This is a genomic window from Glaciecola sp. MF2-115, from assembly GCF_047250385.1.
In the GTDB taxonomy this organism is placed as follows: Bacteria; Pseudomonadota; Gammaproteobacteria; order Enterobacterales; family Alteromonadaceae; genus Glaciecola.
Genome location: NZ_JBLBVM010000050.1, coordinates 57,672 through 115,342 on the forward strand (window position 1 = coordinate 57,672; position 57,671 = coordinate 115,342).

At 42.3% G+C, this 57,671-nt stretch carries 44 protein-coding genes (2 of these 44 cut by a window edge); 25 read left to right on the forward strand and 19 right to left on the reverse strand.

What is annotated here, in order from left to right:
• Positions 1 to 335 carry the 3' portion of a YqaA family protein gene (locus tag ACKLNX_RS09055; RefSeq protein ID WP_412972180.1) on the forward strand. The gene continues 208 nt to the left of window position 1, outside the view, so only the last 335 of its 543 coding nucleotides appear in the window; the start codon falls outside the window, past its left edge; it ends in the stop codon at positions 333 to 335.
• Between the two features lie 97 nt (positions 336 to 432).
• Complete coding sequence (locus ACKLNX_RS09060) at positions 433 to 1,191, forward strand: class I SAM-dependent methyltransferase (protein WP_412972111.1); 759 nt, start codon at positions 433 to 435, stop codon at positions 1,189 to 1,191.
• Positions 1,192 to 1,235: 44 nt separating this feature from the next.
• Here ACKLNX_RS09060 and ACKLNX_RS09065 read toward each other — a convergent pair whose 3' ends face one another.
• The 4 genes from ACKLNX_RS09065 to rph all read right to left on the reverse strand — a co-directional run bounded on the left by ACKLNX_RS09065 (position 1,236) and on the right by rph (position 4,380).
• Complete coding sequence (locus ACKLNX_RS09065; RefSeq protein WP_412972112.1) at positions 1,236 to 2,294, reverse strand: GGDEF domain-containing protein; 1,059 nt, start codon at positions 2,292 to 2,294, stop codon at positions 1,236 to 1,238.
• A 116-nt stretch (positions 2,295 to 2,410) separates the two neighbouring features.
• The gene (gene tusA / locus ACKLNX_RS09070; protein ID WP_412972113.1) at positions 2,411 to 2,662 is read right to left on the reverse strand and encodes a sulfurtransferase TusA; all 252 of its coding nucleotides are present in this window, start codon (positions 2,660 to 2,662) and stop codon (positions 2,411 to 2,413) included.
• Between the two features lie 73 nt (positions 2,663 to 2,735).
• Positions 2,736 to 3,392 carry an orotate phosphoribosyltransferase gene (gene pyrE, locus ACKLNX_RS09075; protein WP_412972114.1) on the reverse strand — a complete coding sequence of 219 codons (657 nt, stop codon included), beginning with the start codon at positions 3,390 to 3,392 and terminating at the stop codon, positions 2,736 to 2,738.
• A 274-nt stretch (positions 3,393 to 3,666) separates the two neighbouring features.
• Positions 3,667 to 4,380, reverse strand: coding sequence for a ribonuclease PH (gene rph / locus ACKLNX_RS09080; protein WP_411695656.1), 714 nt, complete (start codon positions 4,378 to 4,380; stop codon positions 3,667 to 3,669).
• A gap of 243 nt (positions 4,381 to 4,623) precedes the next feature.
• Here rph and ACKLNX_RS09085 point away from each other — a divergent pair, with 243 nt between their 5' ends.
• The 6 genes from ACKLNX_RS09085 to ACKLNX_RS09110 all read left to right on the forward strand — a co-directional run bounded on the left by ACKLNX_RS09085 (position 4,624) and on the right by ACKLNX_RS09110 (position 10,236).
• Positions 4,624 to 4,920 (forward strand): hypothetical protein, encoded by a 297-nt coding sequence (locus tag ACKLNX_RS09085; RefSeq protein ID WP_412972115.1) that lies wholly within the window; start codon positions 4,624 to 4,626, stop codon positions 4,918 to 4,920.
• A gap of 23 nt (positions 4,921 to 4,943) precedes the next feature.
• Positions 4,944 to 5,537, forward strand: coding sequence for a hypothetical protein (locus ACKLNX_RS09090; protein ID WP_412972116.1), 594 nt, complete (start codon positions 4,944 to 4,946; stop codon positions 5,535 to 5,537).
• A 184-nt stretch (positions 5,538 to 5,721) separates the two neighbouring features.
• The gene (locus ACKLNX_RS09095) at positions 5,722 to 6,585 is read left to right on the forward strand and encodes a YicC/YloC family endoribonuclease (RefSeq protein ID WP_412972117.1); all 864 of its coding nucleotides are present in this window, start codon (positions 5,722 to 5,724) and stop codon (positions 6,583 to 6,585) included.
• Positions 6,586 to 6,790: 205 nt separating this feature from the next.
• Positions 6,791 to 8,104, forward strand: coding sequence for an ATP-binding protein (locus ACKLNX_RS09100; RefSeq protein WP_412972181.1), 1,314 nt, complete (start codon positions 6,791 to 6,793; stop codon positions 8,102 to 8,104).
• Positions 8,105 to 9,140: 1,036 nt separating this feature from the next.
• Positions 9,141 to 9,818: a hypothetical protein gene (locus ACKLNX_RS09105; RefSeq protein ID WP_412972118.1), complete on the forward strand. Its 678-nt coding sequence runs from the start codon at positions 9,141 to 9,143 to the stop codon at positions 9,816 to 9,818.
• 169 nt (positions 9,819 to 9,987) lie between these two features.
• Positions 9,988 to 10,236 carry a hypothetical protein gene (locus ACKLNX_RS09110; RefSeq protein ID WP_412972119.1) on the forward strand — a complete coding sequence of 83 codons (249 nt, stop codon included), beginning with the start codon at positions 9,988 to 9,990 and terminating at the stop codon, positions 10,234 to 10,236.
• 139 nt (positions 10,237 to 10,375) lie between these two features.
• On the opposite strand, the gene ACKLNX_RS09115 is transcribed toward ACKLNX_RS09110, so the two are convergent.
• Together ACKLNX_RS09115 and ACKLNX_RS09120 are read right to left on the reverse strand one after the other, a co-directional pair.
• On the reverse strand, positions 10,376 to 13,180 hold the full coding sequence (locus tag ACKLNX_RS09115; RefSeq protein ID WP_412972120.1) for a DUF3427 domain-containing protein: 2,805 nt from the start codon (positions 13,178 to 13,180) through the stop codon (positions 10,376 to 10,378).
• The gene (locus ACKLNX_RS09120; RefSeq protein ID WP_412972121.1) at positions 13,180 to 13,587 is read right to left on the reverse strand and encodes a (deoxy)nucleoside triphosphate pyrophosphohydrolase; all 408 of its coding nucleotides are present in this window, start codon (positions 13,585 to 13,587) and stop codon (positions 13,180 to 13,182) included. Before ACKLNX_RS09120 ends, ACKLNX_RS09115 begins: the two co-directional genes overlap by 1 nt.
• A gap of 233 nt (positions 13,588 to 13,820) precedes the next feature.
• Here ACKLNX_RS09120 and ACKLNX_RS09125 point away from each other — a divergent pair, with 233 nt between their 5' ends.
• Together ACKLNX_RS09125 and ACKLNX_RS09130 are read left to right on the forward strand one after the other, a co-directional pair.
• The gene (locus tag ACKLNX_RS09125) at positions 13,821 to 14,795 is read left to right on the forward strand and encodes a nuclease-related domain-containing protein (RefSeq protein ID WP_412972122.1); all 975 of its coding nucleotides are present in this window, start codon (positions 13,821 to 13,823) and stop codon (positions 14,793 to 14,795) included.
• Positions 14,796 to 14,846: 51 nt separating this feature from the next.
• A complete protein-coding gene (locus tag ACKLNX_RS09130) occupies positions 14,847 to 17,036 on the forward strand; it encodes a hypothetical protein (RefSeq protein WP_412972123.1) in 2,190 nt (729 codons plus the stop codon).
• A gap of 9 nt (positions 17,037 to 17,045) precedes the next feature.
• Here ACKLNX_RS09130 and ACKLNX_RS09135 read toward each other — a convergent pair whose 3' ends face one another.
• Together ACKLNX_RS09135 and ACKLNX_RS09140 are read right to left on the reverse strand one after the other, a co-directional pair.
• A complete protein-coding gene (locus ACKLNX_RS09135) occupies positions 17,046 to 18,824 on the reverse strand; it encodes a methyltransferase domain-containing protein (protein WP_412972124.1) in 1,779 nt (592 codons plus the stop codon).
• An 82-nt stretch (positions 18,825 to 18,906) separates the two neighbouring features.
• A complete protein-coding gene (locus tag ACKLNX_RS09140) occupies positions 18,907 to 20,991 on the reverse strand; it encodes a TonB-dependent receptor plug domain-containing protein (protein WP_412972125.1) in 2,085 nt (694 codons plus the stop codon).
• A 282-nt stretch (positions 20,992 to 21,273) separates the two neighbouring features.
• On the opposite strand from ACKLNX_RS09140, the gene ACKLNX_RS09145 reads away from it, so the two are divergent.
• Complete coding sequence (locus ACKLNX_RS09145; protein WP_412972126.1) at positions 21,274 to 23,577, forward strand: TonB-dependent receptor; 2,304 nt, start codon at positions 21,274 to 21,276, stop codon at positions 23,575 to 23,577.
• 44 nt (positions 23,578 to 23,621) lie between these two features.
• The gene (locus ACKLNX_RS09150) at positions 23,622 to 24,302 is read left to right on the forward strand and encodes a Fe2+-dependent dioxygenase (protein WP_412972127.1); all 681 of its coding nucleotides are present in this window, start codon (positions 23,622 to 23,624) and stop codon (positions 24,300 to 24,302) included.
• Positions 24,303 to 24,454: 152 nt separating this feature from the next.
• On the opposite strand, the gene ACKLNX_RS09155 is transcribed toward ACKLNX_RS09150, so the two are convergent.
• Positions 24,455 to 27,901: a toll/interleukin-1 receptor domain-containing protein gene (locus ACKLNX_RS09155; RefSeq protein WP_412972128.1), complete on the reverse strand. Its 3,447-nt coding sequence runs from the start codon at positions 27,899 to 27,901 to the stop codon at positions 24,455 to 24,457.
• A gap of 242 nt (positions 27,902 to 28,143) precedes the next feature.
• Here ACKLNX_RS09155 and ACKLNX_RS09160 point away from each other — a divergent pair, with 242 nt between their 5' ends.
• The 3 genes from ACKLNX_RS09160 to ACKLNX_RS09170 all read left to right on the forward strand — a co-directional run bounded on the left by ACKLNX_RS09160 (position 28,144) and on the right by ACKLNX_RS09170 (position 31,931).
• Entirely contained in the window at positions 28,144 to 29,421 is a 1,278-nt protein-coding gene (locus tag ACKLNX_RS09160; RefSeq protein ID WP_412972129.1) for an iron-containing alcohol dehydrogenase, read from the forward strand.
• Positions 29,402 to 29,833: an acyl-CoA thioesterase gene (locus tag ACKLNX_RS09165; protein ID WP_412972130.1), complete on the forward strand. Its 432-nt coding sequence runs from the start codon at positions 29,402 to 29,404 to the stop codon at positions 29,831 to 29,833. The genes ACKLNX_RS09160 and ACKLNX_RS09165 overlap by 20 nt, the downstream gene beginning before the upstream one ends.
• Before the next feature lie 109 nt (positions 29,834 to 29,942).
• Positions 29,943 to 31,931 carry an alpha/beta hydrolase family protein gene (locus tag ACKLNX_RS09170; RefSeq protein WP_412972131.1) on the forward strand — a complete coding sequence of 663 codons (1,989 nt, stop codon included), beginning with the start codon at positions 29,943 to 29,945 and terminating at the stop codon, positions 31,929 to 31,931.
• Here ACKLNX_RS09170 and ACKLNX_RS09175 read toward each other — a convergent pair.
• Together ACKLNX_RS09175 and ACKLNX_RS09180 are read right to left on the reverse strand one after the other, a co-directional pair.
• Positions 31,919 to 33,664, reverse strand: a complete 1,746-nt coding sequence (locus tag ACKLNX_RS09175) for a family 16 glycosylhydrolase (protein ID WP_412972132.1) — start codon at positions 33,662 to 33,664, stop codon at positions 31,919 to 31,921. The two genes, ACKLNX_RS09170 and ACKLNX_RS09175, sit on opposite strands and share 13 nt — an antisense overlap.
• Positions 33,665 to 33,775: 111 nt before the next feature.
• Positions 33,776 to 34,279, reverse strand: a complete 504-nt coding sequence (locus tag ACKLNX_RS09180) for a hypothetical protein (protein WP_412972133.1) — start codon at positions 34,277 to 34,279, stop codon at positions 33,776 to 33,778.
• A gap of 194 nt (positions 34,280 to 34,473) precedes the next feature.
• Between ACKLNX_RS09180 and ACKLNX_RS09185 the strand changes: the two genes are divergently transcribed.
• From ACKLNX_RS09185 to ACKLNX_RS09195, 3 genes are read left to right on the forward strand one after another with little or no spacing between them, the layout of a single operon-like run.
• Positions 34,474 to 36,030 carry a sugar porter family MFS transporter gene (locus ACKLNX_RS09185; protein WP_412972134.1) on the forward strand — a complete coding sequence of 519 codons (1,557 nt, stop codon included), beginning with the start codon at positions 34,474 to 34,476 and terminating at the stop codon, positions 36,028 to 36,030.
• A gap of 26 nt (positions 36,031 to 36,056) precedes the next feature.
• Positions 36,057 to 37,139, forward strand: a complete 1,083-nt coding sequence (locus tag ACKLNX_RS09190) for a Gfo/Idh/MocA family protein (protein WP_412972135.1) — start codon at positions 36,057 to 36,059, stop codon at positions 37,137 to 37,139.
• A gap of 44 nt (positions 37,140 to 37,183) precedes the next feature.
• Positions 37,184 to 39,250 carry a toll/interleukin-1 receptor domain-containing protein gene (locus ACKLNX_RS09195; protein ID WP_412972136.1) on the forward strand — a complete coding sequence of 689 codons (2,067 nt, stop codon included), beginning with the start codon at positions 37,184 to 37,186 and terminating at the stop codon, positions 39,248 to 39,250.
• 228 nt (positions 39,251 to 39,478) lie between these two features.
• On the opposite strand, the gene ACKLNX_RS09200 is transcribed toward ACKLNX_RS09195, so the two are convergent.
• From ACKLNX_RS09200 to ACKLNX_RS09230, 7 genes are all read right to left on the reverse strand, one after another.
• Positions 39,479 to 42,031, reverse strand: coding sequence for an ABC transporter permease (locus ACKLNX_RS09200; protein WP_412972137.1), 2,553 nt, complete (start codon positions 42,029 to 42,031; stop codon positions 39,479 to 39,481).
• The gene (locus ACKLNX_RS09205) at positions 42,015 to 42,674 is read right to left on the reverse strand and encodes an ABC transporter ATP-binding protein (RefSeq protein ID WP_412972182.1); all 660 of its coding nucleotides are present in this window, start codon (positions 42,672 to 42,674) and stop codon (positions 42,015 to 42,017) included. Before ACKLNX_RS09205 ends, ACKLNX_RS09200 begins: the two co-directional genes overlap by 17 nt.
• Before the next feature lie 207 nt (positions 42,675 to 42,881).
• The gene (locus ACKLNX_RS09210) at positions 42,882 to 44,192 is read right to left on the reverse strand and encodes a M24 family metallopeptidase (RefSeq protein WP_412972138.1); all 1,311 of its coding nucleotides are present in this window, start codon (positions 44,190 to 44,192) and stop codon (positions 42,882 to 42,884) included.
• A 137-nt stretch (positions 44,193 to 44,329) separates the two neighbouring features.
• Positions 44,330 to 44,977 carry a thiopurine S-methyltransferase gene (tmpT, locus tag ACKLNX_RS09215; RefSeq protein ID WP_412972139.1) on the reverse strand — a complete coding sequence of 216 codons (648 nt, stop codon included), beginning with the start codon at positions 44,975 to 44,977 and terminating at the stop codon, positions 44,330 to 44,332.
• A gap of 86 nt (positions 44,978 to 45,063) precedes the next feature.
• On the reverse strand, positions 45,064 to 45,657 hold the full coding sequence (locus ACKLNX_RS09220; RefSeq protein WP_412972140.1) for an ACP phosphodiesterase: 594 nt from the start codon (positions 45,655 to 45,657) through the stop codon (positions 45,064 to 45,066).
• Between the two features lie 69 nt (positions 45,658 to 45,726).
• The gene (locus tag ACKLNX_RS09225; RefSeq protein ID WP_411695624.1) at positions 45,727 to 46,029 is read right to left on the reverse strand and encodes a hypothetical protein; all 303 of its coding nucleotides are present in this window, start codon (positions 46,027 to 46,029) and stop codon (positions 45,727 to 45,729) included.
• A 32-nt stretch (positions 46,030 to 46,061) separates the two neighbouring features.
• Positions 46,062 to 47,105 carry an MBL fold metallo-hydrolase gene (locus ACKLNX_RS09230; protein WP_412972141.1) on the reverse strand — a complete coding sequence of 348 codons (1,044 nt, stop codon included), beginning with the start codon at positions 47,103 to 47,105 and terminating at the stop codon, positions 46,062 to 46,064.
• Between the two features lie 168 nt (positions 47,106 to 47,273).
• Here ACKLNX_RS09230 and ACKLNX_RS09235 point away from each other — a divergent pair, with 168 nt between their 5' ends.
• The 7 genes from ACKLNX_RS09235 to ACKLNX_RS09265 all read left to right on the forward strand — a co-directional run bounded on the left by ACKLNX_RS09235 (position 47,274) and on the right by ACKLNX_RS09265 (position 56,179).
• A complete protein-coding gene (locus ACKLNX_RS09235) occupies positions 47,274 to 48,506 on the forward strand; it encodes a benzoate/H(+) symporter BenE family transporter (protein WP_412972142.1) in 1,233 nt (410 codons plus the stop codon).
• 294 nt (positions 48,507 to 48,800) lie between these two features.
• A complete protein-coding gene (locus ACKLNX_RS09240; protein ID WP_412972143.1) occupies positions 48,801 to 50,057 on the forward strand; it encodes an efflux RND transporter periplasmic adaptor subunit in 1,257 nt (418 codons plus the stop codon).
• A gap of 62 nt (positions 50,058 to 50,119) precedes the next feature.
• Positions 50,120 to 50,851, forward strand: coding sequence for an ABC transporter ATP-binding protein (locus ACKLNX_RS09245; protein ID WP_411695620.1), 732 nt, complete (start codon positions 50,120 to 50,122; stop codon positions 50,849 to 50,851).
• Position 50,852: 1 nt separating this feature from the next.
• Positions 50,853 to 52,166, forward strand: coding sequence for an ABC transporter permease (locus ACKLNX_RS09250; protein WP_412972144.1), 1,314 nt, complete (start codon positions 50,853 to 50,855; stop codon positions 52,164 to 52,166).
• A gap of 8 nt (positions 52,167 to 52,174) precedes the next feature.
• On the forward strand, positions 52,175 to 53,380 hold the full coding sequence (locus ACKLNX_RS09255) for an ABC transporter permease (protein WP_412972145.1): 1,206 nt from the start codon (positions 52,175 to 52,177) through the stop codon (positions 53,378 to 53,380).
• A gap of 154 nt (positions 53,381 to 53,534) precedes the next feature.
• Positions 53,535 to 54,881, forward strand: coding sequence for a sigma-54-dependent transcriptional regulator (locus ACKLNX_RS09260; RefSeq protein WP_412972146.1), 1,347 nt, complete (start codon positions 53,535 to 53,537; stop codon positions 54,879 to 54,881).
• Entirely contained in the window at positions 54,881 to 56,179 is a 1,299-nt protein-coding gene (locus tag ACKLNX_RS09265) for a sensor histidine kinase (RefSeq protein ID WP_412972147.1), read from the forward strand. The genes ACKLNX_RS09260 and ACKLNX_RS09265 overlap by 1 nt, the downstream gene beginning before the upstream one ends.
• A 21-nt stretch (positions 56,180 to 56,200) precedes the next feature.
• Here ACKLNX_RS09265 and ACKLNX_RS09270 read toward each other — a convergent pair whose 3' ends face one another.
• Positions 56,201 to 57,671, reverse strand: partial view of a serine hydrolase domain-containing protein gene (locus tag ACKLNX_RS09270; RefSeq protein WP_412972148.1) — the 3' portion only. Its footprint extends 545 nt past the window's final position; 1,471 of the gene's 2,016 nt are visible here — the last part of the coding sequence; its start codon lies beyond the right edge, outside the window; the stop codon is at positions 56,201 to 56,203.

Sequence of the window (57,671 nt, forward strand, 5' to 3'; positions counted from 1 at the left end):
TGCGTGATTTGATAATGAGCTATATGACGACCGAAAAACAGTTCGCCGCTTTTCAAGAACGGATGGCAAGTGACGGATTTTGGTTTATATTTAGTACTGGTGTAACGCCTATTCCCTTGCAATTAGCGACGCTAACAGCCGGCGTGACAGCTTACTCGATACCGCTGTTTATATTGGCTACCGCAATGGGACGTGTCATTCGCTATTTCGGGTTAGCCATATTGGTTTATTACTTTGGTGATAAAACCGAAGAGCTTGTAAGAAAGTATAAGTGGAGTGCTAGCGCGTTAGCACTATGTATCGTTGCCTTGATCTGGTGGTTAACGCTGAATTAATCTTGAGTGTCATTATCGATGAGCTTGTTAGGAAACTATCAATCGACAATGACTTTTTATAACTATAAAAATGAATGAAAACGACAAAGGAAATATTATGAAAAAGTTAGTTTCACTAAGCATCGCTTGCGCCTTATTGAGTGCATCAGCATTGTCATCTGCTGCGCCTATTGGTGACAAGATTAAAACAGCAATGGCGTCAGATATTCGCACTCAAGCGGAAGTTGAACGTGACGGAAATCGTAAACCGATAAGAACGTTAGAGTTTTTCGGCCTTGAAGATAATATGAGTGTGCTAGAGCTTCTCCCAGGTGGCGGTTGGTATTCAAAATTATTGATCCCCGCTTTGAATGAAAATGGTGAATATTTTGGAGCCATTGGTACCTCTAGAATCAAACAAAGCTTAATGGAGCTACCTGGTTTCGAAAAAATGAAGATCGTTGCAGAAGATGCTGACGTTTATCGCGAAGAAGGTTCGCGATTCTACTCATTGAAAACTGATTCATTAGGCGTAAAAGACGTCGACATGGTACTTACTTTCCGTAACTACCATAACTTTAGCGAGCAAGGCCGTAAAAAGATGAATGAGCTAGCCTTTGAAGCATTGAGACCGGGTGGTATATATGGTGTAGTCGATCACACAAGACGTCACATGGAGCCTGATGGCAGCAGCAATGGTCGTCGTATTGATCCTGTTCTAGCGATCAAAGAAATTCAAGAAGCGGGTTTTGTATTAGTCGACTTCAGTAACCTACATTACAAAGAAGATGACGAATTAGAATACGAAGTGGGTGCACGTTCAGTTTCGGGCAACACAGATCGTTGGACAATTAAGTTCATGAAACCAAAAAGCTAAAATTAGTTTGAAATAAATGAGGCGCAGCAATGCGCCTTTTTTCGTTAAGCAGCACTAATCACTCTGTCTCGACCGCCTACCTTAGCTTGATACAAAGCTTTGTCTGCTCGACCGAATAAAGCCTCCACGGAATCAGAAGCTTGGCACTGAGTAACACCGATACTAATGGTAATGTTATTGCCTTCTATCGATTGCTCACTAATGAAAAGTCTGAGGCGATCAGCCAGCTCCATTGCATTATCCAAGGGTGTATAGGGCAATACGGCAACAAATTCCTCGCCTCCCCACCTAGCAAGAAGATCGCCCTCTCGCATTTTAGACTGTAGTTTAGCGGCTATTTGCTTAAGTACGTTATCGCCAACTAAGTGCCCTTCTACATCATTTATGCGTTTGAAGTGATCAATATCGATGATCAGCAATGTTAAAGGTTTATCTTGCGGAATTAAGGTTCCGATCATATCACTTAGGCTTTGATCTAGCTTTTCACGGTTATACAATCCGGTCAGCTTATCGGTTTCTGCTAGTATTTGAATTTTTTGATTTTTCGAACGGAGATCACGATAGGCCTCTGAACGCGCCCCTTCATAAAATCGAAATATCAAAATATGCACAACCATGACCTCAATCATATTCAACACCGAGCCAAATGAATACGGCTGTGAAACTTGACTGTCATACAAGGAAAACGAAACATAAGTACAGAACAACAACACTACGACAGTAAAAATAGTTCCCCAATTCTTGCCCAATAAAAAGAAAGCAATGGGTGGTATTAAAGTGGCCCAAAGAATAGAGTTGTTAACGCCATTCACGGAGTAGATAAAGATTACAACTAGAATGCTCAACATTAGCGTAGCCAGCCACGCTGCAGGTACTAACAGCCCAGTTTTACGAAACCATGCATGAATGGAAAATGAGATACAAGCGCCTACAAAATCTAGCGCAGTAAGCTTGAGGTTTTGAAATGCGAATAAGTTAATAGCACCAAGCACTAAAAACAAAATAGTGACGAGTAGCATGATGTTGGAGATAAGCCGAACGCGCCAAAAGTCGATATGATTTCGAGGATACTGAGGAAGAGTTTTGTACCAATAAGCTAACATCTAGATAGACTACCTTATTCCTTGAAGCCCATTTAATTTTGGGTCTTCTTTAATGTAGATTAAAGGAAACAAAATAGTAAAGCAACGTGCTTTTGAAACGATGTTAGCGCCTAAAATTACTCAGCAATTCCTTTTTGTACCAAGTATTTATAAGGCACGTTTTCAGTCTCACTGGCAAGTAAGGTATGTTTCATGAAGCGACAAAAACTAGGAACGTCACGAGTTGTTGAATGATCATCCGCACAAATTGAAAGCGTTTCGCCATCTTGCATTTTTCTAATTTGTAAGCGGATCATCATCACCGGCTCTGGGCATCGAAGTCCCATTGCGTCGAGTTGGTGATCGGCTTGTGCAAATAAATCAGTCATATTTCGTTTTAATAAAGTGCTAGTTAAGTGTTAACTTGGCGTTAGTGGCTTTGGTCAATTAACTAAAGCAGCACTAAATACCGTATGTTTCGCGGTATTGGTTAATACTCTTAACCGCTTCATTGTTCGTACCTAGCGATGATAAATAGGCAACCACATCGGCCAACGTCACGATTGAAATAACCTGAGTATTGAAATCGCGCTCGACTTCTTGAATAGCAGATAATTCGCCTTGTCCACGCTCTTGACGATCAAGTGCAATGAGCACACCCGCCAAACTCGCTTTGTGTTGTTCAATTAAGAGCATCGATTCACGAATAGCCGTGCCCGCGGTAATCACGTCGTCCACCAGCATAATTTTGCCTTCAAGAGGGCTGCCAACTAAATTGCCGCCTTCACCGTGAGTTTTGGCCTCTTTACGGTTAAAGCAATACGGCACATCCAGATCGTAGTCATTCGACAAGGCAACAGCAGTTGTTGTGGCAATTGGGATGCCCTTGTATGCAGGACCGAACAAAACATCAAAGTCGACATTCGCCGCTTGCAAAGCTGCCGCGTAATAACGACCTAACTTCGCCAAATCGCCACCGGTATTAAACAAGCCAGCGTTGAAAAAGTAAGGGCTGACTCGACCCGATTTAAGCGTGAACTCTCCAAAACGCAATACATTGCGCTCAATCGCAAATTCAATAAATTCTTTTTTGTAGTCTTGAAGCTGAGTATTTTGCATTGTGTGCGCCTTGATCAGATGCTTGTTGAGCTGGTTTTCTTGTTCAACAAGCTAAGTATTTATATTTCAAATTTTGGATAAATGAAAGGCCTCATATGAGACCTTTCATTTACTTTGTTGCTATTTGCTAACTGGCTTTGCAATTTCGAGCTTTCTAGTTTTTTAGCTTTCTACTTTCTAGCTTACTAGCTTACTAGCTTACTAGCTCTTTACTTTCTAGCCGTTCATTTTTAGCTTGTTTAATCAGTAAGTAAACAAGCTAAAACACAAACCGTTAAGCTAAAGCGCTTTTTTGCTCTGCAAATAATTCCATGATGCCGTCTTTTGCTAAGCTCAGCATTTCATTCATTTCTTCGAAGCTAAATGGTTCAGCTTCAGCAGTACCTTGTACTTCAATTAGCTTACCCGTTTCAGTCATGACAACGTTCATGTCTGTTTCAGCCACTGCATCTTCAAGATACTCAAGGTCGGCAATTGGGTTGCCTTTGTAAACGCCAACAGAAACGGCAGCAATCATGTGCTTCATTGGGTTCGCTTTGAGTATACCTTTAGCGCGCATCCAAGTAAGTGCGTCAACTAAGGCAACACAAGCACCGGTAATTGAAGCAGTACGCGTACCGCCATCGGCTTGAATCACATCACAATCAACTGTAATGGTGTTTTCGCCAAGTAATTTTAAATCAACGGCTGCACGTAAAGAACGCGCAATTAAACGTTGAATTTCTAGCGTGCGGCCACCTTGTTTGCCGCGTGCTGCTTCACGATCTGAACGCGTGTGCGTAGCTCGTGGCAACATGCTGTATTCAGCTGTCACCCAACCTTTACCTTGGCCTTTCATAAAACGAGGCACACCCTCAACAACCGTGGCATTACAAAGCACTTTGGTGTTACCAAACTCAATCAATACAGACCCTTCTGCATGACAAGTAAAGTTACGGGTAATAGTTACGGGACGGATTTGACTAGCTGTTCTGCCGCTTGGACGCATGTTTAACTCCTTAAAATTCAGGGCCGAATTATAGCGTAGTTATGTTGTAAGCGGGAGGTGTAAAGTTAGCTATTCGGAAAAAAGTTGGTGTGAGACACCTTGCTAAGCAAAAACGAAGAACGCTTTTCTTATTCAAACTGGCTTGAAGGGTCATATTTGTAGCTTGTTCCATCAAATATAATTCACCAAACTTTGAATACAAGTTCACAACGTACGACAAATTACGTACAATAAGGGCGCTAAATGGGCTTTAGAAAAGCGAAACGCCAAGTCTTAGAATGCTTGTCGTCTGGAAAAATTCTGCATGAAGTAAGGCAACATATTGATTTAAAGAACTTATTTTCCACGGGGCAGATCAGTATAGACGAAGTCAGTTTAATTATTGCTAGGGCTAAGGGCACAGAGTACCAACAAGCGAAACACCATACTGTAAAGTCTGTAAACGTCCATATTTTGAAGACTAGATATTGCGGGCAACGTTGGTACATAAAATGGTATTACATTGAACCAAATTCAGTATTTATTAGTGTACATCATTAATGATAAATACTAAGGACTTCATAATGAAAATATACAAAGTAGGTGATGTTGTGAAAGCGGTTTGCCATACATGTAAATCTGTTCAGGATGCTGTTTTTAGGCTCTCTGATGTGCCGCTCAGTGATAACAGTTGTACTGTCAAAAATGTACTTGTAGGTTGTTGTAGAAGCTGCAACGAAATGATTATTATGCCGCAACAATCAGCACCATTGATCAACAAGAAAATAACAGCTCAAAAGAAATCACTGGAGACAAGAGTGCCAGCACACATGGTGGATATTCTAAAAGCGGCAAGCCAAGAACTGGGAGCTAGCCCAGAGTTTACGACTCCTTTAATCAAATATTATTTACACATTTTGTCAGAGCAAGAGCAGCCTTTGGATGATTTGCTTGAATATTTGGAGAGTGACTTAGCCCAAGGAACGTCGCAAAAGCGCATTTCAGTGAAAGGTAGATTTGTTGCAGAAGAAGTTAGTCGCATTAAATTGAAAGCAAACATTCAAAGCACCACTGACATCATGAAAGCAGTCGTTTTAAGAATAAATAACGACGTGCTGGTAAAGCCAACAGCTAAAACCCTTAGTGAACTTCGCAGTGTTGCAGCAGCCTTTTCTTGATTTTATCCGTATAACTAAAATTCAGTTAATTCATTAAACCCTGCTATAATTGCAGCGCTTGTTGCTGGTTATTGAACGTGAAAAAACACTTATCAACCAGTCTAGCATCCCGATTAATTTATCTTATTTATGCCAACCTAAATCCCAAAAGATATGGTGGCTAAAATGTATTAAAGGAACACCTATGATTTACAGTATGACTGGATTCGCTCGCCGAGAAATAAAAGCCGAATGGGGCAGTGCCGTTTGGGAAATTCGCTCGGTGAACCAACGTTACCTTGAGACATTCTTCAGACTACCAGAGCAATTCAGAAGCCTAGAACCTATTTTGCGCGAACGCTTTCGCAAAGGCCTACAACGCGGAAAAGTAGAATGCGCACTGCGCTTTAGCATGAACGACGCCGATGCTAGCGCCATTAATGTGAACAAAGACATTGCCAAACAAGTTATCGCCGCCGCCGCTTGGGTACAAAAGCAAGGTGACGTAGCACAAACTAATCCGATTGAAATTCTTCGTTGGCCGGGCGTCATTGCCGCACAAGAAGCCGACATGGACGCTATACAAGCCGACATGCTCAAAGCCTTCGACGACACTTTCAAAGACTTCGTCGCAGCCCGCGCAAGTGAAGGCGACAACATGAAAGTGCTTATTCAACAACGTTTGGAAGCGATCCAAGCTGAAGCAAACAAAGTCGCCGAACACATGCCAACGGTAATTGAGTGGCAAAAAGACCGCATTCGCGCCAAGTTCACCGAAGCTCAAATTGAATTGGACGCCACCCGCGTTGAACAAGAGATGGTGCTACTAGCACAAAAGATGGATGTTGCTGAAGAGTTAGATCGTTTGAATTCGCACGTGACAGAAACGATGTCTATTTTGAAGAAAGGTGGCGCGGTAGGTCGTAGACTTGATTTCATGATGCAGGAATTTAATCGTGAGGCGAATACCTTGGGGTCGAAGTCGATTAATTCTGAAGTGACGCAGTCGGCGGTTGAGTTGAAGGTGTTGATTGAGCAGATGAGGGAGCAGATCCAAAACATCGAATAGGTTCTTGGGTAGAAAGTTACCCGTCCAAGAGAGTCTTAGAAGCCCTGTTATTTCGTTTAAAATACAGGGCTGTTTTATACTCAAGTAGAAATAAATTACACTTTAATGCGCATAAAAATGTAAATCAACGCATTTTTATGCGCATAAAAGTGTAAATCAGGTTATAGTATAGGTCGTTAACAATCTAAAATGGCGAGAAATGACAATGCGACGCAACTTACTCAGCGCCCTATTAGCATGGAAAAAACAACCTGTGCGTAAGCCATTATTGATTGATGGCGCAAGGCAAACGGGTAAAACGTATCTGCTGCAAGAATTGTTTGGTAATACCTTTTCTAACATCCTGCGTATCGACTTTCTTGAAAATCCCGCCTACAAAGAAGCGTTCGACGGTTCACTGTCACCTGATGAGCTGTTAATGAACATTGAACTGTTGACCAATCAGGCGTTTAACCCGGAAACCGATCTGCTGATATTAGATGAAATTGGCGAATGTGAACGTGCCGTTACCTCACTAAAGTATTTTGCCGAAAAAGCATCGTCCTATTTTGTCACTGCCAGCGGTTCGAATATTGGTTTGCTCAACACCTTCCCTGTGGGCAAGGTTGAACAGTACAATTTACGACCACTGACCTTCCAAGAGTTTATTTACGCATCAAACGAGCAAGCACTGATCAAAGCGTTTGATAGTCAAGCAAGCACGCCTGCGGTTCACACTAAATTGATGGATAAACTAACAGACTACTTTTTTACCGGCGGTATGCCAGAAGCCGTTTCTGCTTGGTATCAGTTTAAGGATTCAAGCATTTTAGAGCGTGTTGAAAAAGTCACCAAAATTCATGCCGATTTAGTTGCAGGTTATCGCCGCGATTTTGGTAAGTACGCGGGCAAGGTCGATGCCACACTGATTGAATCTGTGTTTAATAGCATTCCAGCACAGCTATCACTTGTCAGCGATGACTCCGTTAAACGCTTTAAATTTAAACATGTGCATGAGCGTAAATCTCGTTATAGCGATTTTGAAACCGCTATCCATTGGCTTAACTGCTGCCGCTTAGCCTTGCCAAACTACCCTATTGAAGGATTACCGAAATCTCCGCTGGCGGCCTATAAAAAAGAAAATATGGTTAAACTGTTTCTGTTTGATGTAGGCCTGCTCAATCATATGCTAGGCAGTAGTTATAAAGAGATTAAGCAACAAAACTACGAATACAAAGGCTATGTAGCTGAAAACTTTGTGCAACAAGAGCTCTCTGCCATTGGCGTTGACCCAAGTTATTCGTGGAATGACGCCCGAGCCGAAATCGAATTCATTTTGGCAAGCGATGAAGGCGATATCATCCCTGTTGAAGTAAAAAGTGGTAAACGCACAAGAGCAAAATCGCTGGCATCCTACGTTAAAAAATGCGCACCAAGTAAAAGCTTTAAGTTAACTGGCACACAAGGCTCATCAGCGTTAGAACAAACCAATATCGTGATGCCTTTGTATTTCACGCAGTATTTACCACAGAGATGGTAGAAGCTCATTTTAGCTTAGGCGAGTGCTCTGCTGACTCATTACTATCGCATAGAACAAGTGAAAAAATGGCCAAGCCTAAAAAAACAAAAAGCCGGAACGCCGGCTTTTTGTTTTCTGGTTGCTCAGCTAATTTCCATGCTGATCATATTCCGTTAACATTAATGTACTTCAGTACGCTAATGTATGAGCCCTTCTAAAGGGCAGGATTTCCCGATTAAACGGGTTTATGTGCCTTATTTTGGCGACCGCCTTTTATGTCAGCTATTCTCTTGCGGTTTACAGCTAACTCTAATGTCATCGCTTTCATTTGGACGGTTCAAAGGATAAACGACGATGACATTTAGTTACTCTTTACAAGTGATTCGTGAGTCATAATAAGTGATTCGTTTCACTACAAGCAACATCAGTCATGAGTAAAGAATAGCCTATATATTTTGTTTTGGTAGGTGAATAAAGGAGTTTCTTTGCAACAAATATGACTAAAAAATGACTGTTTATTACTAAAAAATCTTGCGAAAGGTGTTGCTTATTTTTTAGGCGTTGTGGGGGTGGGGTTTAGTGTTGTGAATCATAGTGACTGAGGGTAAGAGCAATGAACGACTTTGAAGGCGACTACACTCAGGTGCTCATTGAGTAGATGATGGATCAGATAAAGAATGTAGCTAATTTGGTTATGGAATTCGATGGTAGAAAATGCTGGAATTTGCATTATAAGTCGAACACCACCAAACAGCTAATCTTTTACCATATACCAACCATCAGGGCTGTTAGAACTGCCAGGCTTCCTATACTATATAAACTGCTTTGGCTTATATTTATGCCAAGCTATATTTAGATAGAATAGGAAGGTTCTTTTATGACTAACTGTCCATATTGCAATGAAAAGTTTTCCACCTTTGAACGAGTATTTTCTCCAGAAATATGCAGAAAATGTTTTCATGCCAACAAGCATTAGGAAGCATTACCTATTGAATCAACCACACACGTTACAAACACACAAAGTAACGAAGTAGCATTTAAAAAATCTATAAAGGAAATGGAGCTTCTCGAGTTTACCAATTATTATTTATCAACTTTGAAAACTAACCTTTCAGATTTTTCTATATTTTTTAATGTTATTGGCTTTATCCTCTTTATACAGGCTTTGATTGGAATCGGTACTTTATTTGTACTATTTACCGAATTCAAAATTACTACTTTTTTTTCTACCGCAACTTTAATCTTCAATCTTGTGCTAATAGTTTGGTTTGCTAAATTAATGGGCAATTTTATTAAATTACAGACAGATAAAACTGAGCACGATTTTGCAAATAAACTAAAATTTCAATCTGAGGCAATAAAAATGGGACAAGATATTTTAGAAGAAGCTCGTGATAAAAAGAATAATAACATTGTAGTAAATGGTGGCAATGCTGTGTTTGCGTTCGACAATAGCTCTATTGACGGTGTAAAACAAACAACAAAAGTAGAAGGTAATAGTGAATTAGTTCGCTCATTAGCACTGCTAGTAAATTACTGTGAGAAAAAGGCTGATGATGTCGCTTTAGAAAAAGCCAAACTCTTAGCAACTGAGGCGACAAAAAGTCAACCTGACAAAGGTCGTTTGATTGATTTATGGACAGGTATTGTTAGTGCAGTTCCTGAAGTTAGTGGCATTGTGGAAATAGCGAAAGACATTAAAGGTTTGTTTAGAACACTTATTAGGAGTATTTAAAATTGGTTACAGACTCTCTGATAACGGAACAAAAAAGATAGCTCTAGCCTTACAGATTTAGCTACATGGATGGTCTAATAGGGTTGACGAAAAAACAAGTTTAGAACGCGAGGATACTGGATGAGCCAATCCTTCAAGGTAGACTTAAGCAAACAAGAAAAGCGATACATTGGCAAACATTCTATACCTCGACAACCCTGTTGTCAGGATTGCAGATTTAGAAAAATCATTTGATATTCCAGAAGGACTTTTTAAGCTCATTACGTGTTATAAGTATCGAAAAATTGTGTTTAATCGGCTGAAACTAGATCTGATTGAACTAGGGATGGCCACCAATGAAACTAATACCTTGTTAGGCTTGTCTGCGAGTAACATATACCAATCCAAAATAGCTGAGGATGCTTCTCTAAAGCGTTAAAAAGGCTTCTATTTTCTGTCTTCTGCTAACATTCGACAGAAAGTTGCCGGGTTAGCAAATAAGGCTTATGAAAACGAACCCGCCATCCTAACTGCATAGATTTAGTTAAGGGATTATAGTTAATCAATTACGTATTAATCTAAACCTTATTCACAAGATGTTGATATAACTTTTGCGGCACCGGCTGATCTAATTCAAAGTCAATAGACACAGCCTTTTGGCCTCCAACCATTGTCTCTTTTTCACTGCCTTTTATGGCTGACATTTCACCTATGTAGTACCTTGCTGAGCCTTCCGACGCAGCTTCTTTGCGGATAAAAAGTGGGACTCTTAGATTATTTACGTTTTGGTTAAGTAGCGCACGTACCTCCGGACTATTCAATGAACGTTTATTTTTCGTCGTCCAATGAAAGCGTGAACGACTGAGAAAAACATCATGGTATTGCGTTGACGCTGAAATACTTTCGTCTTTATTGTAATTGACGAAAATAGCACAATCATTTGTTTCTCGATTGTAACTGTAACCCCCAATGTTTTGCGGATTCGGATTTTTAGACCATCCTAAAATACGAAATGTTTCTTTGTAAGTATATTTCGCCCCCACTACAAACCCGTCATTAAATCGCCCTATTGATTGGCGCACCTCAAACTCGCTTAGCGCATTCTCGATTGCATCATTCAGCAGTGCTTTTTGTGTAACGTCAAATTTATCGATGTCTCTACCTAAGCTATTACTATCTAAATCAACGACCTGGAACTCTGAATATCCATTAGGCTGACCAAATTCAAGATTTAAAACACGTAAGCAGTCTTTGAAGTTTTTTTCGGAAGTGGCAATGCCAAATTGTTGATTGCAGGCTTGTTTGAACGTCTCATATCTCAATGTCTTACCCTGTATTAACAATTTCAACGCTATCGGTTCGAATGCTTGAACTCCATCTAAAGCCTCTTTTACTAACAACCCAAGCAGCGGAAATTCCCCCAAATGGTTATGGGAATACTCTTTGTCATATTTAAGTGCAAAGTCATGTAGAGAGTTTATTTTTGATTGCCTACAAAACATTAAAGGTGATAGATCTCCGTGCTTACGAAGAGCCATTAAAGTGGGTGTTTTACCCGTTTTCGCTTTTACGAGTGCATATTCTGTTTTCAGTTCTCGGATACCAATTTTTGGCGAGGTTTGAATAGCTTTAAAAATACGTTCTTTCGCTATACGGTCAAAAGATATTGTACTCTCCCCGGGCAAAAGCGTTTCTTCGCTGCGCAACAAGCGTCTTAACGTATCTTTGTTGCGACTACGATCGCCATAGAGCGCAATCGGAATTAAAAAATTATTATCGTAATTACCAACAATATCAATTACCGTTAGATATTCTTTATTATCGGCTTTGCGCAAGCCTCGTCCGAGTTGCTGTACAAATATTATTGCTGACTGAGTGGGCCTTGCCATGACAATTTGATTTATGCTTGGGATATCAATCCCTTCATTGAAAATATCAACAGTAATAATATATTGTAGTTCGCCGTTCTCTAATTTCTTTATCGCTTGCTGCTTTTCAACTTCAGAGTTATTTCCACTTAAAGCGACCGCGGAAAGCCCTTTACTAATCAAATACTCAGCAAAGCGGTTTGCCTCCTCGACTCGTGACAAAAAGCACAATGCCTTAATAGGCGTACTATCTGCACCTAGCTTTTCAGATTGGGTAAGTATGTGCTCAAAACGCTGATCTCGTGTTAATTGAGCAAGAGATAAATCGTCACTTTCAACGTGACTAAGATCTGCTATACCAAAATAATGGAACGGGCAAAGAATATCGGTTTCTAAAGCGTCTTGTAACCGAATATCGCAAACGATGTTGTTATCAAATATTGAGAAAATATCTTGCGAATCACTGCGCTCAGGCGTTGCAGTCATACCCAATAAAAACTTAGGCTCAAAATGTTCAATGATGCGTTGATATGAAGCTGCTGATGCTCTATGTGTTTCATCTATCACGATGTAGTCAAACTGTCTTGAGTCAAGACGTTTGAGGTTTTCAGGACGGGCAATTGTTTGTACCGTACCGAATAAAAAATCAGCCCCCCATTCGTTGGCTTTTCCTCCAACCAGCCCAAACGAATACTCATCTTTTAATATTGTTTGATAAGTTTGCATCGATTTCGAGGCGATATTTGTTCGGTGTACTAAGAAGAGCGCCGATTTTGCTTTTGTTTGCCTGACGTCAAAAGCCGATAATACTGTTTTTCCTGTCCCTGTAGCGGACACCACTAATCCACGTTTTTTTCCTGAGAGTCGAGACTTTCGCAAATTTTCGAGGGCAAGCTCTTGTAACTCATTAGGTGTAAATGATTCTAATTGAAAAACATTTTTTGGATTTCTAGCTTGATGCTTATCATATTGCTTTTGATATTGCTCTAGCACTTTCCCATCAACAACGACTGAGTTAGACCAAATCTGTTCAAACTGAAACTTTGCTTGTCTAATTCTTTCTGCACCTTTTGAGTATAGAAAGTTTATTTCTTCATTACTTGATAACGCACTTTGAGTAAGGTTAGAACTGCCAACCATGACTTTGCTGTTATCACCTTTATTAAATATATACAGCTTTCCATGATATTGCTTACCTTGTAGCAAGCGGACTTCTACTCCCGGTATTTTTCGCAGTGAGTCTAAGGCTTCAGGCTGGGTAAAATTAAGGTAGTCGGAAGCAACAATACGAACTTTACAGCCACGCTCACCAAATTCCTCAAGCGCTTGGTACAAAGACATAACGCCCGATTTAGTGATGAAAGCAATGGCAGTATCAAAGCTATCAGCTTCAAGCAACGCATGCTTTATTTCCGTCAAGACTCGCTTCCGCGGATTTACGCTGTTTGTTACAAACTTATCTTCATAAACGGGATCAAGAGCGAATTGATATTGCTTGCGGGATTCTTGTACCATTAATTCTGTTGCTCTTTTTGAGCATTTTCTACTAAATAGTCAACGGCAGGTAGATCTGCTGGTAACCATTCTAATTCTTTCAAACTTAAAACAGAAAGGCTTACTACCTCTAAATGCTCTGTGAGCTTTTGGATAGGAGTTGCACTAGTGCAAGCGTAGAAGTGTAGTCTTATTGAGAAGTCTGGGTACTCATATTCAGCTGAAATTAAATGATCACCTACAACAATATCGGTATGTAATTCTTCTTTTATTTCTCGTTTGAGTGCTTGGCGATGATCTTCATTAGTTTCGACTTTCCCACCAGGGAACTCGTACTTATAAGATAAGTAATCGAATTTAGTTTTGCCTTTTTTAAAGCAAAGTATTAGTCCATTTTTTTCAATAACCGCAGCGACAACCTCAATCATGCTTAGATTCTTCCTTATCATTGGGGCATTTAGCGTAATGTTTTTCATCCATTCCCGCAATTAAACTTTTACTTAGTTTGAAAACAGTTCACGTAAAATTATGCTTATTAGTAACAAGTTATAAATCAGGCTGTTGCTTAGGAAAATAAAATAAGTAAATTGAATTAATCAAAAAAAATTATTCAAAGCTAATTCGGCTTTCCAATGAACCGAATTATCACAAGGACGTCCCCATGCTAAATAATTACAAAGTAAGAAAACAAGCCGGAGATAAGCAAGAATCAGAAGTAGCCTACCAACTAGATAGATTGCTAAAAAGAAAAAAATGCAAAATAATTCACGACTTACGACTAACAGACGGTGAATATAATGCACAGATCGATCATCTTATTATTCACAAATACGGCTTTATCATTATTGAATCAAAAAGCATTAAGGGCTCGGTCACTGTCAATAATCAATGTGAATGGTCAAGAAGCATAGGTAACAGATGGGAGGGAATGCCGTCACCAATAAAGCAAGTGGAAATGCAGTATAAATTGCTTAATGGCATTCTTGATGAATCGGCACCTCAACTCGTTGGTAAGATTCTTGGTATTCAAAAACAATTTGGAGGAAGAGTAAACGATATAGTTATCGCCATTTCGAGCAATGCCATCTTCAATAGAATAGAAGCGCCTGATGATATTTCTAAGCTAGTGTTAAAGACCGAATTTGTGGCTGATCATGTTGTAGCGCTAATGGATAAATGCGGAGGACTGCTTTCTTCAGATCCATGGTTTTCTAAAGAGGAGCTGCTAAATATCTATGAACACCTAACGAACATAAATAACGTGAGTGTCAAAAGGCTTAAAAGTAGCAACCAAACCGATGCTACGACAGCATTGGAGTTATCAAGGATTAAAGAAAACCAACCCGTTGTATGGCATAAAGTCAAAATTTCAAACCTGAATTCCATTAAGAATATGCAAGCATTAATAAATTGTAAAAGCTGTTCATCTAGTGAGAATTTAAGAGGCGCTTACGGTAAATTTGGTTACTACGTTCAGTGTGATTGCGGTACGAATACGTCTATGAAATTGGAGTGTATTTCATGTGGTGCACCAAAGAGTAGAGTTAAGATAAAGAAAAAGGGAACAGCTTACTCGGGTGTCTGTAATGCTTGCGCAAGTGAATTCACGATAGGCAGTTTTAAGCCAATTCAATGATTAATTGTAACTAAACTAAAATGCCGATACTAAGCATTAAACGAAAAACTTTTGACTGATAAAATAACTTACTTTGACTTAAAGCATGCGACCTTAATCAAAAATGGTCATAGTCATGATGAAGCCTCATTAGAAGCTATTGATGCATACCTTGCCGGGAAACCATTAAGATCAAAAAAGCACGATAAAGCTAGCAAAAATGAGCTATTTTGGTCATCTCAATTTTTATGGGATTTAAGTAACGAGGTTTTTAGTTCATATTCTTTCGCTCTTGCTTTATCTCGGTACTTCAGACAGAGCTCCACTTCTAACTTTGTTTTAATAGAGCACATTGCCAAAAGCTCATCATCATCTCTTTGTAAGAGTATTCGTCTTTCTGAAATTGTTCTAACACCGGATAGCGAAAAGTGGTTAGAAATAAGAAAATTGGCAGATAGCGTGCCTGGTGAACTAACTGAGTTAGTTAAAATTTGTGAAGCGTTTCAAGTTGCCCACCAGCAAAGATTAGATTTACTAGCAAAATATCAAGAACCATTTAAAGATTTAACGATATTTGAATTATTAAGTTATTCAAGCCTGCATGCTTTCAAAGGGTTTGTTGAACCATTTTATTCACTAGATGGGGAAGTGTTGTCCGCAAACAATAAGCTAAATTCGCTAACAAATATACTTGAATGGAAGCTAAGCATCTCTGAACCATCGTCATTCAATATAACTGAAATGACCATTGGCAAATCACTCAAAGCACACCTTTCACCAATAGTATTTCCATCAAACGAAGATTCAAGAATACCAGATACTCTTTTACATCAATTCACTAAATTAGTGCAGGCTCAAGTTGAAGTTGACGAGTTTTTATCAAGAAGTGTTGTGCCTTTTTGTTTCAATGATGAGAACAATTATTTTTTAAATGGGGCTAGACTTGCATCTAAGTCTTTGAACAACTCTAGTAGCTCCTCGTGGACACTAAATGGCAAAAAAATTGCTTTTTTAGACGGTTATTGGTTTAACCGAGGAATCTATGAATTCGCAAACCTGAGAATGGCAGAAAAGCAAATTGGTTCAAAGGCCAATCATCAAGCAAATCAAATTGCTTATATCAAAGCACTAAGCTCATCATTACAACTAAAAAGCATATATGGAATAGGTGAGACTATATCAACTGAAAATGGATTGGATGTTGATATTTTTCTGGCATTGTTATCCCTAGAGCTAATGATAGCTTTCTACAATCAAGAGTATATCAAGGTGTTTTTTAGTGAGTATCAAAATACAAAACACTGGCAATATGCTTTGGGTATGCTAGCAATGAGAGGCTTCCTAGACAATAGGAATAATGATTCTCAGAACAGGCTTCCCCTCACTTGGCTTGATTGGAAGCAAAAAGCCAAAAACATTGTTGGTTGGACAGTCTCAGATACTTTTCCAAATGGAAACTTAAAAGCAGCAGAAGCAATTTTGGATTTTTGGTCACTAGACTTTAAAAAATGGAGTATTGCGTTAAAGAACAATAATACTCATAGATTCCCAAAATTAACCGAGCGACCTATTTTCAAGTTAGGTAAATACAGCGTTCAACTGCCATGGATGATGGCGACTCAATTGACAGGCGTTAATACAATAAATAACCTTAGACGCTTTGCTAACGAGCGCTCTGAAATAAAAAGTGAAACAACCAGAATTGAAGAAAGGCTAGGTGAGTCCTTTAAAAAACGGGGATTTAAGGTTCTAACGAGCTATGAGCCTTCGAATTATGCTAATGCCGGTGAAATTGACCTGATATGTAAATTAGATGACGTAGTTCTGGTTATTGAAGTGAAGTCTACCTATCGACGAAACAGCGTAAGAGAAGCCTTACAGTATAAAAATAACGCCCTACGCAAGGCTGGTTTACAGATAAAACGAAAAACTGAAGCGATTGCTGATCTATTGGAAACAAACGAACAATTCAGGTCTTTGCTTGACATTAGAAACGCTTCACACTGCAAATTGATTGGCTGGATAGCTGACACCAGCCTAGAGTTTGATCATGAGTATTTTAGTGGTTTTTTAAAGCTTTCGATTGAAGAACTGCATATTGCTCTAAATGATGATGCTGAACTTCTCATAGATATAGAAAAAATAGGTCTGGAAGATAAATTTAAAGGAAATGTTGCTTCACTGTATGAAAATGGGTTTAGTGCGGAATCATTCGTTAATGCTATTGAGCAATCAAAAATATGGAAAAGTGCAAATCTTTGAATGCTTACATTACCACTCTCTAAGCTGCTGCAAATCCCTCAATCGCCCTCGCTGCAAACCAAGCGCCTCAAACACATCATCAATTGATTGATTGTCATGCGATAATCCCGGCAATGCCAAGTTTGCTTCTGCAAAAAAGCGTTGCTTCTCTTTACTCTCATTGTCATTCAACCAAGCCATCATCCACCATTCTTGCATACGCGATTTAGATTGCTTTAACGTTTGCGCAGATGGCAATTTGTCTCGTTTTTCATTATTCACTTTTATATCACTTGGTAATAAATTCCAAAGGTCGTTGTTGGGCCATCTTGAAAACGGCATACCGTGGTCAATGTCGTACTTTTTCCTAAGAGATTTTGCTGACCAAACACATTGCATTGAATGTGCGCCTATCAACTGATCGAAACGATCTCTAACGTGTTGCGTACTTCTTTTAGGGGCTTCCCAATCCAGTGCAGCCAGCATAGTTAGCTTGTTCTGACTATTCGAGTAATTTTGGTTGCCTTTGTAGCTTTCCATCGTTTTAGCCCATTCGCTAACTAATACGGGCTCAATCCAACAAGCATAACGAGTCATTGCCAACCATGTAGATTCTGGTACTGAAAGCTCACCCCACTTCTTCAATGACTGTAAATCCAAAAATAAGCTTTGTTTTGCCCTCACAGTTTTTATACTGGCTTCAAAAACCTGTTTATCAGTATTTGGCAAAGTTATATATTTACAGGGCATTTTTAGAATATTTTGAGCGCACTGTGAAATTGTTCGGTGAAGGGCAATGGCATCATCACCAACAAATAAATTTCCGACTCTAAAATCTGACGAACGATACTTCTTTAGGCAGTGCCAACCATCTTGCTTCATGAAACCCATATTTGGACTAGAGGCTGGGGTTTGAAATAAACCATGCTGGTCAATTAAATCCTTGTATTGATGTATCCAATATAATGCGACTAAACCAATAGGCAATATTACCCTTTCGCCCGATAGTGTTTTTTCTCGCCTTAAAACCGCTCCTGCGTGGCCATCCGCTATTCGAAGCAGAACTCGCAACAGCCCAAGTTTATGTGTTGCAGACTTTCCGTCATTAAGTGCTACGTGACGTATAAGAGGAAATGAACCAGTTCCATCGTCAGGAAATTTAAGCACCAACGTTTCCCAAAACACTCCCTCACGATTCAAGGCATCTTGCGAAGTCTGCGGCATAAGCTCACAAACAAGCCCAAGCTCCAATGCAAAACGCTCGATTTCGCCAACACTCACATCGTACATCGCCCTCTCTTGCTGCTCTTGCTTGCTCATACCTTGTTTCAAGGTCATCACAATAATGCCGCCCGGCTTTAACAAATTAGTTAACTTTCTTAAAGCTCGCTCACGCTGGCTAACTGGAATATGCATCCACACGGCACATAATAGAATCAAATCGAAGCTAACTTCCAAGCTATGAGTTTTTTGGAGGGCTGGAAGCGAGTCGTTAATCCATTTTATATTTTGATCTTTCGTATGTTGCTGCCCCACTTCTCGCAACTTTTCCGTGGGCTCTATAGCGACAAAATTACCAAGCTTGCTTTCTTCTCCCAAACAAGAGGATGCATAAGAGTATAGGTGCGATATGTCTCTACCTGAACCCGCGCCAACATCTAACACTGATGCATTAGATTTATTCAATATTGTAGGTAAAAATTTTGACCACGGCCCATGAACATCGTCAAACGACACCGACAAGTACTGTTGCGAAATTTCAGCAATATGCTCGTTGTAGTACTTTGTTGATGGTGGGTAATCGGTCATAGTCTATTTCTTCAAGTGATTTTGTAGTAATAATAGGTTTCGTACTTCTGTAATGATACTAATATACACAACAAACAAAAACCTACCCCCCAAACCTAACCCTAACCCCACCATTCACAATAAACCCATCATTCCTCGACCAAATATCCGTCGTCCACTGCCCACTCGCAGCCCTATTCGGCAACAACAACGGATGCTCATCAGTCTGCTTAACATCCAACAAGTTTTCCAAATTAATAAAATAGCTGATGCGTCCAATCGTAATCTCGCCCATCAAACCAAGATGCCAGTAGGGGTTCGAACGTTCAACATAAGGGTTATTGTTGAGTCTTTGTGTGCCTGTGTAATACGCTTCAAAACCGGCTCTGAAGTTACCATGCTGCTCCCACATTGCGACAAAGCCAGCGGAGTGTTTCGGGGTGAGTGCAATTTCTCGCTTGCCCGCTTCTAATGGCGATTCTTCTGTGGCATCCAAATATAAATAACTGGCCGTGAGCTTTACATCGCGCCAGTAATAGCGCAAAAGGATCTCTGAACCGCGAATGTTGCTAGCGCCTTCTGAGTTGACCAACCTGACTCTATCTAAGTTGCCGTCGTTGTTCGATGCAAAGGCTTCTAGTTCGGTCACGTTGTCGACCTTCGAGCCAAACAGGGTAAGGCTGGTTTCAATATTGTCGAAGGTGTAGGTGAAATCCAGTGAGGCTGTTTCTGCCTGTTCTTCTTGCAAGTTCTGAATCGATTCAAGCCTTGATAAACCAGCGGCTTCGATGTCTTCAACAAAAGGCGTGGGCGCGAAAAAGCCATGTGCGTACGAGCCACGAACGGTTAAACCACCAGGGCGATACAATACCGACACGCGTGGGCTAAACTGCGTGCCAAATTCGTTATGACTGTCTAAACGTGCGCTATACGAGGTCGTGATTTCGTCGGTGAGGGTGTAATCTAGTTGTGCAAAAAGCCCTGGTACTTCATAACTGTAATCGAAGCTTGGGTAGGTATCTGATTCGTACACATCCGATTGGTAGGCTAGGCCCATCACCCAATCAGTCTTATCGCTGTAGCCTGAAACACTGGTTTCAAGCAGATAGCTTTCATGCTGATCATCTTCCGCTATATCGCCATAGCTGTGTTGATGCTCTTGCAACATCATCGATGCGCGGGTGCTAAAGGTCATGTTATCAAAGACAGGCTTTTTGAACACAAAACCGCTGTCAACGCGCTGTGAATCTTGTGCGTTTACGAATGGGTTTCCGTCAGCCACGGTGCGACCCGGCAGTGTGCCGCCAGTGCGGTTCTCACGCATGAACCCAGCGGTTGCATACATCGTTTCTCCGTTTTCACCTTCCCAAAATAAACGTGGGCGAGCGGTGTATCGTTCGTATCCTGCTAAGTCAATCCATCCGTCGTTATCTATGTCTTCGGTTTTTTGATGGTGAGCACCTGCGGTAATCGAACCTTTTAAGTTACTGCTAAGTGGAGCTTCAACATAAGTCGTGAGATCCTGCCCATTGCGCGTGGTGAAATTCACTAGGGCTTCACCTTGGAATTTATCACTCGGCGCCCTCGACACAAGGTTGATCACTCCACCCAGCGCTGAGCCACCGTAAAGCGATGACGCTGAACCCTTTATTATTTCGACACGCCCAAGATCGGTAGGTGGAATTTGTAGCAAACCGATTGAACCCGCTTGATTACCATAAAGCGGCAAACCATCTGACAGTAATTGTGTGTATCGTCCAAACATGCCTTGAAGGCGAATGTTTGCACTGCCTAGTGCGGGAGAGGTTGTTTGCACTCGCACGCCGCCCGTTTCTGCCACCAGCATGGAAATATTTCCGGGCCTCATAGCTGCTTTTTCTTCTATTTCTTCTCGGTTAATCAGTTCAACGCGAATAGGCTGCTCGTCGGCGATACGTCCTGAGCGTGTTGCCTGTACTACTATTTTTTCTACTTGGTCGTCGTGATGATGTTCGTCTTCGTGTTCGTCGTTGTGGTCGCCTTTGTGTTCGTCCTTGTGCCCCTCTTTGTGCTCGTCTTTGTGCCCGTTTTTGTTCTCGGCGCTAGTCACGGTAGAAGTGCCGTTACTTGTCGCTGCTGAGCTCTCGACGCTGAAAGCAACAAAGCTAAGACTGATAAACATTAAAGTTGAGGATAATAAATAAGGCATATTTGATTTCTTATAAAACTGAAGAATGAGAAGGATTAGCTGAAGTATAAAGCTTAACGTAACTCTAAGGTCAAGACGAGTGTTAGCGAAATAAACAAATCTACAACTTACTCGCAAACATTATCAGGCAATCAAAGCAAATATAAATGTAATAACTGAAACCTCCCCTCCCACCAATCTAATTGAGAATCATTATCATTTGTATTTACAAATCAAAATAAAGTCTTTATCATCCCCAAACTTCACCACTTAACAATAATCAAAAAAGGAAAAGTGCTTACTATGTCTACTCCTCACAACAAGGCTTCAAGCCTTGGTTCTCATGCTTTACTCACCACCTTAGCTCTCACCATGGGCCAGGCTTATGCTGCTGACGCTCCGGAAAATTGCGATACAGCCGACAAAGAATGTGACACTCAAGTCATCGAGTTAATTAAAGTGCACGGTGTTCGCTACTCCATCTATGATGTGAAAAAATCTGGCGATGTACGCCGACTCGCTGATCTTGTCGATACGCCACAAACCATCACAGTATTAACCAAAGACCAAATTGAAGAGTCGGGTAAAACCGATTTAAAAGAAATTTTAGCGGCGCAAGCTGGTGTGACTTTGGGAACAGGTGAGAATGGAAACGCCTTTGGCGACCGCTACATTATACGTGGTCACGAAGCCCGCTCAGATGTGTTTGTTGATGGTTTGCGTGATCCAGGCATGACCACTCGTGAAAGCTTCGCTACTGAACAAGTTGAAATTACGAAAGGCCCAAGCTCTACTTTCGCTGGCCGTGGTTCGTCCGGTGGTGCCGTGAATAGCATCACTAAAAAAGCCTCAACCGCTTATGATTTTGGGCGCGTTGATGCAAGCATAGGCACGGATAATCATCACCGACTGGTACTCGACTACAACACACCATTAACCGAAAACTTTGCTACTCGCATCAATGTACTTAGCACTGAAGAAGATGCGCCAAACCGTGATGGTATTAGCCGCAGCAGACAAGGCCTTCTATTATCCGGCTTGTATGACAATATTGATGACCTGCGTGTATACACCGATTTTTACTATTTAAAAGCTGAAGACACGCCTGATTTAGGTAGCTATTTTGATAGCGCATCTCGAAAGCCCGTGAAGGACATTCCTGTTTACGCGCAAGACGAGGACTTCTTAGATTCCGACGTAGTTGCCCTTACTCTTCGAACCGAATATGACATTAGCGATTCGCTTAAATTCTTCAATTCAACGCGATATGGGGAAACCAGTAACGGCTATCTATCGACAGGCGCGAGAGGAACCGTTCGGGCCGATGAAGACCCATTCGCACCGGGTGCTGACACTATCTCCTTGAGCACTCATCAGGGTTGGCAAGAAGTTGAATACTTCGCCACGCAGTTCAACTTAATTTGGGAAGTCAGCACGGGTAGCATTGACCATAAGCTTCTTTTCGGTCTCGAATTTACCGATGAAGAGGTAGATAACGGCGTTTACAACATCGCATATAACAACGATACAAACTGTTTTACTTCCGGCAGACGAGGCGTAAGTCCAGCTTACTGTCTTATAAATGCGCAGGGCGAGGTGTATCAGAATGCCAGCAACATCATTGGGCGAACATTTGAGAAAGGTGACTCGGATGCTTTATTCTCAGCGCAAACGCTTGCAGCCTATGTGATGGATACAGCTACAATCAATGATCATTGGCAGGTATTTTTTGGCCTTCGCCAAGACACTATCGATTACAGCAATGACGTTGTCAGCAGAGGAAGCGAGCTCGACTATGCTTACAAAGATGACTTCTACAATGGCCATCTTGGTGTGGTTTACAGTATCACCGACGACGCCAATGTATACGCTACCTACTCCACAGCAACCAACATCAATGGGGGTGAATCCGATTTAGGTGCGAACTGTGGCTACGGTGGTTTATGTGGCGATCCTGATCAAGCCGCAATGGCCGATCCTGAAACTGTAGAGAACATTGAATTTGGAACGAAATGGTCAGTTTTGGATGAGAAGCTCTTCATTGCCGCAGCGTGGTTTCAACTGACTAAATACGATGTGATGGAAAGTGTGGGTGATGCATATTCAACATTAGGCACATTAAACACAGGCAAAAACCGTGTCGATGGTATAGAGCTAGCTATGAACGGTAATATTACCGAGCAACTCAGCGTGCAAATAAGCGCTGCCAAAATGAACTCTGAGGTATTGGATTCAGTTGAACAAAGCAATGTAGGGCTAGAGTTAAGTAACTTCGCTGGCGACAGTTTGTATATGCAATTACGCTATCAGCTAAACGATAAATTTGCCTTCGGTGGCGACTTTACCCATAAAGGCGAGATGTATGGTGGGCAACCCGACACAGCGGCTTCCTACGATTCAACAAATTCACAATACAGCATTGTTGTGCCAAGCTACAACGTGGTGAATTTATTTGCGAACTATACTGTATCTGAAAGCACTACCCTTCGTTTGAACCTTGGCAATGTGACAGATACAGAGTACTGGACTGCTGCCTATCGCTCGGGAGCCTTTATGTATTTAGGCGACGCGCGTTCTGCTAAGGCGACACTAACTTATGAATTTTAAACTGAATTCGTAATTTTTCATTTCTTAAAAAAGGAGCTATTCAAATGGTCTTGATCGAACAATTGCTAAGTAAACAAGAAGTACGTGAATATCGGCAAACGCTCGATCAAGTCCCTTGGAATGACGGCAAAGGAACTGCCATGGGAATGGCCGCATCGGTAAAGCAAAATGGCCAAGCTGATGCTAATAATGAAGAAGTGATCAACTTAACTAACCGGCTGCTGGCTAAGTTTGGAAATACACCTAAACTTATTTCAGCAGCACTGCCACATCGCATTTTTCCGCCTTGTTTTAATCGTTATTTACAAGGCGAAACCTATGGCTTTCATGTCGATGCCGCCATAATGCGCATGCCAAATAGTAATGAGGTTTTACGCTCAGATATGTCGATGACCACATTTTTGTCCGAAAAGGATGAATATGAAGGTGGTGAACTTGTGATCCAAACAGAATCAGGTGAACAACGCATCAAGCTAAATGCTGGTGATGCTGTGCTTTATCCTTCCAGTACACTGCACCAAGTAACACCTGTCACCAAAGGCATAAGAGTCGCCGCGATTACATGGATGCAAAGCTTAGTGCCCGACGCCCACATGCGCGAAACGCTCTTCTCACTTGACCAAAGCATCCAAGCACTCTTAGCAAATCCAGCTGTCACAAGAGAAGAACTGGACCGCTTGCATCATGTTTATCATAATTTGATACGGCAGCAATCGCAGGTGTAAAGAGAGTATTGGATTTTAAAACACACCTCCAAAAACTCAACACAGCAACAAAAAAGTAAACTAAAATTAACTTTTAAAACCCTACGTCAGTAAAACAAACGCTAGGTAAAGTTGTGAAAAGTATCAGTGTGAATGATTTCAATTCACTTCCTTTACCTAAACTCCGGGCATTCTGATTCTGGCAAAATATGATTTAAACACCCTTCAGCTCGGCTCAGAGGTGAGAACCGATTAAGATTACTCTCTGCTCGTTGAATCCATTTTTGTGGCGAGCCTTTTGGATTATCCCAAACTAAAGTGCCGTTCAATGAACTTGAAATTACAGTGCTACCGTTCTTAGAAAACGCAACACCCGAAACTTGCAATTTATGACCACCATAAGCCGTTATAAAACTGCCTGTTTCAGTGTTGAGCAGAAATATGTTTGAGGGGTTTGGCAAGACTGCGAAGGTTTTACCATCTGCTGATACCCAAGGACGAGGGTTTGAAGAGAGGCCTTCCCATATTAGTTTGGGTTCGCGTGGGTTCTTTACTAACCAGAGTGAACGCTCTCTCATGCCAGAGGCTGAAAACAACAATCCTTTCGAACGGTCTAAAGTAAGCATTGTACCTATGTTCTTTTGTGCCTTATCTTTAGAATAAAGCACCTCCCCCTCTAAGTTGACGGTAATAATGTCTCCTCGTTCTGTTATACCTAGCACCGTCTTATCATCTAAATATACAGCGCTTCTAAATCTTTGTTTTACTATTTCTTTAAGCGGACGAACAGACATTTTGGCTTGCTCTTCTCTGCGCTTACTCAGCTTAGATAGTTTCTCCTCTCTTTCTTCATCTTCCAAGGTATTATCTGACATCAATGCATCATACTCAGATGAATCTAATAGACTGATATAACTTGATAAGTGGACGACAACAGGGCCTTTGTTACTGAGAGATGACACCATTAAATACTCTCCAGACGGAGACCAACTCAAAGACGTAAGCGCTTTACTTCTGCTCTCTACTGGACTCATCGTATCAAGTGAATTTTGAATCAAGTCCCAAACAAATAAATATCCATCTAATGTGCCAATCGCTAACTTTGTAGCATCATCCCGAAGACTATATCCGAAAACTGTTTCTCCAATTAGCATATTCGTATTTTCGGTTTGCGCATCTAAAATACCGGTCAGCGTTGCAACTAACTCACCAGTTTTTGTCGATCTGCGTTCGATAACTCCGATACTAGCCATCACAACAAATATTGCATCGGCTTTGTCCGAAAGTATCAGTAAATCAGGAGATGCGGGCAAATCATCTACGACTTTAAGCACTGATAAATCAGAGTTGTCGAGTATCGAAAGGGCCTTGTTTTCACGGTCCAAAGATACGATTGTGTGTCCGCTGGGGCTACTATAGATTTCTTGTCCTCCAGGCAAGTCGGTACTTAGTTTTGAGTCAATTGGAGCGTCAATTTGGACAATACGGATAATAGACATGTTATCGGCTACCATTAGCGATATATTGTCAGGTCCGAATCGGACGTTACGCCCATCTATTCGACCTTGAGTCATCCGTTTTATATAGCCACTTCTTTCACGTGCATCTGGCAACATAAAATCAATGACTGGCCATAAATCTAAAGTACCCATTAGATTCTGATACTGCCATATCCGAATTTTTCCCATTACGTCCAAGCCCATTAAGGAAGAGCCATCTGGAGAAAATGCGACTTGAGTAACATTATCGTCTAGCCCGTTAAGGATTTGTGGTTCAGAGTCCGATAGCAAATCCATATAGGCAAGGCCACCTCCGTCAACTGAGGATACCATTATCTGATTAGCTTCTGTGTCAAAAGCGATATCAGATATTTTTCCTGCTAGAATAGCATTTCGATAAATGTACTTTCGAGTTTCAAAATTGACTATTTGCAAATAACCATCCTCATAGCCAATTGCTAATTTTGATTTCACCAATGATGTTGCCGTTATATTAGCGTCTCTACCAAAAGAAAAACGTCCTTCGCCCGTGATTAAATCGAACACTAGAACACTTGTATCATTTACTATGGCGACTAGATTCAGCTTATTGTTAACGTAAAGAGTTTTGATTTCATCATGGTCGAAGCTATTTTCCAAGGGTGCACTCAGGCCAACGGTTGCCAATGATTTAGCCGTTTTCAGGTCAAACGTTTCAAGGATGTTATTGGGGTGTAACACATGTTGAAGTGAGCTAGAAGGGTTTGAGTGAGCAAGAAAAGCATCGCTGTCAGGAGCTTGTGTTAGTTTGATTTCGGTTCCGATTTCCGGTGAAGAAATTTTGCGGCTAACGTAATTGCATCCCTCCTTGCAGGGTATCAGTATCAAATCTTGCTCCGGTAAACCACGGAGTATATCGTCTTCATTTTTACTCAAAAGTACAGGTGATTGCTCAAGCCATCGACCCTTTTCTAACTTGTAACGATACAAAGCACCGCTGTCTTCAAAGACTAAATGCTCATTATTATTTGATACAACAACGTTTTGAAATTTATTATGTTCCCATGGGATTTCTTGAACTGTTCTATTGTTTAGTAAGGCAGAGGTCATTGCGAACATTGTTAAGGGAACAACAGGCCGAGATTCCATGTCCTCTGACTTTGGTAAGCCCTGCAGTGAGATCTGTAAAGCTGCTCCTTGCGAATCGGTACCTTTTAGCTTATCCATAGATGCCGTTGCTAAGAATCGACTTTCTGTGGTCTGCGCTGCAATTCGTTGCTCAACTGCTTTTTCTTTTTGAACGTAAGCAAAGATACCAGTTGCCACCGAGGCAATCGTTAACAAAGCTAATCCGGTCAGCCATTTTCGTAAATTTTTTGCCTTCAAACGTGCCTGTTCGAGCTGGTATGCTTTATCCCGCTGCGTCAAATCACCTAATGGCACACCTAAAATCCCCGCAATAATTTTAAGCAGCATTAAATGTATTTGTTGTTGGTAAGAATCTACTTTTTTTGCTATCTCTTTATTATTTAGCTCAGAGTTTTTCTTCAAATATTCACGATAAGCAGCTGGTGTCGTAAAACCTTGCTCTGGCTTGCCGTTATTATTTATTCTAAAGTCTGCGGCGATCGGCTCTGCATACTTCTTGGTGGGGTTTCCATTTTGATCATATTCGAATTGTAACGGAAGTGGAAAACACTCATCTTCTTTGCTAAAACCCAAGCTAGTTTTGCTTTCATCCCAACTGGTATTTGGTTCACCATCAATCATTGCAGCGATAATGCGCTCAGAACCACCTATCTTCTTAAAGTAATCAATTTCATCGGCAACATAAGTGGAAGCAACGGCCCTAGGTGAGCACAGCACTACTAGCAAATTGGTTTGTTCTAAAGCACTTACAATGGAAGTACCTAAATCAGCATGCGCTGGTAACTCTTCTTCGTCACGAAAAATAGGATAAATGCGTTCTGGAATGAGATCGCCACGACCGTTCTTTTGACCAACTAAATCTTTGGGGACTTCGTAAGTCTCAATTGCCTGATGTAACCATGTCGCCCATTGCCTGCCTTGCACTTTGTTATCAGCATGGCGGTAAGAAATGAAAGCATGGTATTTGAATTGCGTTGGATTACTTTCTTCCATGATAAATCGATTTTCCCATTATTTAAGAGTTTTCCAGTCGCTTGATTTAAGCGTTTGATAACTCAGACTATCAGAAGTAAATATCTTTTAAAACATAACGATACTGTATCGCTTTACATCGCTAACCAAAGCATTCAAGCTCTACTAGCAAATTAAACCATCACAAACAAAAAATTGGTCCGCTTGCATTACGTTTGTTACAACTAAATATGTCTACTTTGCCGAGTATAAGAGGAGCGTTTATGACACCTTTCATTTTCTCCAGCACTAAATCAATTATTAGTGAGATAGGTGGCACTGCAAAAATCACGGAACTATGCCGTTCGTTGAACATAACGAGACCTCTTATCATTACCGATAAAGGAATTGTTGAAAATGGTCTGGTCGCGGCCATCACAAACGTGTTCAATGCCACACAAATGCAATATTGGTGTTTTGACAAGGTTGTTGCCGATCCGCCAGAAGCTATTGTTCTTGATGCCGTGGAATATGCAAAACAAGCGAAAGTAGACGGTGTCATTGGCTTAGGTGGAGGAAGTTCACTGGATACCGCAAAACTAGTTGCGTTGTTATCCAACACAGAAGAAAGCCTTGCGGATATTTATGGCGTCGATAAAGTGCAGGGAAAACGACTGCCTTTAATTCTCATTCCAAGTACAGCTGGCACAGGCTCTGAAGTTACGCCAATTGCTATAGTGACCACGGGCGACACTACAAAAGCCGGCATCGTTTCAAAAGAACTTTTACCTGATATTGCCCTACTCGATGCGAGCTTAACCCTTAGCTTGCCAGCACCTATCACCGCCGCCACTGGCATTGATGCGATGGTACATGCCATTGAAGCCTATACCAGTAAAATTAAGAAAAACATGATGTCGGATATGCTGGCAATACATGCCTTGCAATTGCTTTCCCAGAACATTGTCGAGGCGACTGTAAATGGTGATAACCTTGAAGCACGCCAAGCGATGTTGCTAGGTTCCTGCATGGCTGGCCAAGCGTTTGCGAATGCGCCAGTTGCCGCGGTTCATGCCTTAGCCTATCCCTTGGGCGGACAATTTCATATTCCGCATGGCTTAAGCAATGCTTTGGTTTTACCTCATGTCATGAACTTCAATATCAGTCATTGTGCTGATTTATATGCACAGCTCGCTCCTCATATTATGCATAACGACATACCAGATAAGGATGAGGATGCTAAGCTCACTGCAAAACGACTAGTTCGCTATTTACAGAGCTTAATTAAACAACTCAATTTGCCTCAATCATTGGCAGGGCTGGGTATTGAAGAAAAGCACATCAACTCCTTAGCCAACGATGCACTTGAGCAACAGCGCTTACTAGTGAATAACCCGAAACCAGTGTCACTGGATGATGCGAAGCGATTGTATCTCGATGCCCTGATTGGCGAGAATGGTGGCGAGAATAGTGGCGAGATTGGTGACGAGCTCAATAAAAATCCACATAGCGAAGCAAATGAAGAAAAAATTGGAGGTCAAAATGCAGAACCAAATGACTAATTTAAGCCTCAGTGATTTTGCCTACCACCTGCCCATCACCACACGATGGATGGACAACGATATGTATGGCCACGTAAACAATGTGAATTATTACTCTTATTTCGACACGGTTATTAATCAGTTTTTAATAGAGAAAGCGAACTTTGATCCTGTTACGAGCGAGCAAATTGGCTTTATTGTGAAGTCGAACTGTGAGTACCTTCGCCCGGTATCTTATCCTGAAAAACTGACTGGCGGTTTCAAGGTCGAGAGAATAGGAAACAGCTCCGTTGACTATATTGTTGGCATTTTTAATAACGAAGAGAGGCTAAGTGCTATAGGTCAACTAAGGCATGTGTTTGTTGACCGACAATCTCAAAAGCCGATGCCTATTAGAGGTGAACTCCTTGCAGCATTGAAGTCAGCGATGTAGCAAGCGATCATTTAGCATCTTGGTACGGATTCTTGAATACATCCTCGCTTTAGTCTATTTTAGGTCTGCACAATCAACATGTGCATTTTACTCATTAAAAGGAATTATAATGCGCTTGTTGTTTTGTTTAAGTTTCGTTCTTTTCTCCAACTCTCTTCAAGCTTTTGAGCAACTTCAAACTGCTGAGCAATCTCAAACTGCTGAGCAAAATAACGCTGCTGAGCAACTTCCGGCTAAATACTTCGCCGCGCTGCCAGAGTTCAGCCGTCCAGCACTATCTCCGAAAGGTAATCGCGTCGCCTTCATCAATAATATTGCCGAGCCTAAACACTTAGCCTTATTAATGACCTACGACCTCGACAATGGTAAGAACTACTTATTACTGAAATCTGATAATGAAGACATCAAGCTCAATTGGTTTCGTTGGGCAAATAATGACACTATCATTATCAGTGCGAAATTTGGCTCCAAAGACAGAGGCACTCGCTATTATCAAACTCGCTTGCTGTCGATGCGTTTCGACTCAAACGGAGAGAAGCCGCAGCAGTTGATGAAACCAAGACAAGTTGGCTCTAATTTTCGAAGCAAAGACTTTACTTCGCAGTTTCAAGACAATGTGATTGATTACTTACCTAATGATCCAGACCACATAATAGCCGCCGCTGATTTTGATATCCAAAGCCTACCGTCGGTATATAGAGTAAACGTCAACTCAGGCAGAGCTGTTCGTATCATTAAAGGCAAACGCCAAATTAGAAGCTGGGCAACTGATCGCCAAGGTAGAGTAAGAATTGGCAAAGCCTACGACTATAAAAATGGCGATACTGTCATATACGAGCGCAAAGACGACGATACTAACTTACGTAAAATATTCGAATATAACGCGATGACTGAAAATGGTATTACGATCCTTGGTTTCGACCTTGACCCAAACATCCTTTACTACAGAACCTATGAAGGTGACAAACTAGCCTTATTCAGCCTAGATTTAACGAGCATGACAAAGACCTTGGTGTTTGCCGATGAAAACTACGATGTTGATGGCAGCCTAGTTTATTCAAGTAAAACAAATGATGTAATTGGCGTGAATCATGCCCACGCCGACCATGGTGTGCATTATTTTAAGAATGGCCATACGGCTTTTCATAAAGGCTTGGACAAGGTAATGCCTGAGACTAATAATTACATTACCAGCTTCAGTGAAGATGAAAACCGCTACATTTTATATGCTGAGAACGACAATATTCCCGGTGTTTACATGTTTGGCGACCGAGAACAGAAGTCTCTTTATCCTTTATTTGGAACCTATCCCCAACTACCTCCCGAGTCCATTGCAGATAATAAAAAGGTGAGCTACACCACTCGTGATGGGGTAGAAATCGAAGGTTATTTAACGCTTCCTTTGCAAGGTGAAGCTCCCTATTCGATGGTGATCCATCCGCATGGCGGGCCAGGTGCACGCGACTATAGTGGTTTTGATTATTGGACCGCATTTATGGCGCATCGGGGTTATGCTGTATTCAGACCAAACTTCCGTGGCTCTTCTGGCTATGGTAAAGAGTTTTCAGAAGCGCAAATGAAACGCTGGGGGCTTGAAATGCAAGACGACATCAGTGATGCCGCAACATGGTTAATAAAAGAAGGGATCGCGAATAAAGATAAGATGTGCATTGTGGGTGCCAGTTACGGCGGTTATGCAGCCACTATGGCAACGGTAAAAACGCCAGATTTGTTCAGCTGTGCGGTGAGTTTTGCTGGCGTGACGCATTTGCCCAAATTGGCATATAGACAAAGCAAGTTCTTGGGCGGCTCTTTGGTTGCCGAAAACCAAATTGGCGATGACAGTTCAGACATGAAAGCCCGTTCACCTTATTACAATGCCGAAAAAGTGAAAACGCCAACCTTATTAGTGCATGGGTATGAAGATAGAGTTGTGCATGTTGAGCAATCCAGAGTTTACGCCGAAGAATTGGAAGACTTAGGAAAGCCAGTGAAATATGTGGAATTAGAAACTGGCGATCACTACCTAACGACTGGTCCCGATAGGCAGCGATTTTTTGATGAGTTGGATACGTTTTTGGCAGCTTATTTGAAGTAGCTTGGCGCTTTCACACGCCTATTGAAACCAAAACACGCTAAAGCAATCAACACTAAGAAGTTCATTGAACCACCACTTGATTCAGCTTCCGGTGTCGCAGGCGGTGTTTCAGGTGCTGGCGGCGCAGGTGTTGGTGCAACGACCGCACAACCTTTGCTATCCACTTCGACACCGCTGGCAGTACCAGGACATTCATCATCGGCATCTATCACGCCGTCACCATCAGTATCCGTTGCGGCTTCCGTGTCATTTCCGAAGTAAATGTTATCCAAAAATATTGTGCCGTTACCTTCAATTTTTAGCTGAAATACATCGCTTAAATCCACCACGCTTGCGTAGGTACTTAAAGGAATAACAAGCGTTTGCCAAGCTTGCTGAACCACATCCACTTCAAAGAATGTTTCACGTGGGCCAGGGCTAATCACGTAAATCTTTAATGCACTTGAATCTTGTGTCCAGTAATTCAGATAGATGTTATCGAACGACGAAACATCTTGTTTATTATCTTCAAAGTCTGTGCCCTGATAATTCAGGGCTGTGTACTTTAGTACATTGTTACCTTGTATTTGTTCTTCGCTAACGGTAGTTGATTGTCCCCAATTTGGATTGAAATCAACGCTTTCAATACTTTGATAACTATCGCTGTAAAGTGAAACCACCTCACTTTCGACATTATTCGGCGTCGGTGCTTCTTCCTGAGGTTCTGTGAAGAATTGGCAACCGGTAGAATCAACTTCGACATTTGGCGGCGTATTTGGGCATTGATCTTGGCTGTTACTTACACCATCGTTGTCGTCATCAAGCGCCATTGGTGTGCTTTCGTTACATTGCTGCCATTCACTCGCATCACTTGCTGAGCAGTGCGCTACATAATCGACTTCCATCGTTGCCGAATTCAGGCTTGCGTCAACTGCGCCACCTAAATTGCCGCCGATAGCGACGTTTAACAGCACAAACATTGGCTCTTCGTATTGTGAGCAATTCGATAAGTCATGCTCGGCAACAAGGTTATTATCCATGAAGAATTTGATTTCATCCGCCGTCCACTCAATGGCGTATGTATGGAAAGTGGTCACATCGTTCGCGCCGCCACTATAAGTGGGTCTTACTTCACCGCCACAATTGCCGACGTTAAAAAAGTTAGTGATATAACGGTCACCAGAATTGGCATACCATTCCCAAACGTCAATTTCGCCTGCGCCAGGGTTTGGCCAGTTCACGTTGTCGTTGTCACCTTTTATTGGGTGTTCAGCAATGCGATTTTCAAGCATCCAGAATGCAGGCCACGTACCGCCACGTAAATCGGAGAAGCGAAGACGAGCTTCAAGGCGACCATAAAGAAATTCGGCTTTATCTTTGCTATTGATGCGACCTGATGTCCACGGTAGGTTTCGTCCGTTTTGGCCGGGGCAATCGATATTTTGTCTGCGAGCTGTGATTTTCAATGTGCCGTCAGACACTTCAAAATTTCGATTAGTGGAGCTCTCATCATCGGTATAACACTGAATTTCGTTGTTATAGTTGGCTTGAATTTGCGCAGTCCAATTATCCCAATTAACGCCTTCACCGTCGAAGCGCTCTATCCATGTAGTTTCCCAACCACCGAAGCTTTGACTCAGCGGTAACAAGCATAAACTCAGCAATACAGCAGGTTTCTTCAAATGCTTTTTTGCTAATTGCTTGAATGTGGTCTTAGTACCCATGTTCGTTTTATCCATGTTCGCTATATTCATGTTCAAAGTTCTCAGCCTGATATATCAAACATATTAGTCAATTTAACAAAATGCTTACAAAAAATGGGATGAACGGGGTGTTTAACAAGATGAGTGAAGCAAAACGAACAATTACTTTGATTTTACTCGCGGTAATCTGAGCAAACCGACGCTAAAGCCACGGTCTTCAAATAGGATGAATTTGCCCTCATCGAGCGTAGTTTGCTTATTAATATCTATAGCTTCGCCTGTGGCTAAACGAGTGCGCGTTTTAATTGTGAATTGATCCTCTTCTGTTCTATCCGCAACCAAAATTCCCGTGGTTTTACTTTCGCCATTCGGATTAATAACTTGCTTCACTTTCGAGAAGCTCACAACAGGGCTTACCGTTGCCAGCACTTCAGGTGAGTACATGTTGGCGTACAAAACTTCATATATGGGAAGAGGTGCTTCTTTGCATACGACCGCAACGAAAACCGATTGGGAATTTTGGAATAATTTGGCCGCGCTAATTTGGCTAGCAAAGGACTTTTGAATTAATTGCTCACAGTCATTTGACGCTTCTTTTGCTTGGAGCACTGCAAATGGTTGAACGAGCATAGCGGCGATGATGATACGCAATAAAGTAAACTTCATGGTCTGCCTATAAGCAACTATCGCGAGCATGCGATAAGATCTTTGGTTGGAACCAGTATAGGGTATGCACAATTTTCATTCCACACATAGGCTGTTGTATCGTAAAGACATGTCGTCTATTCTGAATATAGATAAAAATAAAAGTCGACCAACAATTGGAATCGATTTGCTCACAAAATCAAAGGCAATAAAAAATGGGATTTTTCAACGCAGCACTTCGTTATACCTTGATTGTTTCGATGGGAGGATTCATTTTTGGCTTCGACGCCTCGGTTATTTCTGGTGTCGTCGGCTTTGTGACCAGTGAGTTTAATTTAAGCACTTGGCAACAAGGTTTCGTGGTTAGCTCGCCAACCTTAGGCGCCATACTTTCATTTCTATTCGTAGGCCCGCTCTGTGATGCTATTGGTCGACGAAAAGTCCTCATTGGCATTGCCGCTTTGTACTGCGTTTCAGCGATTACCTCAGCCTTAGCTAACAGTTTTGAATTGCTCGTAGTCGCCCGCGTTATTGGCGGTTTCGCATTCTGTTCATTACTCGTTGCTCCCATGTACATTGCCGAAATTAGTCGCCCTGAATCTCGAGGGAAAATGGTTTCCATTAACCAGTTAAATATTGTCTTGGGTTTGTCCGTTGCCTACTTTGCCAATTACTTCTTTCTTCAAATAAGTGAAAGCGGTGGTGCTTGGGTGGAATACCTCATGATAGACCAACACACATGGCGCTGGATGCTGGGCATTGAAGCGTTGCCGGCAGTTGTATTTATAATTTTGCTGTTCAGTATTCCAGAAAGCCCGCGTTGGTTGCTATTAAAAGGCCGTGATGAGGAAGCGAATGAAGTGCTTCAAAAGCTAATGCCAAGTGAAGAAATTGTAGAACAAGTTGTGCAAATTAAACAGTCGGTTGGCGAAAAGAAAATGTCTCTTTTAGTGAGCTTGCGCATGCTGTTTAGCCCTGTCCTGAAACTATCGTTGCTGATTGGTTTAGTTGTGGGTATCGCGCAACAAGTCACCGGCGTGAATGCTATCTACTTTTATGCAGCGACTATATTTGAACAAAGTGGCGTAGGGACGAACGCGGCCTTTATGCAAGCGATATGGATTGGTTTAATCAATATCATCTTCACACTAATCGCAATGGCATTTATCGACAAACTGGGTCGCAAGCCTTTACTTGTGATGGGCTTAGCTGGCGTGATTATAAGCATGAGCATTTGCGCTTACGGCTTTAAACAGGCGACCTACGAGTTGACGCCTGCCACTGTTGCGAAGCTAAGCGTGAATGTTGAACAACAAGATTTACAAGCCATAATCGGCGTGACTTACGACAACGATTTGGATTATAAAGAAGCCTTGATTGAGAACCTGGGCCAAGAAAGCTATAACGCCAATCAAGCGCAATTAATTCAGGCCGCAGCGAAAATGAATGCGGTGCTTATCATGGTGGGCATACTTGGGTTTGTAGCTTCATTTGCCGTGTCCTTAGGGCCAGTGATGTGGGTCTTATTCTCAGAGATATTTCCTAACCAAATACGCGGCGTCGCCATCTCCTTCGTGGGCGCCATCAATAGTTTGGCGAGTTTTGGTGTGCAACTGGTATTCCCATGGGAACTAGCAAATCTAGGGGCGGCAATGACCTTTTTAGTCTATGGCGGCTTCGCTGTGATTGGCTTAGTGTTCGTCGTTTTCGTGATGCCAGAAACGAAAGGCAAATCTTTGGAAGAATTAGAGAAGCAGTTGGGCACTAACTAAGCGAAACAACTAGAACGGAGAGCACCGTGGCCGAGCAGAAGAGGATACGTTGGGGAATATTAGGCCCAGGCAGAATTGCACATACCTTTTGCAAAGACAGCAAATTCAGCCAATCTGCAGAATTAGCTGCCGTAGCGTCGCGCAATCACGACAGCGCTCAAAGCTTCGCGAACTTGTATCACATTCCCCAAGCCTACGGGAGTTATGAACAGCTATATCGCGACCCAACAATTGATGCGATCTACATCGCCACACCTCATAACTTCCACTTTGAACAAGCCAAAGCCGCACTACTTGCAGGCAAGCATGTTCTAGTGGAAAAACCCATCACCGTAAACGCTGAACAGTGTGCAGAACTTATCGCATTAGCACAAAAGCAAAACCGCTTTTTGATGGAAGCCATGTGGACCTACTTTCTACCTGCCATAGTACAAGCGAAGCGCTGGGTGACCGAAGGTCGAATAGGTAAGATTGTGCATGTTAAAGCCGATTTTGGTTATCCGACGCCTTATATTCCCGGCGACAGGATGTATGAGCCAGAACTTGCTGGCGGGTGCTTGCACGACTTGGGGATCTACACGCTTGCCTTAGGTCAGTACTTTATAGAACAGCAGCCGCTTTCTGCTGAATATCACCAACAGAGACATGATCTAGGAGTGGAGGATGATTTGGTGATTGAAGCTAAGTATGCCGATGCCAGTGCGACGCTTGCTTGCAGTTTTCGTGAGAAGTTGCCAAATGCTGCTTTTATTATGGGTGAGCGAGGGTGTGTTGTTATTCCCGAATTTTGGCGAGCGGAAGAGTGTTTTTTGTTGGGTTTTGGTGAGGAGCATGGTAGGTTCAGTGGTGATGTTGGGGAGTTAAGCGGTGATGTTGGGGAGGTCCTTGCCTGCGCAAGGATGACGGGTGATGATGCTGAGTTAAGTGGTGTTGGGGAGGTGCTTGATGAGTTTATTGATAAGCGAGAGGGTTCGGGCTTTGAGTTTCAGATTGAGGCGGCGAGCCGGTCTATCTTAAACGGTGAAATTGAGAATGCTGTGATGCCGCATGCCACTTGCTTGATTCTGCAGAAGCAGATGGATGGTATTTTCGCAAAAATAAACGATTGAACTAGAATAAGTAAATAACGACAAGGAAACTAAGGAACATGGCGATGGGACAGACCAGTGAAAGGGATGATTACGATATTTTTATTAGCCATGCCGGGCCTGACAAAGAACAAGCCATAGCGATTTGTGAATCATTGGAGTCGCATGGATTAAGGTGCTGGATAGCCCCAAGAGATGTTTATTCCGGCAACAGTTACTTAGAAGAAATATTGGATGGAGTCAGCAAATCAAAAAGCCTGCTGTTATTGTTATCAAGTAATACCGAAAATGCCGAATATGTTATCAATGAAGTAGAACGGGCCAAATCGTATCGGCGTAAAATTTTTACTATTCGTCTCGAAGATGTCGAAATCCCTCGAAGCCTCGAGTTAATATTAAGTGCACAACAATGGATTGATTATTGGTCCTTAGATTATAAAGAACGGCTGCAGCAGATTATTCACTATTCAAAACATACGGGCCAGCCACCAAAGGGTATAACGAAAACAAGCTTATTCACAAAATTATCCCGCTGGATAACTAAGAATCTGTTGGTGCTTTCGATTTTAGCAATATTGATTTTTTTCTTGGCTTTATTTTTCTCAAACCGCTCTACCCACCCTGAAATGCCAAAAGCCTATGAAAGTATTCAAGAAATAAATCAGGAGGATTTTCGAATAACAACCAAGTATGGGAAGCACTCACTTCCGAGCTCATTTAAATTAACCCCTGTCGGCAGCGGCATTTTGAGCAATAGAGAAATGCCATACGAGCAGTTTTACTTTAATTTGGAATTTGATAATGAAACAAAATTGCGAAAACTAGCCACTTTGATGGATGCGAGTTTCAACATTCCCGATAACTCAGTATTACCCAAATCGGTGTTAGTTGTTCTTGAAGACCTAGAGGGCAATAAGAGCGAAGCGATGCAGTTTTCTTTATTGGGTTTAGCTGAAGAAGCGATTACAGACAACAATAACAAAACGCAGGCAATTATTAGCGATTTAAAAAAAATTAATAACCTTCAGTGCTACCCATTCAAATCAATGGATAAAGGCTTTAGTGTTTGTTCGCCAAAAGGGAATATTGGCACGCTCAAATGGCCAGCGGTTAAACAAGCAGTAAAACGTATTTCTTATGGTGAACATCAAGATAAACTAATTAATTACATTGATATTCCAAGTATGAAAACGAGTGGTGATATAGTTTTTAATATCGATAATTACGAACAATTTCGTTTTCTAGCGCCAATGACACGAGAAACGCTTTACTATCAATACGAATTTGTTGATGGAACAAAAAGTAATATAGGCAATATACATTTAAGCTCCTCTCACCTTGATTTAGCTTTCTCTGCAAATGCAAATAATAGCTCTGCTACATCTGTTTTCTTCAAACCAGATCTCAATCATTTCGGTGTGAGTTTAGTTGTGTTTTCTGATCCATCCATAAAGCAAGTCTTGATGCAAATAGATCGAGGAGTATTAACTGAGTTAGAATCAGAGCATGGTTGGTTTTATGCTTCGAACATTTCAAACGAACAGCTATCCGATAACAACTACAATATTGAACTGCGTTTTGTTGATGAGCACAATCGCCAGAAAAGCTTTACTTACCGCCTTCCTCTCCTTGATCTGAAGTCTCAACAAACCTTATTAGGCTTAAAACAAGATCCTAAACGTGTTATTGGCTGCACCAGTCGATCATGTAATTTCTTGTGGTTAAATTCTAAGCAAGAAGTAATTGATCAAATAGATGATATTTTCATTGGTCTTGCAGCGGATGATATGCAATCTATTAGTACAGGTAACCTCGCAAAGCTATCTTCACAAGCAGAGGCAAAACGAGAAGATCTGAAAAGCGCAGAAGAAAAACGGATTGCTAGTTCGACTGAATCGAATTCGTCAATGAGTTGGGGCACGCCAGTGAATTCCTCATCTGCGCCAAGCTTAATAGAACGTTTGAGCGAGCCGCTTGTGATGGAAGTAAAAGAAACTTGGAAGCAACGAGAGAATGTTCGAAACCCTGTAATACTCAGTTACAGCTTTGCAATTAGCCCAATATTTCTAAAACTAAAATATTCAGATGGAACATTCTCTGAGGTTATCGTTTACCGGCCTGAGTTGGAATGATTCATTGGTGTAGGGATCGTGAGTGTTTGGAACGAGAGCTTGGTCTTCACATAACAAAGCGACACGAATATGATGGCCTTATATTGAACGAGATCTTTCGCGATATCGATGGCATGCCTATGCGACGAGGGGAGCGTTAAGCGCCAAGTGGGTGCTAGTTTTCCCATTCCCCTTCGATTGCCTTTAGCAATGTACTCAATTTAGTCAATTAATGAAGACTGACAATCATTAACCGCCTTCGCGCAGTAATTTCGCAGGCACAATGCCAAGCTTCTTAAACAAATATAAAGCGCCAAATCCAAACACTAAAATTGAAGCGCCGATGGCTAAGCCTGCACCAAGCCAGTAAACGTCAAACGCATATATTTTTAATCGCAATTGCAAGACAAGCGCCGCAATTAGCAAACCTAAAGCAATTGAGAATACGCTTACCACCGCGGCTAACAGAGCGTATTCAATAGCAATCGCTTTGCGTATATACGATATTCTTGCACCAATACAAAATAAAATAATGGCATGATAACTTTGCTTATTTCGACCCGCTGCCATCACACTGGCAAGTACCATTAAACTAACGACTAAGCTTATGACTGAAATCATGCTTAAACCGCTTGTCCCTTTATTTAATAACTCCCCAGCTGAGTCGAGTAAATCCTTTGTACGTACAGTAATGATGTTGGGGTAATTTCGCGCAAGTTCACTTTGTAACGCTAAAGCCTCTTGGTCATCCATGTACACTGTACCAACATATGAGTTTATAAATTCATCGAGTGCACCATCCGACATGATAGCTTCAAACCAAAAGCGTGTTTGTATACCTTGTTGACTATAAATTCCTGTGAGTACTCCCGTGCGTTCTGCACCTACAAGCGAAAAGCCCAGTGTATCGCCAACATTTAATTGCATTTGTTTTGCTTCACGATCTTCCATAATAAACGCGAAGTCTATATCGGTATTAGTATTGCTTTGTGTTGCTGAACCGGCGTTGAACGAATCGTCCCAAATCCCTCCCTCTACAATTTTGATACCATCAATGTTGTTCGATAGATAACTTAATTTATGCTCATCACGTGCCATGTCTTGCCAATCTATTCCTTGTTCAGCAAGCTCACGAATTGGCGTTCCATTAATCGCAAATACTCTAGCGCGTACCATCGGTGACAAAGTCAACTTGTCGACCGATTCGAATTTTTGTGTGCTTGTTTCAATGGCGTCTTTTTGATTGGCCAACACATCGTAGAGGACAAGCGCTGGTGCTTGCTCAGGAATCGTGTTTTGAACCAGTCGCAGTAAACTGACAACAATGACGGTACAAGCTACCAATAAGGTAAGCGCGGTGCCTAAAGACATTAAAGTAACTCTTAATGGCGTGCCAGGCCTATGCATATTCGCTAGCGCTAAACGAATGGCTGCATGATGAGCAAGCGATGGGCGCTGCTCCATTGTTTTAGAAAAGTACCTTATTAAATGCACCACACCTTCAAAAAAGAGTAGGCAAATGACCACTGTGGCGACAAAGGCCAAACCAAAGAGAACATCGGGTATGGCCAGAAGGACAACTGACGTTAGAAGCACGACAAAGAGGTAGCTCGCCATTCGCCAGTTTTTAGTCATAGTGTCACCATGGATACTATTGGCTCTAAACAAGTGCGCAACATCCACCTGCAAGGCACGACCTAAAGCGGGAAGAGCAAACGTAAACGCAGTGACAATACCAAAGCACCACGCGGCAATAGCTGCCAGTAGTACATCATTCGTTAACAGTGCCACAGGTAGGTCTTGGGCCAATATCTGACTACCTAACCAAGCCATAGTGCTACCGAGTAAAACGCCAATCAAACCAGAAAGCGAGGCCAAAATAGCCACTTGAATGACGAACACCTGACCAATACGTGAGTCTCTTAGACCACATGCTTTTAACGTCGCGATTGTTTCGCGCTTACTTTGTAGGTAAACCGAGATACTATTAAATACGCCTAAGCCACCAATAAATAGTGTACTAAAAGCAATAATTAATAAGCCCGACGCAATTTGAGATAAACGCTCAGAAATACGAGCGCTTCTATCTTCGAAGGTTTGAATTTCCCATTCGGTATTTGGGAATTGCTTAATAAAATTTTCTTCCCAAGTGCTAGCGTCTAGCTCTGTGCGGATCCTATATTCGTGCTCGACACGACTACCGGGACGCATTAAGCCTGATGCATTCATGGCTTGTTCTGAAATTAAAACAGGTGCACCTCGCCAGTTTGCATTGAGTCTTCTGTCGGGTTGTTCTAGTACCAATGCTCTGATCACTAGCGTCAAATCGCCTACATAAATCTTGTCACCTACGCTTAATGATGAGCGCTCTGCTAAAATAGGATCAATCGCGACTCCCCAATATTCGCCATCATTCGCCAGCGCATCACTTAAATCTTGTTCGGGTGAAAGAGCAAGTTTGCCATAAAGTGGATATGCACTATCGGTGCTGAGTAACTCAACAAGGGCAAAGTCGTCACTCTCGGTACTTATCATGGTATCTAGTTCGCGGGTAAGCGAAATGTCGCTTGTTTCTTGTATCCACGCAATAACGTCTTCATCAATCGGTTGATTAGATTCGATTTCTATATCGCCGCCCATTAACGCACGAGTATCCGACAATAGTACTCTATCTAACATGGTATAGAGGCTAGCTGAGGCCATGACCAAGCACACACCAAACACTAAGCACGCACAAAACAGCCATAATTTTTTGAGGCTTTGGACTAAATCAGCCCAAGCAAACTTAAACGAGAAGGTCACGATTTTCCTCTACTATCAGCTTACCTTTCTCCAAGCAAAACAGTTTTTTACAGCGTTTAGCTAAGCGCATATCGTGAGTAACAATGACTAAAGTTGCCTGAGATTGCGCATGTAGGTCAAATAGTAAATCGGCGACCATTTTGCCTGTGTTTTCATCTAAATTGCCGGTAGGCTCATCGGCCAGTATCAGCCTTGGTTGATGCACGAGGGCTCGTGCGATAGCAACGCGCTGCTGTTCGCCGCCCGAAAGTTGTTGTGGATAATGATTGACTCTATGTCCTAGTCCAACACTCTCTAGCATTTTTTTTGCGCGAGGTAGGGCATCGACGTGGCCGGCAATATCAAGGGGTAAAGCTGCGTTTGCCAATGCACTTAAACTATCAATTAAATGAAATGATTGGAATACGATACCCATGTTATCGCGACGAAAGTCGGCGAGTTCGTCGGTCGAAAGAGTCGAAAGTTTTTGCTTGTCGAGTTCGATATAACCCGAGCTTGGCTGCTCTAGCGCAGCAAGTAGCTGTAACAGCGTCGTTTTACCTGAACCTGATGGTCCTACAATAGCGACAGTATCACCGCCGTGCATAGTAAAGTTGAGGTTATCGAGTACACGAAGTGGTTTATCTTCCTGTCCATACTCCATACTAAGGTCAGAAACGTGAATCAATCTGTTCTCCTACTTATGTTTTTTACACTTTATTACATATCACATACGCACGCAGAGCAAACTCAGACCATAGGCACTTTTTAATGGAAGCCATGTGGACCTATTTTTCTTTATCAGAATACTGACGCACGTACGATCTGCGCCATTACACGAAAACCAACATAACAAAGTTAGGACCGAAGCTTATTTTGAGGGGATCAAAATGAGTTCCTGTTGCGGTGGGATCAAGTATTCGGCACCACTTTCGGTGATGACAGCCATTTCTTCCACCGAAATCGTTTTAAACGTTCCGTCTTTGCGTTGCCAACTGTGAAATCCGTCAAACGCGAATACCATTCCAGCCTGAAGTTTTTTATTAGCGCTTGGTCTCACAGTAGGGGAACGAGAGCCGCCTAAATTAGGACCAGTATCATGGGCAACATAACCGACGGGATGACCGGTGCTCCACATTACCGGTTCAGAACCACTTTTTTTCATCAACACGGATTGAGCAGCGTCCACATCAATGCCTTTTATACCCGGTCTCATGGCCTGAAATGCAGCAAATCCGCCAGCTTTTGCACTGTCCCAATAATGTTGAATATCTTTGGGAGCAACGGTTTCTCCTTCTTTTAAAACATAAGCAAAGCGTTGAATATCACTTACCCAACGATCGTACAGCTTGATACCGAAGTCGATTTGGATCACATCGCCCGGAATAATGACTCTATTGGTAGCATGCGAGTGGCCACGATCAGGTCCCGAATTTACGTTGGGGTTTTGGTCTGGCGCCCACGCATCTTTAACACCGGCTAGTCGCATTTTTTCTTTTAGGAAAGCCGCGACATCCGCATCTGTGGTTTTTCCAGGAACCACAAGCTGGTATGCCTCAATCTGCCATAATGCCGTCAACCTCGCGGCTTCTTTCATGATGGCAACTTCTTCTGGGAGCTTTACAGATAACCAGTTATAAACCACGTTTTCTGATGATACGAGTCGGCTTGAATAGTCATCACCTAAGGCATTTTCGAGCGCCTTTCGTTGGGAATAACTTAAGCCATCGGCTTGAGCATTTTGGCTAGATGAATTTATCGCGATTGATTTAAAGCCTTTTGTTTTGATGAACACAGCAACTTGGTCTATAGACGATTGATTGCGCGGGACGGAAATGACCTCATGCATGACATTAAGATCTGCTAATGCAGTTGATTCGCTGGAGGGAGAGAAAGCGAGAGAATGAAACGTATTGTTTTCAAGGTAGAATAGAAACACCGCGGTCGACCCCGCATTTTCACAACCAACATGATCTGCCAAGGGATCGTTATTGTTCTCTCTACAAATGGTCAACCATGCATCTACGTTTGCGTTTTTTAAAGCATTAGGTAGTAATTGCTCGATACGTTGCTTTCGTATCTCTGGCCAAGGGTCTTTGCCGCTATGAGCATCGCTCGCATAAGACATGGACGTAAAGTTTGAAAAAAGAAATGTGGCTAAAACCGCTACTAATCTATACATAAATTCGCTTGCGCTGGCTTGTTTTTTAACAGCATAATCTGAAATAAAGTTGCTTACTACCCCTATTCTCTGAAACAGTTTATTTATGGATTTCAGATAATTATGAAAAGCCTGACAATGATGAGTTATGAAACGTATTATTTTTTTGCTTTTTGAGATAGCAAATAAACGCCCTCGTAAATCTCGCCTTCACCACGAAAGCCGCCTTCCATTTTGCCTCTATGTAGTTGGTTAATGTTGTAGTAGTTGCTGTAAACCTCATTCACAATCTCATTGGTAACGCTAAATGGAGGGCCGGCGAACAGTGACTGATCGTAATCAAAGGTGACTAAGAATTGTTGTTTCGTGTGAGTGATTTCGCGCAGATGCTGGCTATATCGAATGCGCATTGGTTCGGGTAAGGCTACTAATGCCGCTCGGTCAAAGGTGCCATCAATATTCGCGATATCATTCGCTTTTAAATGAAAGAAATCGCCCACATACACTAGCAAATTCTCAACGGAGTATTTCTTTAATTGCCCGTGTGACTCAATTTTAGGTTCGACGCCAAGCTCAGCAAACAGTGCCTTCACCGCATCTTCATTCAATTCAATAGCGACAACAGAGAATCCCTTCATTAGGAACCATTCAATATCCTTAGTTTTGCCACACAGAGGCACAAAAATATGCGCGGCGTTTGGCAAGCCCCACTTATCGAAATACTGCTTTAATAAGCCATTCCCTTCAGTTTCGTGAAAACCTATCTCGTTTTTTTGCCAACGGCGATGCCAAAAATCGGGTTCCATTTATTTCTGCCTTTTTAATTGTTTGCTTTTAACTAGGAGTGATTAACAGACAAATCTTAACTTCATAATGCAGATTATCGTCAGGCCTAAACAACAAGTTGTCGCGCCTTAGCTTGGCTATACTCAATAAGCTCTGGATAGAAATTAAGAAACCTTTCGCGTAATTCTACATCATGATCGGCAATGAATTCAGCCGCTTCGTCGGCGAACAAAATACGCTTATTTAAACGCCTCTCTATTTGCTCAAAAGAACGTTTACAATTCCTTGCCTCTTGATAATCTGACAGCCATCGATGGTTTAATAAACCCTGCCGTACTTGCTGAAATCGTTCACTAATAGTATCGGGGTGTTGCTGCACTTCTGTGTAAAAGCGATCAAGTATCTTATCCAAATTTGGATCTGTAAATTGCGACCAATGAGCACATAGAAGATGGTCAAAATAAATATCGATAACGATGCCGGACATGCGCCTAACTGACTTTGGAAACATCTCTCTTAAGGCTTTTACATCATCATGAGCATCGGTGTAACTATCTATTTTACGATGCAGTTTTACGCCGAGTTGATGCTCATCGTTAAGGTGAGACAAATCACTACCCTTAACAAAATCACCAAAAAAATTACCGAGCATACTCGTGTTGGTCACATGAGCTAAGTGAATATGGGCTAAGTAATTCATGACTTTTTACTCATAATTCATATTCCATTTGTGTATTTAGCGTTAATCACAGAGAGCTTTTAAAGATAACTATTTATTTCGCTCGTAAGCCGGAATGTTGGTGTAGCTATCATCGCCCCGCAATAGCGCTTCATGCAGATTTGCCTTGCGTTTATGCCTAGCCTCAATGGTCTCATTGAACACATCAAAGTGCGCTTTCTCCATCACCTTTAGTGCGTCTTGATTAGAAATGAGTCCAATCACTTTACCGGCTTGCATATAACCTTCAAGTCGAAATTTTTGTTTGTCATCTTTCTGGTACTTTTTTGCCTTCTGGAAAATGACCAATAGTTGTTGATAGCAACTTTCAAGAAAAGCTTCACGATCCATCATTTCATTCGCTCCTTTGTTGTATGTCTTACCTATTATTTTACCTCAGTACCAATTTCCATCACTTCACCAGGCTTTGAAAAGTAGGGCTTTCCCGACTGTAACAATGGAACCGGCACTTGTTTCGGCACATGCACACCAACACTTTTTTCGGCGTTGATGCGATAATCTAAAATGTAATTGCCGGTATTAGTTAGAAAGAACCAATAAGGTGGAAAAGCGACCGTGGTTTTCTGTGCTTCCCAAAAGGTTCTTAGTGGTCGAAAGTGCTTGTCGTTTGGATCGGCGTCGCCCATGTGTATGAAGGTTAACTCGTCTTTGTTGCCATCCATTTCGTGGGGCAGACGTACGCGGTAAACAATGTTACTAACGTCTGCACGGCCAGGCCAGCCTGCGTGTGGTATGCGTACAGCATCAACCTTGATATCGTTGACGGAAAAGCTAATAGGCGCTTCTTCATATGCTAGTTCGATTTTTGTGATGCGACTTTTTACTTTCTCGAAACCGCTGAGTTCTTGCATTTCCGTAATAGCTTGCGCGGGCGCGACTAGCTCAACTGCGCTATGTTTAAGCATGTAGTCGAGCATGTCTTGTTCAGCAAAGTGATCGCCGTGAGCATGACTAACAAAAATGGCGCTGATATCGTTGTAAGGTGTTTCATTGTTCATGATTGCTTTGAGAGTTTCATCAGGCACGAGTTGATATATGTTGTAGTCGTTGTGAAAGAAAGGGTCGAACAGGACTTTCACTTTGTCTGTTGAAATCAAAATTCCTTCATTAGCTAGATAAGTGGCAGTGGCCGGTGTTTTTTGTTGGAGAGGTTCTTTGTAATTATGAGCTTTATGATCGCTAAGACTTTCATTGTGGCTGTGAGCTTTGTGAGTACTGGTGGTTTCTGTTGAGCTAATTGTTTTTTGTTCGCTATGGGCTGTTTGTGAGCTAAGGGCTGTATGTGAGCTAAGGGCTTTTCCATGACCAAAAGCATTAGCGGAAACAGTACAGATGAAACAAAAAATGCAGACGAACGAAGCTTTTCTGACTTTATAACTGATTTTGAATGTTGCATTTTTATTTTGCATCTTACGTTCCTTGGCTCCCGATTTTATCGCCTTCGATATGTTTTTAGTTTGCTCACAACAAACACGGCAATAACCCAAAAAATAACCTATCACACTGCTCGCCATATTATGCCAATAAATGCTACTTTACGCCTTATACAAAATTGAATATATGAACATTTCTTCACTATGCCTCTCAACGAAAACCAGACAAACGCAGATCAGACTGAGAACAAGCCAGCCAATATCAGAGCCATCATTCAAGATTGGAGCTTGTCTGCAACAGTGGCGGGGTTCATTGCGGTCTTGATCGGCTTCGCAAGTGCAATGGCAATTGTACTCCAAGCGGGACAAGCAGCTGGTGCGTCACCTGAAAGACTCGAATCGTGGATTTGGGCACTTGGTATCGGCATGGGGATAGGGTGTATCGTGCTTTCTATTTGGTACAAGCGGCCGATTATTATTGTGTGGTCCACGCCCGGCGCTGCACTGCTAGCCACAAGTTTAATGGGCGCAAGCATCGAGCAGGCGACAGGTATTTTTATTTTCGTCGCTATCTTATCTATATTAGTTGGCGTGACTGGCGCGTTTCAAAAACTGACCTCATATATTCCATTGCCTATCGCCTCTGCGTTGCTGGCAGGAGTGCTATTTCAGTTTGGCTTGCAAATATTCACGTCGTTTCAAATCAACCCTGTTTTGGTCGCAATAATGCTTGGTGTTTACTTATTCACAAAGCAAATTTTACCTCGCTATGCGATTGTCTGCGTGCTGTTAGTAGGCATGCTTGTTACGATTTTTCAGGGGCAATTAGCTACGGAGAATCTAAGTTTTGGCCTAACGACGCCCATTTGGACTACCCCAGAATTTGATTTGAATTTACTCATCGGCATCGGCATTCCTTTGTTCATCGTTACCATGACATCGCAAAACTTGCCTGGTATCGCGGTCCTCAAAACCAGTGGTTACGAAAAACAATCTATTTCCCCCATACTCACCACTGTCGGTGGCATTAATTTAGTCTTAGCCCCCTTTGGTGGTTTCACGTTTAACTTAGCCGCGATTACAGCCGCTATTTGCACCAGCGAAGAAGCTCATCCAGACAAAGATAAACGTTATATCGCTGGCATAGCGTCAGGGATTTTCAATATTATTGCAGGTCTGCTAGGTGCAGCCGTAGTGGCCCTTTTTGCTAGCTTTCCTGTGGCATTTATATCAGCATTGGCCGGCATTGCCCTTCTTGGCACTATCGCCAATTCACTGCATGGCGCTTTTGTTGAGCCTTCCTATCGTGAGGCTGCCTTAGTCACCTTTTTGGTGAGCGCATCAGGCGTAAGCTTCTTCGACGTTGCCGCCACATTTTGGGGTGTTGTGTTTGGTCTTATTGTCCTGTTTTTTCAGAGACTTAAGCGCAGAAACTAAAGCACAAAAAAGTGTCCGCTGCGGACACTTTAACTGTCCGCGGACGCTTTCCAAGCTAAAAATAACAGTCAATTTCTATATAATTCAAACAGTTAACTTCTGGCACAATACTCGCACTAACAAGACTATCGTTATAAATTTGAAAGTGTGTGAATGCAAATTATTCACCATCAAGGGAGTGTCACTTGTTAGCCATGTACTTGTTATTAAGTCCTATTTTCGTGCTGGTCGTTGCCGGTATCGTGAGTTTAGTTGAAGCGCTAATGGCTGAGCAAAACCAATGGAGCGTCGATCATGATTAAGGACACTAGTGCACAAGATATTGCGCTTGAATCGAAGCCCAATAGAGTAAAGATTGCTATCATCGTTACGCTAGTTCTCATTGTCATTGCCTTTGCTGCCAAAGCATTGATGAGTACATCTTCCGTCACTCGTTCGTTTGATCGTACTTCAGTACAAATCGCGAGTGTAGAAATGGGCGATCTTATACGAGACATCGTTTCCAACGGTCGTATTGTAGCGGCGAACGCACCTAGAATTTATAGCCCCGAACAAGGCTTCGTGTCGCTGAATGTGAAAGCCGGTGATGAAGTAGTAGTTGGCCAAGTTGTTGCAACCGTCGACAGCCCTGAACTTGCGAACCAGCTAAAACAACAGGCTTCAGAAATGGACCGCCTAAAAGGTGAGCTTGCCCGCAAAGAACTAGACGCACGCAGCCAAACTTTACAACTCACTAAGCAACTCGATCTTGCCCAAGTCGATTTAGAAGCTGCGCAGCGTGAGAATCGTCGCGCCCAAGCTTCCATGAAAAATAACCTCATCAGCCAAATAGACTTCGAAAAAGCAGTAGACGATCTCGCCAGAGCGACATTGACACAAAAGCACGCCAAAGAAGAAGTTGCCATTGCTAAAGACCGTTTAGCCTTCGAGCTAGAAAGCGCAAGAAGCACCGTATCTCGCCAAGCTTTGGTATTGGAAGAACTTGAACGCAAAATTAGCGAGTTAAATATTGTCGCAACAGTGAACGGCGTTGTGGGCAACTTGATTGTGCAGCCGCGTGCTTTAGTTAACAAGAATGACGCCCTTATGACGCTTGTCGATTTGAGCGCTTATGAAGTTGAACTTAACGTAGCTGAAAGCTATGCCAACGACCTAGCCATTGGCATGCAAACGGAAATTACAATTGCTGGCACTACCCTAATGGGCAAGTTGTCTGCCATCTCACCAGAAGTGAAAGATCGCCAGGTAACCACCCGCGTGCGCTTCGATCAACAACAGCTCAGCGGTATACGCCAGAACCAACAAGTTTCAGCACGAGTGCTACTTGAAAGTAAGAGCAATGTCATGAAAGTGCGCCGCGGCAGCTTCATGCAGTCAGGCGGTTTCTATGCCTTTAAAGTTGAAGGTGATATCGCTACGAGAGTTAATATTCAAATAGGTGCAACCAGCATGCGTGAAGTAGAAATACTTTCCGGCCTAAGTCCAGACGACGAAATTATTATCTCCAACTACGACGAATACATAAATACCGACTCCTTCTTACTGAATTAAGAAGTTGCTCAAAAACACATTTACCAAATAAACCCAAGACAGAATAAGAAAGGAAAATAACAATGTTAAGCATGAAGAATATTAGCAAAGTTTATCAAACGGAAAAGGTACAAACCCATGCGCTTCGCGACTTTAATCTTGAAGTTGAGGAGGGTGAATTTATTGCGGTGACGGGTCCTTCAGGTTCAGGTAAAACAACATTTTTGAATATCGCCGGTATGCTAGAACCCTTTTCTAGCGGTGATTACATGCTTGATGATGTCAATATAGGTTCGCTAAGTGATAACAAGCGTGCCGATTTACGAAATCAAAAAATTGGCTTTATTTTTCAGGGCTTCAACCTTATTCCCGACTTGAATTTGTATGAGAACATCGAAGTTCCACTGCGTTACCGTGGCATCAAGTCATCAGAACGCAAGCGCCGTATCGAAGAATGTTTAGAGAAAGTCGGATTGGCCAGCAGAGCGAAACATTTGCCACAGCAACTTTCAGGTGGTCAGCAACAACGTGTTGCCATAGCCCGCGCTTTAGCCGGTAAGCCTCGCTTCTTGCTTGCCGATGAACCTACCGGTAACTTAGATAGCTTAATGGCACGTCAAGTCATGGAACTATTAGAAGATATTAATCGCGAAGGCTCAACCATCATCATGGTTACGCATGACCAAGAACTAGCGCGTCGTGCACCTCGCAATATTCAAGTTGTTGATGGTCAACTAGCTGACTTTACTTTATATCAAAACAAAACAATGGATGCAGTCGCTGCACAAGCCGCCCCAACTGCACTTGAGGTGTAAAATGATTTTACATTACATAGATTTGAGTTGGCGCAGTTTAAAGCGGACACCGTTAGTATCTAGCCTTATGATACTCGCTATTGCGATTGGTATCGGCATAACCATGACGAGCCTGTCGGTTTACCACATGATGTCCATGGACCCTATTCCAAATAAAAGCAGTCAATTGTTTGCTGTTCAGTTGAACACAACCGATGACGGTAATAACTGGTTTACGTCGGATGACGTACCTTTGCAACTGACTTATAAAGATGCAATGTACTTGCACAATGCGGACACACCAGTGCGCAAAACGGCGTCCATTCGCACCGGATTCACCGTGCATATGAACAATCAAGAAGTGAAGCCCTCCTTATCCGGAGCACGTGCGGCAGGAAAAGACTTCTTTGCCATGTTTGATTTAGATTTCATTTATGGCTCAGCCTGGACTTTAGGACAAGAAATAGCCGCAGAATCTGTTTTAGTGATTGATGAAACACTGAATGACAAACTATTTGGTGGTGAAAACTCCGTTGGTAAACAGATCTACCTCGATGACGCCATATTTACTGTCGTTGGCGTAATCAAAAATTGGGACATTCATGTCAAGTATTACGACTTAAATAACGGTTCTTTCAATGATCCCGAATCTATCTTCTTCCCCATTACATTATGGGAACCTATGCAACTTATGAGCTACGGTAACACTAACGGATGGAAACATGAGGGCGTAACTACCTTTGAAGGGCAGCTTCAATCGGAGATGTTTTGGGTGCAATTTTGGGCCGAATTACCTACGCAAAAGGATGTGCAAGCATATCGTGATTATCTATTTGCTTATTTAACCGAGCAAGGTACGAAAGGTCGATACACGCGCGAAAAACCCGAATTCAATCTAAAAGATGTGAATGAATGGATGGAGTACAACAACGTTGTTTCAGAGGACAACAAGATCTTAGTCGGATTAAGCTTTATGTTCTTGGCAGTATGCTTGGCGAATATTCTAGGTTTATTGCTTGGTAAGTTTTTACGCAGAGCGCCGGAAGTAGGAGTTCGCAGAGCGTTGGGCGCGAATAAACGCCAAATATTCCTACAACATATCGTCGAAGTGTCTGTGCTTGGCTTACTCGGTGGATTGATTGGCATAGGCATAGCGCAGCTAGGCTTATGGGGAGTACGAGTCACGAGCAGCGAATACACAGCACTAGCAGATATGGACTTAAGCATGATCTTAGCCGCACCAACCATCGCTATTGGCGCCTGTATTATTGCTGGCATTTATCCCGCCTGGCTAGTGTGTAAAACACAGCCTGCCATTTACTTAAAAACCCAATAGGAGCCACCATGTTTGAAATTAAGCCTATATTTAATTCACTGCTGCGCTCCAAAGCGGGCGCCATTATGTTGCTTATTCAAATCGCCATTACAACGGCCATCGTGAGCAACGCTGCTTTCATCGCCAAGGATCGAATTGATTTTCTTTCACAGGACAGCGGTTACCCTGAAGAAGAGATATTTAGCTTCGTTACCATGACCTTTGACAAAGAGCTCGATATTGTTCAAAAGTTTGAAGAGACCGAAACCATGCTACGCAACGTCCCAGGTGTAAAGAATGCGGGCTTGTTTAATGCAGTACCCGTTTCTGGCAGTGGTTCTGCTACAGGCTTAGGTTTGCAGCCAGCAAGTGAAGGTGGTCAAGATGTGCGCTCGGCATACTTTATGGCGGATGAGAACGCACTCGATATCCTTGGCGTGTCCTTGATTGAAGGCAGGAACTTTCGTGCCGATGAAGTCATTGTATCCGCCAGCCGCGATGTGTTTCCGAAAGTCATTATACTCACCAAGGAACTAGGTTTGGAGCTGTTTCCAGAGGGTAACGCGCTTGGTCAAACCGTTTATTTTGGCGTATCTCCGCTTGAGATCATTGGTATTACACACACAATGAAAGGGCCATGGCTAAAAGATAGTCGCCCTGAAAATGTTTCCATCATTCCATTTGTTGGGGCCTCGATGTTCCAAAATATTGTCGTTCGCACAGAGCCTGAGCAGCGCGCTGCAATTATGCGTCAAATTGAAGATTTGATGATTCAGGACCACAGTAAACGTGTGATTATTGGTTTGCAGGGTATGGATGAAAGGAAAAAAGATCAGAGTTCATCAGACATCCTAATGCTGCGCATGCTGATTGTTCTTATCATCGTATTAGTTATGATCACCGCTCTGGGTATATTTGGCCTTACCGTGTTTAATATCAATAAACGCACAAAACAGATTGGCACACGCCGAGCTCTAGGTGCTAGAAAGTCTGCCATTGTGCGTTACTTTTTAGTCGAAAATGCCATCATTTGTTTCTTTGGTATTGTATTGGGCGGTATTGCCGCGATATTGATGGGGCAGCTGTTACTGGAGAACTACTCCATGCCAGCTCTTGATCCGATATATGTATTAGTGACAACGATATGTGTTTTTATAGCCAGCTTACTGTCGGTTGTGATGCCCGCCTCTAAAGCAGCGAATATCTCGCCGAGTATTGCTACTCGTAGTATTTGATCGGCTTAATTGGTAGGCTTATGCACTTGTTATCTCAGAAGGGTTTCTAAAGCATGGCGAAAAGCATTAGCTTCTTAGCTGTGAGTTTATTTTCCTGAATTGTGATAACAAGTGACTAGCATCCGCAAAGGAATAATCAAGCAATGAGTGAAGAATGGACAAGATATTAATCGTTGATGACACGCCGGCAGTATTACAAGCACTGTCGTTGTTACTTGAGATCCACGGCTATGATGTTATCACTACAACCTCTCCCGAGCAGGCTCTGCAATACGCAAACCAGTTACGCGTATCACTCGTCATTCAAGACATGAACTTTACCGGTGACACAACATCCGGTGAAGAAGGTAAAGACTTGTTTTACCAATTGCGCAAGCTGGACCCACATTTACCCGTTATCTTGATCACTGCTTGGACCGATTTAGAGCAAGCCATAGAACTTGTAAAAGCTGGCGCCGTTGACTACATCGCCAAACCTTGGGATGACCAAAAACTCCTTAACACCATCACTAACTTAGTAGCTTTAGGCAAGGCCAATCAAGCGAGTGAGAAGTTAGAACGCCAGCAAGCAGCAGTCGAAGATTCTAGAACAGCGGCAAGCAACGCAGGCTTAGTGTATGCCAGTTCAGCTATGCAACGGGTTGTCGACATCGCAGTTCAGGTAGCAAAATCAGACATTGCGGTATTGATCACAGGTGCCAACGGTAGCGGTAAAGAAAAAATAGCCGAAGTCGTGCAAGCTAATTCTCAGCTCGCCGATGCGCCTTTCATAAAGGTGAACTGCGGCGCACTGCCAGCCGACTTAATAGAAGCCGAGCTATTTGGCGCAGAAGCGGGCGCTTATACCGGCGCAAACAAAAAGCGCATTGGCTTGTTTGAAGCGGCGAATGGCGGCACTTTGTTCTTAGATGAGATTGGTAACCTTCCGTATTCTGGTCAAACTAAATTATTACGAGTAATTCAAACAGGTGAGTTTCAACGCCTCGGCTCAGTCGCCACCATAAAAACGAAAGTCAGAGTCATTTCCGCAACAAACAGTAACCTGGCCGATGCCATCGCGGCGGGTGAGTTTCGCGAAGATTTGTACTATCGACTCAACGTGATTGAACTGCAAGTGCCAGCAATGGCGGAACGACTTGATGACATTATGCCCTTAGTTCATCACTTCTTACCGAATCGAGAGCTTAGCTTATCCGCCGAGAACGTACTTAAAAGCCACACTTGGCAAGGCAACGTTAGAGAGCTAGAAAATGCCTGCAAACGGGTCGCGGTTTTAAAGCCTACAGGGATCATTGAAGCCGAGGATTTTGCCTTCAATGAGCAAGCCGACAACGCAATGCAAGCTGGTTCAACAAAACCAAGCGTTGTTGAGCCCACAAAAGAAGCACTCGAAGCAGCGATGCGCGAACATCAAGGCGTTATAGCCCGCATTGCTCGTCACTTTGGCTTAAGCAGGCAGGCACTTTATCGACGTTTAGATAAATACGAGATCCCCTACTGATGTTTTCAAAGGTGCTGCCAAGAATCATTGTCGTTGTCGCTATTATTAGCGCGATAGGCACAATCCCGCTGTTTTTCTTAGAAGCATTGTCGTTAAGCATCAAAATCACGATTGCGATTAGCATGATTATTTTTTGTGTTTTGCTAGCCCGCTTCTTACTGAAGGATATTCGTGAAGGGCTATCAGCACTGGAGTTAGGACTGCTGAACCTAAAAGATGGTGAGTATTCCACAACATTATCCTATCAAAATGACGATGAGCTAGGCCAACTCTGCTCACTTTACAACAGCACCGCGTTGCAGCTGCGTGAAGAAAAACATTGGTTGTATCAACGAGAACTCTTACTAGATAAAGTCACTCAAAGCTCTCCTGAAGTGTTATTTCTTGTTAACGACCAACAACAAGTAATATTCAGCAATATTGCCGCTAGACGCTTTTTTAACTGCCCTAAAGGTGTGGATGGCGAGTTACTCACAAGCTTATTGAATACTGCACCAAATGGCGCCGAACTGGCTATAGAAAGCAGGAAGGAAGGCTTGTTTTCAATTGTAGCTGAAGCAGATGAGCCGCAAACATGGCACATGGCTACCGGTCAGTTTTCACTGAATAATCAATCTCATACACTTTTTATTTTGAAGCAGATGACGCGAGAGTTAAGCCGACAAGAAGTGGCCGTATGGAAAAAGGTTATTCGTGTTATCAGTCATGAATTGAATAATTCCCTAGGACCAATTTCCTCGATGCTACATAGCGGAAAAATACTTAGTGAAAACTTAGAAGAAGAACGTTTGGCGCGGGTTTTCTCAACCATCGATGAACGCATTAAGCATTTGAGTGACTTCGTACAAGGTTACGGCAAATTTGCAAAACTGCCCGAACCCAAAATTCAAGCTAACGATTGGGCGCAGTTGCTAGCAACACTTCGACCACAATGGGAATTTGTTGATTTGTCAGAGCAAGGCCAAGTGGTCTATGCCGATCCCGTGCAGTTGGAGCAATTGCTGATCAACTTATTAAAGAATGCCCATGAGTCTGGCTCAAAACCAGAAGACGTGAGTATTTCACTGGAACAACGAAAAACCGAGTCCTGCATCTTGGTTATGGACAAAGGAAAAGGGATTTCAGATGCCGTCATGGCAAGCGCCTTAATCCCCTTTTACTCCACAAAGCCCACCGGCAGCGGCCTCGGACTCGCCTTGTGCCGCGAAATTACCGATGCTCACCATGGCCACATCGGCTTATTTAACAGAGACGAAGGCGGCTTAGCTGTTAGGGTAGTGTTGCCCTATCATCATTGAGCAAACTGCGACAAGCAAAAGCTACATCCGCTTAAACATCACCCCTTGAGTACGGCCATTGCTGACTTCAAGCGTATTCACCTTACCCGACTCTTCGCGAATGAATTTAATATTGCTGAAAAAGAATCCGTCCCCATAGAAAGTATCCTGTTCCGTCGGCTTCAGCGCTAAGGCTGGTCTTCCGTAAACCTTAAGCATCAGCTTATTCTCGTCTTCAACGAGCAGGCGGTAAACGACGTCTAATTCCGACGAATAATAAACCCCTTGAAATGCAGACAGGTCTTCAATTGTAGGTTGGTAATCCTTGATTTTTACAAATTCATAAATGGAATTGTTAATAGTCACATCCACATTCGTAACAAGGCTATTCTTCAAAACAAATTGCAAATCAAAGCGCCCATCTGAAGTAATGAACCTTGATTCCGATATAGCTTGTAAAGGTAGAATGTTAGTCTCATCAAACTTAAGTTTAAGTTGCCCGTCTTCTTTGAGAACTGTAAAGTTCGCACCGACTTTGTCAGATTTAAAATTACCCACTAGCTTTTCAAGTTGAGCATCACTAAGAGCAATGACTTGATCATCTTTGGCAAGTTCTTTTTCTTCCTTATCAGCCAAATGCTCTGCGAAAAAGGCGTCAATTATTTGATAAGACTTATCGTTGAAATAGGCGTTATTACTGCTGATGAACATACCTTTATCAAGCTCAGGAAAATAAATGAAGTTTGTTCGGTGGGCATTATCCGCACCACCGTGACGGAACACTTTCTGTCCTCTGTATTCACTAATTCCAATGCCCAAACCATAGTCTTCTACTTCCCCATTGTTCAATATGGTTGGCGTAGTTAACTTTTCGATTAGGCTTTTACCTCCAAGTTGCGCGGTATCATAGTTTTTCATCCAAATGCCTATGTCCTCAACTGTCGTGTATATGCCTCCCGCGCCATAAGCAGCATAAAGATCGCCTGACTCACGATAACCATTCTCGTCAAGCTCATAACCTTGTGAGGCTTGTGGAATTATATCGCCAGGATCTCTTCTGACAAAAGTATTGTCCATGCCCAAAGGCTCGAAAACGTTTTCTCTCATCCAATCCGGATAAGGCTGCTTACTGACACGTTCCGCAATGTGGGTGAGTAGTGCAAACGCGGTATTATTATAGTTAAAGGTATCACCGGGATTAGCCTGCAGTTTCGGTTGTCTTCTCACCAATTCAATCACAATTTGGCGATCTAAATAATCTTCAAAACCATAGCCTCGCATAGCTAAAATGTTGTACATCTCACGTAAGCCATTGGTGTGGTTTAATAGGTGCTTGATGGTAATTGTGTGGCCTAAATCAGGAATTTCAGGGATGTGCTTCCTAATATCGTCGTCGAGGCTCAGCTTTTTCTCTTTCTCCAACAACAAAATAGCCATTGCTGTAAATTGTTTTGAAACAGAGCCCAAATTGGTGGGCATATCTGTGCGCATCGGAATGCCATAGCTTAAATTA

Excerpts from the sequence above, each read along its gene's own strand:
- ACKLNX_RS09060 (WP_412972111.1), top strand. The coding sequence starts at position 433 with ATGAAAAAGTTAGTTTCACTAAGCATCGCTTGCGCCTTATTGAGTGCA.
- ACKLNX_RS09065 (WP_412972112.1), bottom strand. The coding sequence starts at position 2,294 with ATGTTAGCTTATTGGTACAAAACTCTTCCTCAGTATCCTCGAAATCAT.
- tusA (WP_412972113.1), bottom strand. The coding sequence starts at position 2,662 with ATGACTGATTTATTTGCACAAGCCGATCACCAACTCGACGCAATGGGA.
- pyrE (WP_412972114.1), bottom strand. The coding sequence starts at position 3,392 with ATGCAAAATACTCAGCTTCAAGACTACAAAAAAGAATTTATTGAATTT.
- rph (WP_411695656.1), bottom strand. The coding sequence starts at position 4,380 with ATGCGTCCAAGCGGCAGAACAGCTAGTCAAATCCGTCCCGTAACTATT.
- ACKLNX_RS09085 (WP_412972115.1), top strand. The coding sequence starts at position 4,624 with ATGGGCTTTAGAAAAGCGAAACGCCAAGTCTTAGAATGCTTGTCGTCT.
- ACKLNX_RS09090 (WP_412972116.1), top strand. The coding sequence starts at position 4,944 with ATGAAAATATACAAAGTAGGTGATGTTGTGAAAGCGGTTTGCCATACA.
- ACKLNX_RS09095 (WP_412972117.1), top strand. The coding sequence starts at position 5,722 with ATGATTTACAGTATGACTGGATTCGCTCGCCGAGAAATAAAAGCCGAA.
- ACKLNX_RS09100 (WP_412972181.1), top strand. The coding sequence starts at position 6,791 with ATGCGACGCAACTTACTCAGCGCCCTATTAGCATGGAAAAAACAACCT.
- ACKLNX_RS09105 (WP_412972118.1), top strand. The coding sequence starts at position 9,141 with ATGGAGCTTCTCGAGTTTACCAATTATTATTTATCAACTTTGAAAACT.
- ACKLNX_RS09115 (WP_412972120.1), bottom strand. The coding sequence starts at position 13,180 with ATGGTACAAGAATCCCGCAAGCAATATCAATTCGCTCTTGATCCCGTT.
- ACKLNX_RS09120 (WP_412972121.1), bottom strand. The coding sequence starts at position 13,587 with ATGATTGAGGTTGTCGCTGCGGTTATTGAAAAAAATGGACTAATACTT.
- ACKLNX_RS09125 (WP_412972122.1), top strand. The coding sequence starts at position 13,821 with ATGCTAAATAATTACAAAGTAAGAAAACAAGCCGGAGATAAGCAAGAA.
- ACKLNX_RS09135 (WP_412972124.1), bottom strand. The coding sequence starts at position 18,824 with ATGACCGATTACCCACCATCAACAAAGTACTACAACGAGCATATTGCT.
- ACKLNX_RS09140 (WP_412972125.1), bottom strand. The coding sequence starts at position 20,991 with ATGCCTTATTTATTATCCTCAACTTTAATGTTTATCAGTCTTAGCTTT.
- ACKLNX_RS09145 (WP_412972126.1), top strand. The coding sequence starts at position 21,274 with ATGTCTACTCCTCACAACAAGGCTTCAAGCCTTGGTTCTCATGCTTTA.
- ACKLNX_RS09150 (WP_412972127.1), top strand. The coding sequence starts at position 23,622 with ATGGTCTTGATCGAACAATTGCTAAGTAAACAAGAAGTACGTGAATAT.
- ACKLNX_RS09155 (WP_412972128.1), bottom strand. The coding sequence starts at position 27,901 with ATGGAAGAAAGTAATCCAACGCAATTCAAATACCATGCTTTCATTTCT.
- ACKLNX_RS09160 (WP_412972129.1), top strand. The coding sequence starts at position 28,144 with ATGACACCTTTCATTTTCTCCAGCACTAAATCAATTATTAGTGAGATA.
- ACKLNX_RS09165 (WP_412972130.1), top strand. The coding sequence starts at position 29,402 with ATGCAGAACCAAATGACTAATTTAAGCCTCAGTGATTTTGCCTACCAC.
- ACKLNX_RS09170 (WP_412972131.1), top strand. The coding sequence starts at position 29,943 with ATGCGCTTGTTGTTTTGTTTAAGTTTCGTTCTTTTCTCCAACTCTCTT.
- ACKLNX_RS09175 (WP_412972132.1), bottom strand. The coding sequence starts at position 33,664 with ATGAATATAGCGAACATGGATAAAACGAACATGGGTACTAAGACCACA.
- ACKLNX_RS09180 (WP_412972133.1), bottom strand. The coding sequence starts at position 34,279 with ATGAAGTTTACTTTATTGCGTATCATCATCGCCGCTATGCTCGTTCAA.
- ACKLNX_RS09185 (WP_412972134.1), top strand. The coding sequence starts at position 34,474 with ATGGGATTTTTCAACGCAGCACTTCGTTATACCTTGATTGTTTCGATG.
- ACKLNX_RS09195 (WP_412972136.1), top strand. The coding sequence starts at position 37,184 with ATGGGACAGACCAGTGAAAGGGATGATTACGATATTTTTATTAGCCAT.
- ACKLNX_RS09205 (WP_412972182.1), bottom strand. The coding sequence starts at position 42,674 with ATGGAGTATGGACAGGAAGATAAACCACTTCGTGTACTCGATAACCTC.
- ACKLNX_RS09210 (WP_412972138.1), bottom strand. The coding sequence starts at position 44,192 with ATGTATAGATTAGTAGCGGTTTTAGCCACATTTCTTTTTTCAAACTTT.
- tmpT (WP_412972139.1), bottom strand. The coding sequence starts at position 44,977 with ATGGAACCCGATTTTTGGCATCGCCGTTGGCAAAAAAACGAGATAGGT.
- ACKLNX_RS09220 (WP_412972140.1), bottom strand. The coding sequence starts at position 45,657 with ATGAATTACTTAGCCCATATTCACTTAGCTCATGTGACCAACACGAGT.
- ACKLNX_RS09225 (WP_411695624.1), bottom strand. The coding sequence starts at position 46,029 with ATGATGGATCGTGAAGCTTTTCTTGAAAGTTGCTATCAACAACTATTG.
- ACKLNX_RS09230 (WP_412972141.1), bottom strand. The coding sequence starts at position 47,105 with ATGCAAAATAAAAATGCAACATTCAAAATCAGTTATAAAGTCAGAAAA.
- ACKLNX_RS09235 (WP_412972142.1), top strand. The coding sequence starts at position 47,274 with ATGCCTCTCAACGAAAACCAGACAAACGCAGATCAGACTGAGAACAAG.
- ACKLNX_RS09240 (WP_412972143.1), top strand. The coding sequence starts at position 48,801 with ATGATTAAGGACACTAGTGCACAAGATATTGCGCTTGAATCGAAGCCC.
- ACKLNX_RS09245 (WP_411695620.1), top strand. The coding sequence starts at position 50,120 with ATGTTAAGCATGAAGAATATTAGCAAAGTTTATCAAACGGAAAAGGTA.
- ACKLNX_RS09250 (WP_412972144.1), top strand. The coding sequence starts at position 50,853 with ATGATTTTACATTACATAGATTTGAGTTGGCGCAGTTTAAAGCGGACA.
- ACKLNX_RS09255 (WP_412972145.1), top strand. The coding sequence starts at position 52,175 with ATGTTTGAAATTAAGCCTATATTTAATTCACTGCTGCGCTCCAAAGCG.
- ACKLNX_RS09260 (WP_412972146.1), top strand. The coding sequence starts at position 53,535 with ATGGACAAGATATTAATCGTTGATGACACGCCGGCAGTATTACAAGCA.
- ACKLNX_RS09265 (WP_412972147.1), top strand. The coding sequence starts at position 54,881 with ATGTTTTCAAAGGTGCTGCCAAGAATCATTGTCGTTGTCGCTATTATT.